43 protein-coding genes and 2 riboswitches (1 of these 45 running past the window's edge) are annotated in these 57,671 nt (G+C 38.7%); of the genes, 11 read left to right on the forward strand and 32 right to left on the reverse strand.

Annotation, left to right across the window (positions count from 1 at the left end):
• Nucleotides 1-194 precede the first annotated feature (194 nt).
• From BM179_RS08440 to BM179_RS08450, 3 genes are all read right to left on the reverse strand, one after another.
• Nucleotides 195-1,757 carry an FG-GAP repeat domain-containing protein gene (locus BM179_RS08440; protein WP_092015236.1) on the reverse strand — a complete coding sequence of 521 codons (1,563 nt, stop codon included), beginning with the start codon at nucleotides 1,755-1,757 and terminating at the stop codon, nucleotides 195-197.
• A 208-nt stretch (nucleotides 1,758-1,965) separates the two neighbouring features.
• Nucleotides 1,966-3,120 (reverse strand): TIGR03364 family FAD-dependent oxidoreductase, encoded by a 1,155-nt coding sequence (locus BM179_RS08445; RefSeq protein ID WP_092015239.1) that lies wholly within the window; start codon nucleotides 3,118-3,120, stop codon nucleotides 1,966-1,968.
• A 120-nt stretch (nucleotides 3,121-3,240) separates the two neighbouring features.
• A complete protein-coding gene (locus BM179_RS08450; protein ID WP_092015242.1) occupies nucleotides 3,241-4,026 on the reverse strand; it encodes an HAD family hydrolase in 786 nt (261 codons plus the stop codon).
• Between the two features lie 163 nt (nucleotides 4,027-4,189).
• Here BM179_RS08450 and BM179_RS08455 point away from each other — a divergent pair, with 163 nt between their 5' ends.
• The 5 genes from BM179_RS08455 (at nucleotide 4,190) to BM179_RS08475 (ending at nucleotide 12,751) form a co-directional block, all read left to right on the forward strand.
• Nucleotides 4,190-5,530, forward strand: coding sequence for a DUF5690 family protein (locus BM179_RS08455; RefSeq protein WP_092015244.1), 1,341 nt, complete (start codon nucleotides 4,190-4,192; stop codon nucleotides 5,528-5,530).
• 536 nt (nucleotides 5,531-6,066) lie between these two features.
• Nucleotides 6,067-9,357 carry a SusC/RagA family TonB-linked outer membrane protein gene (locus tag BM179_RS08460; RefSeq protein WP_229632925.1) on the forward strand — a complete coding sequence of 1,097 codons (3,291 nt, stop codon included), beginning with the start codon at nucleotides 6,067-6,069 and terminating at the stop codon, nucleotides 9,355-9,357.
• A gap of 89 nt (nucleotides 9,358-9,446) precedes the next feature.
• A complete protein-coding gene (locus BM179_RS08465; protein ID WP_229632926.1) occupies nucleotides 9,447-10,955 on the forward strand; it encodes a SusD/RagB family nutrient-binding outer membrane lipoprotein in 1,509 nt (502 codons plus the stop codon).
• Between the two features lie 79 nt (nucleotides 10,956-11,034).
• On the forward strand, nucleotides 11,035-11,640 hold the full coding sequence (locus BM179_RS08470) for an HD domain-containing protein (RefSeq protein WP_092015250.1): 606 nt from the start codon (nucleotides 11,035-11,037) through the stop codon (nucleotides 11,638-11,640).
• A gap of 22 nt (nucleotides 11,641-11,662) precedes the next feature.
• The gene (locus BM179_RS08475; protein ID WP_092015253.1) at nucleotides 11,663-12,751 is read left to right on the forward strand and encodes an alkaline phosphatase family protein; all 1,089 of its coding nucleotides are present in this window, start codon (nucleotides 11,663-11,665) and stop codon (nucleotides 12,749-12,751) included.
• Nucleotides 12,752-13,088: 337 nt separating this feature from the next.
• Here the strand turns inward: BM179_RS08475 and BM179_RS08480 are convergent, their stop codons facing one another.
• A complete protein-coding gene (locus tag BM179_RS08480; RefSeq protein WP_177219339.1) occupies nucleotides 13,089-13,958 on the reverse strand; it encodes a helix-turn-helix domain-containing protein in 870 nt (289 codons plus the stop codon).
• 261 nt (nucleotides 13,959-14,219) lie between these two features.
• Here BM179_RS08480 and BM179_RS08485 point away from each other — a divergent pair, with 261 nt between their 5' ends.
• Nucleotides 14,220-15,086: a sugar phosphate isomerase/epimerase family protein gene (locus BM179_RS08485; protein WP_092015258.1), complete on the forward strand. Its 867-nt coding sequence runs from the start codon at nucleotides 14,220-14,222 to the stop codon at nucleotides 15,084-15,086.
• Nucleotides 15,087-15,117: 31 nt separating this feature from the next.
• Nucleotides 15,118-15,837 (forward strand): 3-keto-disaccharide hydrolase, encoded by a 720-nt coding sequence (locus tag BM179_RS08490; protein ID WP_092016160.1) that lies wholly within the window; start codon nucleotides 15,118-15,120, stop codon nucleotides 15,835-15,837.
• 169 nt (nucleotides 15,838-16,006) lie between these two features.
• Here the strand turns inward: BM179_RS08490 and BM179_RS08495 are convergent, their stop codons facing one another.
• The 19 genes from BM179_RS08495 to BM179_RS08585 all read right to left on the reverse strand — a co-directional run bounded on the left by BM179_RS08495 (nucleotide 16,007) and on the right by BM179_RS08585 (nucleotide 45,171).
• On the reverse strand, nucleotides 16,007-16,591 hold the full coding sequence (locus tag BM179_RS08495) for a DUF1003 domain-containing protein (RefSeq protein ID WP_092015261.1): 585 nt from the start codon (nucleotides 16,589-16,591) through the stop codon (nucleotides 16,007-16,009).
• A 185-nt stretch (nucleotides 16,592-16,776) separates the two neighbouring features.
• Nucleotides 16,777-17,724 (reverse strand): ATP-grasp domain-containing protein, encoded by a 948-nt coding sequence (locus BM179_RS08500; protein WP_092015264.1) that lies wholly within the window; start codon nucleotides 17,722-17,724, stop codon nucleotides 16,777-16,779.
• A gap of 734 nt (nucleotides 17,725-18,458) precedes the next feature.
• Complete coding sequence (locus BM179_RS08505; protein ID WP_092015267.1) at nucleotides 18,459-20,336, reverse strand: alpha-L-fucosidase; 1,878 nt, start codon at nucleotides 20,334-20,336, stop codon at nucleotides 18,459-18,461.
• 34 nt (nucleotides 20,337-20,370) lie between these two features.
• Nucleotides 20,371-21,471 carry a glycoside hydrolase family protein gene (locus tag BM179_RS08510; RefSeq protein WP_218159187.1) on the reverse strand — a complete coding sequence of 367 codons (1,101 nt, stop codon included), beginning with the start codon at nucleotides 21,469-21,471 and terminating at the stop codon, nucleotides 20,371-20,373.
• Between the two features lie 179 nt (nucleotides 21,472-21,650).
• Entirely contained in the window at nucleotides 21,651-23,828 is a 2,178-nt protein-coding gene (locus tag BM179_RS08515; RefSeq protein ID WP_092015270.1) for an FUSC family protein, read from the reverse strand.
• A 237-nt stretch (nucleotides 23,829-24,065) separates the two neighbouring features.
• Nucleotides 24,066-25,628, reverse strand: a complete 1,563-nt coding sequence (locus BM179_RS08520; protein ID WP_143095182.1) for a PepSY-associated TM helix domain-containing protein — start codon at nucleotides 25,626-25,628, stop codon at nucleotides 24,066-24,068.
• A 39-nt stretch (nucleotides 25,629-25,667) separates the two neighbouring features.
• A complete protein-coding gene (locus BM179_RS08525) occupies nucleotides 25,668-28,049 on the reverse strand; it encodes a TonB-dependent receptor (RefSeq protein WP_229632927.1) in 2,382 nt (793 codons plus the stop codon).
• Between the two features lie 256 nt (nucleotides 28,050-28,305).
• On the reverse strand, nucleotides 28,306-28,686 hold the full coding sequence (locus BM179_RS08530) for a hypothetical protein (RefSeq protein WP_092015274.1): 381 nt from the start codon (nucleotides 28,684-28,686) through the stop codon (nucleotides 28,306-28,308).
• Nucleotides 28,687-28,847: 161 nt separating this feature from the next.
• Nucleotides 28,848-30,293, reverse strand: coding sequence for a SusD/RagB family nutrient-binding outer membrane lipoprotein (locus tag BM179_RS08535; RefSeq protein ID WP_092015276.1), 1,446 nt, complete (start codon nucleotides 30,291-30,293; stop codon nucleotides 28,848-28,850).
• A 45-nt stretch (nucleotides 30,294-30,338) separates the two neighbouring features.
• Nucleotides 30,339-33,536: a SusC/RagA family TonB-linked outer membrane protein gene (locus tag BM179_RS08540; RefSeq protein WP_092015279.1), complete on the reverse strand. Its 3,198-nt coding sequence runs from the start codon at nucleotides 33,534-33,536 to the stop codon at nucleotides 30,339-30,341.
• Between the two features lie 533 nt (nucleotides 33,537-34,069).
• A complete protein-coding gene (locus BM179_RS08545; RefSeq protein WP_092015282.1) occupies nucleotides 34,070-35,260 on the reverse strand; it encodes a cysteine desulfurase family protein in 1,191 nt (396 codons plus the stop codon).
• 66 nt (nucleotides 35,261-35,326) lie between these two features.
• Nucleotides 35,327-36,268 carry a DUF4397 domain-containing protein gene (locus BM179_RS08550; RefSeq protein WP_092015285.1) on the reverse strand — a complete coding sequence of 314 codons (942 nt, stop codon included), beginning with the start codon at nucleotides 36,266-36,268 and terminating at the stop codon, nucleotides 35,327-35,329.
• Nucleotides 36,269-36,287: 19 nt separating this feature from the next.
• Nucleotides 36,288-39,059, reverse strand: a complete 2,772-nt coding sequence (locus BM179_RS08555; protein ID WP_092015288.1) for a TonB-dependent receptor — start codon at nucleotides 39,057-39,059, stop codon at nucleotides 36,288-36,290.
• A gap of 193 nt (nucleotides 39,060-39,252) precedes the next feature.
• Nucleotides 39,253-40,560 carry a peroxiredoxin family protein gene (locus BM179_RS08560; RefSeq protein WP_092015290.1) on the reverse strand — a complete coding sequence of 436 codons (1,308 nt, stop codon included), beginning with the start codon at nucleotides 40,558-40,560 and terminating at the stop codon, nucleotides 39,253-39,255.
• 181 nt (nucleotides 40,561-40,741) lie between these two features.
• On the reverse strand, nucleotides 40,742-41,698 hold the full coding sequence (locus tag BM179_RS08565; RefSeq protein WP_092015293.1) for a cytochrome-c peroxidase: 957 nt from the start codon (nucleotides 41,696-41,698) through the stop codon (nucleotides 40,742-40,744).
• Between the two features lie 83 nt (nucleotides 41,699-41,781).
• The gene (locus tag BM179_RS08570; protein ID WP_177219340.1) at nucleotides 41,782-42,237 is read right to left on the reverse strand and encodes a protein-disulfide reductase DsbD domain-containing protein; all 456 of its coding nucleotides are present in this window, start codon (nucleotides 42,235-42,237) and stop codon (nucleotides 41,782-41,784) included.
• Between the two features lie 97 nt (nucleotides 42,238-42,334).
• Nucleotides 42,335-42,973: a YceI family protein gene (locus BM179_RS08575; protein ID WP_092015299.1), complete on the reverse strand. Its 639-nt coding sequence runs from the start codon at nucleotides 42,971-42,973 to the stop codon at nucleotides 42,335-42,337.
• 105 nt (nucleotides 42,974-43,078) lie between these two features.
• The gene (locus BM179_RS08580; RefSeq protein ID WP_092016171.1) at nucleotides 43,079-44,362 is read right to left on the reverse strand and encodes a peroxiredoxin family protein; all 1,284 of its coding nucleotides are present in this window, start codon (nucleotides 44,360-44,362) and stop codon (nucleotides 43,079-43,081) included.
• Between the two features lie 254 nt (nucleotides 44,363-44,616).
• Nucleotides 44,617-44,712, reverse strand: a riboswitch (SAM riboswitch).
• 117 nt (nucleotides 44,713-44,829) lie between these two features.
• Entirely contained in the window at nucleotides 44,830-45,171 is a 342-nt protein-coding gene (locus BM179_RS08585) for a winged helix-turn-helix transcriptional regulator (protein ID WP_092015302.1), read from the reverse strand.
• Between the two features lie 102 nt (nucleotides 45,172-45,273).
• Here BM179_RS08585 and BM179_RS08590 point away from each other — a divergent pair, with 102 nt between their 5' ends.
• On the forward strand, nucleotides 45,274-45,900 hold the full coding sequence (locus BM179_RS08590) for an NAD(P)H-dependent oxidoreductase (RefSeq protein WP_092015306.1): 627 nt from the start codon (nucleotides 45,274-45,276) through the stop codon (nucleotides 45,898-45,900).
• Between the two features lie 66 nt (nucleotides 45,901-45,966).
• Here the strand turns inward: BM179_RS08590 and BM179_RS08595 are convergent, their stop codons facing one another.
• Nucleotides 45,967-48,273, reverse strand: coding sequence for a GH92 family glycosyl hydrolase (locus BM179_RS08595; protein ID WP_092015311.1), 2,307 nt, complete (start codon nucleotides 48,271-48,273; stop codon nucleotides 45,967-45,969).
• Between the two features lie 259 nt (nucleotides 48,274-48,532).
• Between BM179_RS08595 and BM179_RS08600 the strand changes: the two genes are divergently transcribed.
• Nucleotides 48,533-48,976, forward strand: a complete 444-nt coding sequence (locus BM179_RS08600) for an RDD family protein (protein WP_092015315.1) — start codon at nucleotides 48,533-48,535, stop codon at nucleotides 48,974-48,976.
• A 141-nt stretch (nucleotides 48,977-49,117) separates the two neighbouring features.
• Here the strand turns inward: BM179_RS08600 and BM179_RS08605 are convergent, their stop codons facing one another.
• From BM179_RS08605 to BM179_RS08615, 3 genes are all read right to left on the reverse strand, one after another.
• Nucleotides 49,118-49,837, reverse strand: coding sequence for a hypothetical protein (locus tag BM179_RS08605; protein WP_143095183.1), 720 nt, complete (start codon nucleotides 49,835-49,837; stop codon nucleotides 49,118-49,120).
• Between the two features lie 531 nt (nucleotides 49,838-50,368).
• Nucleotides 50,369-50,968: an NAD(P)H-dependent oxidoreductase gene (locus BM179_RS08610; RefSeq protein ID WP_092015321.1), complete on the reverse strand. Its 600-nt coding sequence runs from the start codon at nucleotides 50,966-50,968 to the stop codon at nucleotides 50,369-50,371.
• A 13-nt stretch (nucleotides 50,969-50,981) separates the two neighbouring features.
• The gene (locus tag BM179_RS08615; protein WP_092015324.1) at nucleotides 50,982-51,965 is read right to left on the reverse strand and encodes an aldo/keto reductase; all 984 of its coding nucleotides are present in this window, start codon (nucleotides 51,963-51,965) and stop codon (nucleotides 50,982-50,984) included.
• Between the two features lie 95 nt (nucleotides 51,966-52,060).
• Between BM179_RS08615 and BM179_RS08620 the strand changes: the two genes are divergently transcribed.
• Entirely contained in the window at nucleotides 52,061-52,969 is a 909-nt protein-coding gene (locus BM179_RS08620; RefSeq protein ID WP_092015327.1) for a LysR family transcriptional regulator, read from the forward strand.
• Between the two features lie 50 nt (nucleotides 52,970-53,019).
• Here BM179_RS08620 and BM179_RS08625 read toward each other — a convergent pair whose 3' ends face one another.
• From BM179_RS08625 to BM179_RS08640, 4 genes are all read right to left on the reverse strand, one after another.
• Nucleotides 53,020-53,586 carry a TetR/AcrR family transcriptional regulator gene (locus BM179_RS08625; protein ID WP_092015330.1) on the reverse strand — a complete coding sequence of 189 codons (567 nt, stop codon included), beginning with the start codon at nucleotides 53,584-53,586 and terminating at the stop codon, nucleotides 53,020-53,022.
• Between the two features lie 164 nt (nucleotides 53,587-53,750).
• Nucleotides 53,751-54,536 carry a type 1 glutamine amidotransferase domain-containing protein gene (locus BM179_RS08630; protein ID WP_092015333.1) on the reverse strand — a complete coding sequence of 262 codons (786 nt, stop codon included), beginning with the start codon at nucleotides 54,534-54,536 and terminating at the stop codon, nucleotides 53,751-53,753.
• Nucleotides 54,533-54,838, reverse strand: a complete 306-nt coding sequence (locus BM179_RS08635; protein WP_092015335.1) for a putative quinol monooxygenase — start codon at nucleotides 54,836-54,838, stop codon at nucleotides 54,533-54,535. Before BM179_RS08635 ends, BM179_RS08630 begins: the two co-directional genes overlap by 4 nt.
• An 89-nt stretch (nucleotides 54,839-54,927) precedes the next feature.
• On the reverse strand, nucleotides 54,928-55,494 hold the full coding sequence (locus BM179_RS08640; RefSeq protein ID WP_092015338.1) for a Crp/Fnr family transcriptional regulator: 567 nt from the start codon (nucleotides 55,492-55,494) through the stop codon (nucleotides 54,928-54,930).
• A 657-nt stretch (nucleotides 55,495-56,151) separates the two neighbouring features.
• A riboswitch (Fluoride riboswitch) is annotated at nucleotides 56,152-56,218 on the forward strand.
• 33 nt (nucleotides 56,219-56,251) lie between these two features.
• Here BM179_RS08640 and BM179_RS08645 point away from each other — a divergent pair.
• On the forward strand, nucleotides 56,252-57,592 hold the full coding sequence (locus BM179_RS08645; RefSeq protein WP_092015341.1) for a voltage-gated chloride channel family protein: 1,341 nt from the start codon (nucleotides 56,252-56,254) through the stop codon (nucleotides 57,590-57,592).
• Nucleotides 57,593-57,602: 10 nt separating this feature from the next.
• On the opposite strand, the gene BM179_RS08650 is transcribed toward BM179_RS08645, so the two are convergent.
• A protein-coding gene (locus BM179_RS08650) for a DUF1444 family protein (RefSeq protein WP_092015344.1) crosses the window boundary here: on the reverse strand, nucleotides 57,603-57,671 show its 3' end. 858 nt of this gene lie beyond the right edge of the window; only the last 69 of its 927 coding nucleotides appear in the window; its start codon lies beyond the right edge, outside the window; it ends in the stop codon at nucleotides 57,603-57,605.

The raw sequence follows: 57,671 nt of genomic DNA on the forward strand, positions 1-57,671 counted from the left end.
CCTATGTGCCCTATCTTCCTATGTGGTTACAATATTGATACCCTTACCACAAAATCATCTCACAAATTATAACATACCCCCCTATGTGTCCTATGTTCCTATGTGGTTACAAAAAAAGGCGATATTCTTATTCAGAAACCGCCTTTTCAACTATTTGGAATATTCAGAAAATAATTTTCAATGCTAAAAATTCATCACTTTTTTAGTTTATTTCTCAGTATCAACATATTAACCCGTTCTTTGGCCCACAATGCCTTCAATTTTTCAGGAACCGGAGTAGGTGAATAGGTAAAAGAGCCCAGCAAAATATCCGAATCTCCATCTTTATCAATATCTCCGATATCCATAGTAAGCCATCTGCCTAAATTGGCTTCCTTGCAGGTTGATGCTTCAAATTTCAAATCGCCTTTATTTTCAAGAAGCACAAAACTTCTGTGCGGGTTAACCTCAAAATCCGGGAAAAATGAAGTTGCAGCAATATCATAATCACCATCCTGATCTAAATCTGCTGCCATAGCCTTGAATGCCCCGGGCATCGGATAAAACCATGCTTCTTTAAAATCATTTTTACCATTATTCAGGAACAACCTGACTCCATGATATTTCTTAATGGTATAGCTGTAGTCTGCATTATCACCATTGGCATATAAAATATCCGGAAAGCCATCCTTATTAAAATCAACCAGTTCAAAATAACTCGAACCGTAGACCGGAGGGAATCTCAACAATATTTTCTGCTCAAATTTTCCTCTTCCTTTATTCTCAAAATAGAAAATACCTTCATTTCCCTGGGCCATCAGCACTAAAATATCCGGTCTGTTGTCATGGTTTAAGTCCGTTACTTTCACATTTCTCGCTCCCGGTAATTCTATCAGAACATGTTCACGCATCGGTTTTCCGTTTTTCATGTCAAACCATGAAAATTTTCCGGTAAAATAGCCATACTGACAAACAATCAAATCATCTTCACCGTCTCCGGAAAGGTCGCTGTAGGTAATTTCAACAGGCCTCCCCAGGTTTTTGACTATCGTTGCGGTATCACTTTTACCGGCTCTGTGTACTTTTCCTACTCTCAGGTCAGATGGTTTCATGATCCCCATTGTTAATACCTGGGCCTGGTTCTTACTATTCCATACGTAATCTGAGGGGGTACTTTCAAAAAACAGGGAATCTTTAACATTTCCGGTCTGATCAAGCTGAAATAATCCGCCACCTACTTCTCCGATAAAAAAGGAACCGGTATGCGGGTCATATTTTGTCATGCTGACAAACGATTGTTTGTTTCTATGAAAAGGCAGAATTTCTGCCGAAAACCCGGATAATTTTGTACCTACTTTGGGCTCTGTATTATGTAAAATTTTCGGCCCAGCATTATTTACATAATATTTCACAATTTCTTTCCATTGCCTGGCCGTCATCAGTGCCCGGTCTGGAAATACCCGCCCTCTGATCAGCGCATCAATTTCTGAAGGAGAAAAACTGGCAAAAGGATTATTTTGTTCTCCCTGCGTTCCCAGAAACTCAGCCATTTTGGGCAATACTCCATATTTCCATGAAACGCTATCCAGTGAAGAAGGTTCAGGAAAAAGGTGGCAACTGCTGCAATATCCGCGAGCCAGTACTTCTCCGTCAACCAGCGTTGAATCGGCAGAGAATGTAACGGTTTCAGAAAGGTTTTGAGCAGAATTTTGAGAGGTTTTACTACAGGAAACGATACCAATTAAAGTAAATAAAATTAAAATTCGGGTTAAATACATTTTAGGAGTTTTCAATGTTTACCTCGCAAGATACAAAAAAACGATTCTTGGCTATATAAACTACAGCAAGAATAAATCGGAATTTTCCTGATTTTACTAAGAATATTTACAAAATGAGGCTTTTCAGAACCCCTCCGGTACAATCATCAGATATTATTCAGGAAAATGTAAAAGACAAAAGACCTGTTCTCTCTCTTTTTCCCGGAAACTATTGTTCAAAAATATCGGCAATTCTCTTTTTGGAATACCCCGGGGCTGTAGTCATTCCTTTACCCCCGATTCCTGTGGCGATATAGATTTTATTCTCAATCTGATGCTCGAAGATTCCACCATCAGAAGTCTGGGCATAATAACCTGCCCAATAATTTTGAATCCTCCAGTCAGGTAATTTCATCATTCTGCGGGCCTCTTTCAAAATCAGGTCATTGATATGCATCTCGATTCCGAAATCAAAATTTGCACTCTCATTTACCGGAGCATATTCATGCGAGTCTCCTACAATGATTGAACCGTCCAGAGCCTGTTTAAAAAGTATATGTATGCCCCATTCCTGATATAGTTTCTGCCATTCAGGTGTGGTTAACAAAGCATAAGAAGGACAGGATTTAAAACTGTCATAACGACGGATGCTTAATCCCGAAAGAATATTGCCTTCAAGTTTCAGTCCTTTTTGCGGAAAGGTTGACATCATATTCAGCTTACTGATTTTCATGCCGCTTTCATTGAACAATTCCGGAAACAGGATTTTCATATCACGGCCATTGCAAATCGCTATTTTCTCTGCATGGAACTGTTTTCCATCAGCACAGTGTATGATACAAATGCCATTTCTGACCTCACAATTAATAGCTGTGGTATTATTCAGATAAGTCAGGTCAAAATCATGAATCAGCATTTCCCTTACCCTATGCACCATTGTTCTTGGTTCTACCGAAACTTCCTCAGAAAAATACAGTCCTCCTTTATAGTAATCATTGTTCAGTAAAGAATGTCTTTCATAACATGCTTTTCTATTGAGTAACTGGGCAGGATAATTCCTGATTTTGAACAGCTCTCTTGCCTCCTCCAGCAATTGCATTTCATTATCATCAGAAGCATAATAATAAGACCCTTTTTGTCTGGCTGTAATATCGGTTTTGGCCTGAATTTCCTTATAAATTGCCAGAGACGTTCTGCCATATTCGAACCAGGTATCCAAAGCCTGACCAGATGGCACAACCTGTCCGAAGTTTCTGACGGTTGCCTCCATTGGTTGAGAGTCTTTTTCAATTAATAGTACTTTTTTCCCTTGATTTAGTGCATGAAAGGCATGGAAAGTGCCCAAATTTCCAGCTCCAACTACAATTAGGTCAAATTTTATCATGGGTTATCTTTGCATTTCAACGCTTCTTTACGCTGAAACAGAATGTATTATGAATGGTATTAAATAATTTCAGGTAAACAATCCGCTCCTGCTCACTCCCACATCTCACCTCTATGGATTTTAGAATAAGAACCTCATTTTAGATAATTTCAATGGTTCTTCTATTCTTGGCTTGGTATTACTTTCAAGATTGGCGATAATGTCTTTCAGCTCAAGTACATTATTGAGCAGGCCATCATTTCTGTGGATGCTTAATTGCTGACGGGAATGTGTTCCGTTAGTTACGCCTAAAGACATCAGCACTCCTGCTCTGATACCCGATTTCAGGTCTGAAGGTGTATCTCCGATATTGATGACATGCTGAGGATCGCTCACTTTCAGAATATTCATGGCTTTTTCAATCATTTGAGGCTCCGGGCGGCCTTTTGCTACTTCATCTGAAGCAATAGACAAGTCGATGACAGAATCGCCGGAAATACTCAGATAATTTTCATTCAGCCCCTGAAGCCAGCCCAATTTACCCAGAATAATATTAACCACTTTCCGGTAAAAACCTGTAGTAAGAGCTATTCTGATTTTTTGTTCTTTCAGGAAATCAAACATTTCCAGACAGCCTTCGGTAGGGAGAATATCCGTTTCCTGGTAATAGGTTTCAAGAACATGGCAAAAATAGTCGTAGGAAACCTCGATCATTTCCTTGAGCTCAGGGTGATTTTCACCCAGCATTTCAGTCCAGAGTAACTGAAAAACATACTTTTTTGAATACCCCTGAAGTGCCAGAATCCTTTCATCAGATACTTTTAATCCGGTAAATTCAGAGGCAACCTTAAAGCACTTTTCTACTTCATGCTGATCCTTGATGGTAGTACCAGCCATGTCAAAGATAACTAATTGAATAGGAGACATTTTCAACAATATTTTTTGAGTGGAAATAATCTAAAAAACCTCTTCAAAGTTAGAGGGTAATGTTTTAAGAGTGTGTTAACTGTATATGAACTTTCAGTAAAGGTTTAATTACCAGCCCTTTTATCAGGCTTTTGGATTGTATTATTGTTCCAAATTTCCAATAATGACAAGGTTAAAAACATATCTCCACGGGCTGTCGGGCTTTGCTTTGACAATTTTTCTGGCTCTGACTTCTTTTTCAACTTACTTCTGCATGTACGCTTTTCGTAAACCTTTTACGGCAGGTACATTTGAGGGAGTAAGCCTTTGGGGTATTGATTACAAAATCATTCTGGTAATTGCGCAAATCATGGGTTATGCCACAGCCAAAGGGCTGGGTATCAAGGTTGTTTCAGAGGTTACACCTGACAAAAGAGCCAAATACATTTTGTGTATGATTGGTTACTCTGAACTGGCGCTACTTTTATTTGCCCTTGTTCCTGCTCCGGATAACTGGATGTTTATGTACCTGAATGGTCTGGGACTGGGAATGATTTATGGCCTGGTTTTCAGTTATCTTGAAGGCAGACAAATTACTGAAGTCCTGGGAGCCGGTCTTGCTGTGAGTTTCATTGTTTCTTCCGGCCTTGTAAAAACTGTGGGGCGCTGGGTAGTGGTTGACTTAAAAATCAATGAATACTGGATGCCTTTTATGACGGGGCTGATGTTTCTGCCTTTGTTAGTTATCTCGGTCTGGTTAATGAATAATGCACCCAAACCTACCCCCGAAGACATCGCTCTGAGAACGCCAAGAATTCCGATGTCAGGAAAGAGAAGGGTTAGATTCGTCCGGAAATACGGTTTTGGTCTGGTTTCTCTTATTCTGATCTATGTATTGATGACGGTTTTCCGTGACATCAGAGATAACTTCAGTGTTGAAATCTGGAAAGAATTAGGCGTAAATGATGCCACTATATTTTCTTCTACTGAAGCAATTATTGGTCTTGCTATTAGTTTACTGGCAGGCCTGGTGTTTTTTGTCAAAAATCACCAGACTGCTTTCTGGTTAAATCATGCTTTCCTGATTGTCGGTAGTATCCTGATTGTAGGGTCAACCGTCTGTTTTGAAAGACAGATTCTCAGTGCTTTCTGGTGGACTGTATTGATGGGTCTGGGCATTTATCTGGCTTATGTTCCTTTTAACGGAATGTTATTTGAAAGACTTATCGCCGTACTTCATGAAAAAGCCAACGTCGGATTTCTGTTTTACATCGCAGATTTCAGTGGTTATATGGGGAGTGTGGTTATCTTGCTGATTAAGAATTTCAGTTCTGATCATTCATTTTCATGGTTGGGCTTACTGATTGATCTGGCTCATATCCTGCCATTTATTTCAGTAATTCTTGCCGGGATTTCGCTGTTTTATTTCAGCAATAAATTAGGTCAGAAACCAACTTTACCCAACTCCTCTTTATTTGCTCAGGTTCGTTCCAGAAGAAATTCCTGGCCGCTATCAAGGGTTTAAGCCTGACAGCCACGTAGTAGGACTTGCAACCACATAGGAACATAGAGCACATAGGCATTTCATCTCTGCAACCACATAGGAGCATAGGTCACATAGGGTTATGTAATCAAATAGAAGTGTTGGGTACACAGGAATAGAGGATAAGGGTTCGTTATTTTGTTTTTATTTTTTATTTCCGGTTCTTGTTTTCTTCGTATATGCTTCTTCTTATGTTATTCTTCTGAGGTCTTTCTTCGCACCTCTCATCTCATGTGTTCAAAATCTTATCTTTTGCGCATTTATTTCACAAATCCTTAATTTATCATTAAAGTACTGTTTATATTATAAGTGTACTTTTGCGATCGAATTAAGGGTTTTGTTTAGGAATACTAAAATTTCAACCATCTTAAGCTTGATACTATTCCTCAAACCTTCATTGCTTACAAGCTAAATAAATGACTCTGAAAATCAAACAGTCAAACGATCAACCGTCAGTTTTAAAGTCGGATGTAAAAGCATCCGCAGGATTTAAATTTCATTTTCACTAATCAAAAATCATGAAAAAACTACTACTAAACTTTCAGAAAAACTTCACGTGGTTTATGACTTCGATGTTCATATCCATGTTGACAATCTGTCCGGGTACGTACATTTTTGCACAAAACACTTCCATTTCAGGTAAAGTAATTGCGGTAGAGGATAACTCTCCTATGCCGGGTGTTTCTGTTCGTATTAAAGGTTCTGATCGCGGAACCACTACTAATGCAGACGGAACCTATAAAATTTCTGCCAGCGAAAAGGCTGTTCTTCAGTTTTCATTCATTGGTTATTCTGTACACGAAGTAACTGTTGGTTCTAAATCAGTTATCAATGTGGTACTTAGTCCGGAATCTAAACAAATCGAAGAAGTTGTTGTAACTGCTCTTGGTATTTCCAAAGAAAAAAGAAGCCTTACCAACGCTATTCAGGCTGTAAAAGGTGAAGATCTGATTAAGGCCCGTGAACCTAACCCGATCAACTCATTGGCGGGAAGAGTAGCTGGTTTGACTATCGGTGCTTCTGCCGAATTATTAGGTCGCCCGAACGTAGTGCTGAGAGGTAACACTGAAGTTCTTTATGTAGTAGACGGGGTACCTATCAACTCAGATACCTGGAATATTTCTGCGGATGATATTGAAACATATTCTGTACTTAAAGGAGCTAATGCTGCTGCGCTTTATGGTTTCAGAGGAAAAAACGGAGCAATTCTTATTACTACCAAAAGAGGTTCCAAAGACAAAAGAGGTTTCTCTGTAGAGTTTAACTCTTCAACGATGGTTGAACATGGTTTCAATGCAATTCCTAAAGTACAGGATTTATATGGCCCTGGTGACCACGGTATCTACGAATTCGTTGATGGTCGCGGAGGAGGAAAAAATGATGGTGACTATGATATCTGGGGACCAAAATTTGATCCGAGCGGAAACACTAAAATCGCACAATATGACAGCCCTATTGATCCTGCAACCGGAAAACGCATTCCAACACCATGGACTGCAAGAGGAGCAAACAATTTAACCCGTTTCCTTCGTGACGGTGTTTTAGCGAACAATAACATTGCCATTTCAAGCAGTAATGATAAAGCTGATATCCGTTTCTCTTTATCTCATAACTATCAGAAAGGGATTGTTCCTAATACACAGTTAAATATTACGAATTTTAACATTTCAACGAAATACCGCTTCTCTCCGAAATTGACATTTGATGCCAATCTTAATTATAACCGTCAGTCAACCCCGAATATCCCTGACGTAAACTATGGCCCTAACTCATTAATCTATAACATGGTAATCTGGGGTGGCGCAGACTGGAACGTAGATGATATGCGCAACTACTGGCAAGCCGGAAAAGAAGGTGTTCAACAAATTTATGCTGAATATCAGCGTTACAACAACCCATATTTCGTAGCATACGAATGGTTGAGAAGTCATTACAAAAATGATATTTACGGTTACGCTTCGCTTGATTACAAAATCAACAACAACTTTAGCGTAATGGGTCGTACTTCAGTAACCACTTATGACATCTTCCGTTCTGAAAAATTCCCTTATTCTGCTACAGTATATGGCCGTGAAGAAGCAAAAGGTGACTACAGAGAAGATAAACGTACTTTATTTGAAAACAATACTGATATCTTACTTAAATACGATCAGAAGTTTGACAATAAATTTGATGTGAAAGTTTGGGCCGGTGCTAACATTCGTAGCTTCAAATACAATTCAAGTTATGTATTGACAGATTACCTGAACACCCCTGGTGTATATACTTTCTCTAACTCACTGAGACCAATTAAAGCATTCAGTTACGTTTCGGATATGGAAGTACAAAGTGGATACTATTCTGCCGATTTATCGTATAAAGGTTTACTGACGGTATCTACTACAGGTCGTATTGACCACTTGTCAACCCTTCCTAAAGGAAACAATACATTCTTCTATCCATCTTTTGGTTTAAGTACAATTGTTAATGACTATGTGAAATTACCGGAGGCTATTTCTATGTTAAAAGCACGTGTATCTTATGCTAACGTAAAAGATGGCTTAACCCGTTCTACAATCGGTACCAACCCAAGCGGTACTTATCCTCTGGGTTATGGTTCAGAATATAACTCTTCTTACGACGGCCCTAACTATGCAAACTCTGTAGGTTATTCGATTTCACCATCATACGACAACCTTCCGGGTGCAACATATTCAGACAAAATCAATAACCCTGCGCTTAAGCCAAATACTTCAGAGCAGATTGAAGCCGGTGTGGAGCTGAGCTTATTGAAAAACCGTTTTACTGCTGATGTTACTTATTTTACTTCTAATGACGGCCCGAGAATCTTTAACCGTGATCTTTCTCAGACAACAGGTTATACTTCTGCTATCGTAAACGGTATTAAAACTCAGAAATCCGGTTGGGAGGTTACTTTGAAAGGAAACATTTTAAAACAAAAAGGTTTCAACTGGGATATGCAGGTTAACTGGTCAACTTTCCAGGAAACACTTAAGGAGGTTTATAACGAAAACGGTGATAAAATCGACAAATTACCTTCAAACTACTTCGTATCAGGTAATTTAAATACTCAGTTTATCAATATTGGTGACAGAATTGACAAGGTTTATCTGGCTACTTTCCAAAGAACTGCTGACGGACAAATCATCAATGATGCAGGTGGACGTCCGATCGTAAATACTAAAGGTTCGTTTGTAGGAAATTCTAATCCGGACTGGGTTTGGGGTATTAATAACAAATTCTCATACAAAAACTGGTCTTTAAGTGTTTCATTTGACGGACGTGTTGGCGGTGTGATTGAAGATTATATTCTAAAACAAACTTTCCGTGGCGGACGTAACATTGAAACAGTTCAGGGAGCTTTAGGTGCTGCACGTGAGTTAGATGTTCAAGGTATCAAATCTTATATCGGAGAAGGTGTAATGATCACTGACGGATCACCTACCTATGATGCACAGACCGGATTAATCACCAACTATTCTTCTTTGAAATTTGCGCCGAATACTATCAAAACTTATGCGCAGGATTATATCAGTCGTTACAACGGTACTTCAGAAGGTAACCTGATGAGCAAAACTTTCTCAAAATTGCGTGAAATCACTATCGGATATTCAATTCCACAAAAAGTTCTTGCGAAATCTTTCATCAGAAACGCTTCAATTTCTTTGGTAGGACGTAATTTATTCTACTTCATTGACAGCAAACACAGTGGTGTGGATATGGATCAGTTTACCGGAATGAGCGCAAGTACTTCATTGCAGACACCTACCATGAAACGCTATGGTGTAAACATCAATATTGTTTTTTAATCCGGAAAAATTATCCTGATGAGCAAATGCTAATGTATTGTGAGGATGGCTCATCAATCTTAAAACCGAAAAAAATTAATCGAAGCATCATGAAAAATATCATATCTTATTTTAAAAAATCATCTTTAGGACTGAGAGCGGTGGCATCTCTCATGACTATTTCTCTTATGACTGGTTGTAATGATTACCAGACATTGGAGCAAAACCCAAACTTGCCTACTTCAGTTCCTTCTTCTATCATTTTAAGAGATGCTCTTAAGAAAATGAATGATGAGGCATGGAACGATATAATGCGTTACAATCAGTTTTACTGCTCAAATTATAACTATTATTCGACCAACGAATATTCATGGGGTAATGCAACTTTGCCGTTTACTACCTTGAAAAACGTTATCAAAATGGAAGAAGAGGCGAAGAAAAGTGGTGCAAAAGACCTTAACCCCTACTCCGCTTTAGGTAAATTTCTTCGTGCATATTATTACACAAACATGACTTTGAGAGTAGGAGATCTTCCTGTGAAAGATGCCTTGCAAGGTCTGACAGTAGATAAGCCTAAATACGATACACAAAAAGATGTTTTCGTTCAGGTACTTAAATGGCTTGAAGATTCAAACAGTGACCTTACACAATTGATTGCTTCAGGAAATAAAACCCTTGACGGTGATATCTATTATGCAAATGACCTTCGTAAATGGCAGAAAGCTGTTAATACTTTCAGATTGCGTGTTCTGATCCATTTAAGTAAAAAAGCAGACGATACTGATTTGAAAGTGAAACAGGATTTTGCCAATGTACTTAACAACCCTTCGAAATATCCGTTGATGGGCGATTTGTCTGAAAGTCTTCAGTTTGTCTGGGGTACTAATAACAAATATCCGCGTAACCCTGATAACCTCGGGAATAATGCAACCCGTGAAAATATGTCCAAAACTTATCTGGATTTATTGAAAAACTTCAAAGACCCACGTCTTTTTGTGGTAGCTGAACCTGCAGAAGCTCAATTGGCAAAAGGCTTAAAAGCAACTGATTTCGATGCTTATGTAGGAGCCAGCTCCGGTGAAGATTTAGCAGATATGTCTTCAAAAGCAGGTAAAGGTGAATATTCTTTCCAAAGCCGTAAACGTTACTACAGCTCATATACCGGAGAAAATACTTTCATTGTAAGTTATCCTGAATTATGTTTCAACATTGCAGAAGCTATTAATCAGGGCTGGGTTTCGGGAAATGCGCAAACATGGTATGAACAAGGTATCAAAGCTTCTATGTCATTCTATGGCATTACAGATGCTACGGCATATCTTGCTCAGAGTAATGTAAAATATGCAGGAAATACTGCGGCAGGTCTTAACCAGATCCTTAGCCAGAAATACATCGCTTTCTTCCAGAATTCAGGATATGAAGCCTATTTCAACTGGCGCAGAACAGGTGTTCCTACATTCCTGGTTGGCCCTGGTACTGCAAACGGAACAAAAATTCCTTTGAGATACCAATATCCAAGTTCGGAATTATCAACGAACCAGGTTAATGTCACGGATGCTATTACACGTCAGTTTAGCGGAAGCGATAACATCAATGCCATTATGTGGATTATTAAATAACAATATGATTACCTTACCGCCGGGGTTCCGGCGGTTTTTTTCTTTATATTCAACTATTTAAACCTTAAGAATTAAGAAAATGTCTATCATCGAATCTATGCTTGAAAAAAGAGTTGAAGCTATCTTTGGGCTTTACGAATCTTACGGAGACACTGAGTATATCGGTGAACCAGTCTCAGTATTAGAACACAGTATTCAAAGTGCTCAGCTTGCCCAGCAAGGAGGGTACGATGATGACGTTATTTTAGCAGCATTTTTCCATGACATCGGCCATCTGCTTCCGATCGGAATGGACGAGGATATGAGGGGATTCGGGCACCGCTCACATGAGAGAGTCGGAGCAAACTATATCATCCAGAATGGCTTTTCTCAAAAAATTGCAGACCTGATTCTCAATCACGTTCAGGCCAAAAGATACCTTACTTTTACTAATCCTGAATATTTTGCAAAGCTTTCTGAAGCCAGCAAGGAAACACTGAAATTTCAGGGAGGACCTATGACGCTGCAGGAGGCCCGTTCTTTTGAAAGAAATTCCTTATTTCAATTGAGTTTACAAATGAGAGAGTGGGATGAAATGGCTAAGCTTACCGATCAGACGATTCCTTCACTGGAAGAGCTTAAAGAAATGTCGGTAAAACATTTATTGAGTTATCACGGACATCAAAACTACCTGATTTTTGAATAAAGCCAGGTATATACCTCCAAACATGAAAAAAGCCTTATTTACTTTAATTCTTGCCTTTATCCTTTTTACAGGATTCGGACAGGAACAACGCAAAACTGAAAACGTATTTCTTATTACTACCGATGGTTTCCGCTGGAAGGAAGTTTTCGGAGGAATTGACTCAACCCTTCTTAATGACGGGCAATACACCAAAGATGCCAAGTCTTTGAAACAAAAATACTGGTCTGACACCCTTGAACTGAGAAGAAGCAAATTACTTCCGTTTTTCTGGAAAACCATCGCTTCCAAAGGACAGCTGCATGGAAACAGAGATTTGGGAAGTTTAGTCAATGTAACGAATCAGCAATGGTTTTCATACCCGGGTTACAATGAAATTCTTGCCGGCTTCTCAGATGATGAAAAGATCAATTCCAATGATAAAATTGATAACCCCAATACAACAGTACTGGAATTTCTTAACCAGCAAAAAGAGCTGAAGGGTAGAATTGCAGCCTTTTCCACCTGGGATTGTTTCCCGTTTATTATTAATGAAAAACGTACAGGTATTCCTGTAAACTCAGGCAAAGAACTGGTAGAAGGAAAACTTAGTCCGAAAGAAGAATTACTGAATGAAATTCAGACGCAGGTACCTAATCAGATTGCTGACCGACATGATTTTGTTACCTATCATCTGGCCAAAGAATATGTAAAAAACAAACACCCTAAAGTACTTTTCCTGGCATTTGATGAAACAGATGATTATGCTCATGCCGGTAATTATGAGGGCTATTTACAGGCAGCACAGAACTTCGACACTTTTCTGAAAGATCTCTGGGATTTGGTACAGTCTGATCCTCAATATAAAGACAAAACTACCTTTATCATCACCAGTGACCACGGCAGAGGAATCAAACCTAAGTCGAAATGGACGGATCATGGCTATAAAACAGCTTATTCAGATCAGATATGGTTTGCCACGATGGGTCCTGACACCAAAGCTTTAGGAGAAATCAAAACCAGCGAGCAATTATATCAGAATCAGATTGCAAAAACTTTAGCAGCATTTTTAGGCTTCGATTATAAAAGCAATAAAACAGTCGGAGATAAAATCGAACTTGTTTTAAAGAAATAACAGTAGAAATCAATCATTTAAAAGTCGTTTTGTTCATCCCTGAGAGAGACAAAACGACTTTTGTTTTTATGCTTGTATAAAAGTATTCAAATGAAGGCAGGGGAAAATAGAGCTACAGGCAAAGGCTAAAATTCTCCTGCTCCATGGTCCGTGACTCACGGATCACTTGCCTCCTTTATACTCTGTGTGCCACAGAGCATGGACTAAGAATTACAGACAAAAGCTAAAATCCTCCTGCTCCGTGGTCCGTGACTCACGGACTACTTGCCTCTCCTTTATACTCTGTGTGCCACAGAGCATGGACTAAGAATTACAGACAAAAGCTAAAATCCTCTTCTTATTTTTTTAATTGCCACTTACATCTGTAAGATAATGGCGTTGTTCCGTTGAAACGCTTAAACATTCGATTAAAAAAAGACTGACTTCCATAACCCGACTCATAAGCAATAGTTTCTATACTTTTATCGGTATGAGCCAATAATTTACAGGCATGAGCAAGGCGATACTCATTTAATGCCTCTTTAAAGGTTTTTTGTGTATGCTTTTGAAAAAAGCGGCAAAATGAAGAATTCGTAAAATGGAGGAATTGCGCTATATCCTGGCTACGAATATCTTCCGTGAAATGTTCAGCTATGAAATTAAAAACTTTATCAATCCGCTCAATACTCGTTGATGGGATATGCGTGTTCAACGTCGCTTCTACGCTCTTATAGTTTTCTTTTGACAAAAGGTGTAAAATTTCAAAAAAAAACAATAGCTGCTCTACTGATTGAGCGTTAAAAAGTCTTTCAAAATGCTTATGAAAAAAATGATGTTCTTCCTGCAGTACTAAAATTATCCCCTGCTTAGATGCCTTTAACATTTGCTCGATTTTATCAAATTCAGGAAAGAGGACTGAAATATTATCCAGTTTCTCAGGCAAAACCTGAACAAGATATTCCTCATATATTTCATTTTCAAATCCAAAATCAAAACACCGATGTGGAATATTGGAGTGCAATAAGATAATAACGCCATTATCATATGGCTTAACTACGTTGGAAATATAGAGTTTCCCTTTTCCTCTTGGTATATAAACTAATTCAATCTCCGGATGAAAATGCCAGGATAATTTTAAACATGGTGATTTTGCACGTAAATGTTTTAACAGTAATGAGCTTCCATAATTAGTAGATATAATCTCCAATGTCATTTTTTTATCCTTCATTTCCATATTGTTTTTTACAATATACAATATTAAGACAATTTAGTACTAAATATGGAAAATCTGATTAAAGGTATTTCTTATCACACAAGCTTATTTTGCATTCACATCAGCACCGTGCCTCACGGATCACTTGCTTTACCTTTATGCTCTGTGTGCCACAGAACATGGATTAAAGAGCGTGGATTAAGGGTATCATTTCATCATATTTTATTTGATTGTAACAAGTTTAATGATTGAATTAAAATTTAAAAATACCAATAAATGGAAAGAAGACAGTTTTTAAAATCATTAGGTGTTGGAGCAGCAACTATAGGAACTATCAATTTGTATGCCGCACCCCAAAAAGTTAAATCGTTAGGATTACAATTATTTTCTGTTCGGGAATTTGTTGCAAAAGATCTGGAAGGTACCTTAGAAAAGGTGGCTTCACTTGGCTACAGAGAATTAGAAATATATGGATATAATGGGACTTTTTTCGGAAAAACACCTGCTGAGTTTAAAACGATTCTTAAAAATACAGGGGTAAAAGTAGTAAGCTCGCATCATGCAGCAGGCATTGGTAATAAATCAAAAGGTTCGTTAACGGATGGTTGGGAGAAAGCTGTGGAAGACTTAGATAATATTGGTGCCAGATACATGGTTTGTCCTTATTTATTTCCCAAAGAACAAACCCATGAAACTTATGCTTTACTGCCGGATTTGCTGAGTAAATCCGGTGAAGTAACAAAATCAGCCGGTATTCAGTTTGCCTATCATAACCACGATTTTGAATTTAAAAATTACAATGATTCTACACTTGTTTTTGACCATATCATTACGAATACATCTCCTGATCTGGTTAAAATTGAGTTGGATTTATATTGGATTATAAAAGCAGGATACGACCCAATTAAGTATTTTGAAAAATATCCGGGAAGATTTCCGCTCTGGCATGTAAAAGATATGGAAGCAGGTAGCAAAAACATAACTGAGGTAGGAAATGGTACAATCGATTTTGATAAAATTTTTGCAGCCCGCAAAATAGCAGGTCTGGAGAAATGGTTTGTAGAACAAGATGTAACCAAAGGCAATATGTTTGAAAGTATCAAATCGAGCCACGATTACTTATCAAAAAAGAAATTCAAATAAAAATATTCAGAATCTTCATATTAATCCCGAAATGAAAAAAGTAATATTATCCCTTTTCTTTACAGCAAGCACTTTCTGTGTATTATCGCAAAGCAGCACTTTGGTAAATCAACTATCAGCCAAAGAAAAGAAAGAGGGCTGGAAGTTATTGTTTGATGGAAGAACAAGCAAAGGCTGGCATTTATACAATAAAGGAAAAACTGCCTCTGCCTGGGTGGTTAAAAACGGAGAATTAAAATGTGATGCGACTATTCCGGATGTAGAAAGAGAAGATTTAGTCACTGATAAGGAGTTTGAAAATTTTGATTTAAAGTTTGAATGGAAGATTTCAAAAGAAGGCAATAGCGGTGTTTTTATTAATGTTGTTGAGAGAGAAGATATTCCAAAGGCCTGGGCTTCCGGTCCTGAATATCAATTGCTGGAAAAATCCCATCATGATTACGCATTCAGTGCAAAAAAGCGTCCGGGCTGTTTGTACGGATTTTATGAGCAAAAAAATCCCGCTCCCGATAAACCAGTCGGGCAATGGAATCAATCGGAAATTAAACAGGTAAATGGAAAGATTGAATTTTATTTGAATGGCATTCTTACCGCCTCGGAGGACCTAAACAGCGAAAATTGGAAAACCATGGTAGCAAATTCTGGTTTCAAGACTTTCCCTGAATTCGGAAAACACACCAAAGGTCTCATTTCTTTACAAGATTGGTCAAAAGGTATTTCATTCCGAAATATTAAAATCAAGGAACTGTAAATGTTAATACCTTCTCCAAGGCAAGGAAAAATATTAAATGTAGAGGGCTTATTGCAGCGTTACGATTTTCCTTCACCGTGATCCGTGGCTCACGGGCCACTGCCTTTATGCTCTGTGTGCCACAGAACATGGATTAAGATTAAAAAAACAATGTTTTTGCAGAAGGTATTTACTCAGGTTTTTGCATCGGATCATTGATGTCCGTCTCTCCTTTCGTCAGGATCCGTTCGCTTAATTTCTGAATCAATTCCATCTGGGCTTTTTGCAGATCGAACATTCCGGGAAGCTGTTCTGTCATAAGTAAATCTATTTTCTCTTGCAGATGTCTTACTTCAATTTCTGATTTCAGGTTAATAAGATAATCACTTTCAGCTCTTTTGCGGTCTTTTTCCTCTTTTCGGTTCTGACTCATCATAATTACCGGAGCTTGCAAAGCAGCCACACAGGAAAGCATTAAATTCAGCAAAATATAAGGATAAGGATCAAAATGGTGCTTTATAATCCCGATTGTATTGATGAATATCCAGACGATTAGTACTGCTGTAAAGGAAATGATAAATTTCCAGCTCCCGCCAAAATCTGCGACTTTATCTGCTACCTTGTCTCCGATTGAGTCTGATACCTCGTACAATTGATACAATTCATCAGCAAGTACATCTTTCTCATTAATTGCTTTGGTTACAATTGTATTCAATTTTTTAATCTGATCATCCTGCGCTTTTGAAAGCTCTGCAATAATTTCCGTTGCCTGCATAGATTTATATATTAACTGAAGATTTTAAATTATTAATTTTATTTACTCAGGAATTTCAATTTACATGAAATTTCAATCGGAAAGAATCATGCCAGTCTTAAAAGCAGCTTTATTTCAAACAAAATCCCCGCAAGCTAATTCGGATTGAATTATCCCGCGGGGATCTTTAACATTCGGAAACGATATTAATTTTCCACTCCTGCCAGTACCAGATTATCCGTTTTAAAATATACGTTCTCAAATCTGAGTAACAATCTTCTAAAAAGTTCCTGCAATGAAATGCCTTCATTTTTGGCAATATAAGGAAGAAAACTATTGGCATCCAGGTTTGGCATCGTATTGATATCAAGTATATAAATCTTCCCGTCCGACAAACGGATATCAGTCCGCGACATTCCTCTGAGATTTAAAACCTTATGCAATTTTAACACCGTTTGCTTCATTTCCTCGCAAAGCTGCTTATCCAATTCCGGATTCAGCACCTTTTCTGTTGTACCGTATTTTTGTCCGGCGATGTACACTTCACGGTCATCGTCCGGCTTGATTTCAAGCGGTGTCAGACAAATGTATTCCTGCGCTTCTTCATCCGGAATAATACCTACGGTAAATTCACGGCCGGTCAGATAAGGCTGAATTACCAGATCTTCCTGTTCCATCAGCAATTCATAAGGAATATTTTCCTTTTCAAATACATGCATATTCTGATGCAAACTACCAAAACGTGGTTTGGCAATGAAGCGTTGCGCCTCATGATTTGCCAGTTCGCCGAGTGGAATGATAGCAGGGGTATATGCTCCGATGCGCTTACATAATGCAGGCAGTTCTACTTTGTCTTTCGCCATTTTCTGTGATTCATACAAACTTGCCGTATGCTGAATCTCCTTACTTTCAAGCCATTGGCTGATTTCATGTTGTCCATATTCTCCAAACCCGTAACAAACATTAAAAACAATATCGAACTGACGGAGGAAGTTGGCAAATTCCTCTGTAAATCCTACAAAATGTGTAACGTATGGATAGTAGTTTTCAGGCGTTGATTGTAAAAATGAGGCTATTGTGCGTCCAAAAATATTCTCCTTCCAGGGAGTAAAAGTAGAATCTGAATAAAGATAAATTAACCTTTTGGCAGTCATTGATTGTTGATTTAACGGATTAGTGTTTTTGTCTTAAATCCATCACATTTCCCGGGCTGATTCCTTGTTTGAAGTGCTGGATTTTAATGTGCATTATCCCTCTAAACTACTGCAAAAGATTAATTGCGCAATCATGATTCAGATTAAGAATTCATTAACAAAAACAAAAGCCAAAGAGGACTCTCTCTGGCTTTGGAAAACACTATAAGCTCCACTGTTTTGTGAATTTGTAACCACATAGGAACATAGGTCTTTGCTCCTGGAAATATCTTTGTAACCACATAGGAACATAGCGCGCATTGGTGTCTTTGCTCCTGGAAATATCTTTGCAACCACATTGAAACATAGCGCACATTGGTGTCTTTGCTCCTGGAAATATCTTTGCAACCACATAGGAACATAGGACACATAGGTGTCTTTGCTCCTGGAAATATCTTTGTAACCATATAGGAACATAGGACACATAGGGTTTGTTCTTGCCTATCCTGCTTCTTTAATCCTGTTCTGTAAATTTTCAAAAACTGACTCACTATGAGCGAGTCAGTTTAGTATTTACGACAAAAGCTAATCTTTGATATTCTGTTGGCAATATTGTATTTGATCAGTCAAAATCTTGTAAAAATCATGATTCACCCCGCTATATTCCTTTTTTTTTACGATTCAAAATTAGTCCTTAATTACCATCGGAGCAGTTAAGGAATTGTTATGGTATCTTTAAAGAATCGGGATATTTTTCAGATTTGAGGAATCAGTTGAATCTCCATCAATTTCATTAATTCCCCCTTTTTTATTTCAAGCGGAATCATTTTCAATTCATGATCTCCTGCCGATAATTTTACAATGCCTGATTCTTTGTTTACCACTTCAAAATTCTTCTGACTAGGGGAAGTACTTCCTTCCAGTTTAAAATCCTTATCTTCCAGGATAAACCGGCCCTCACTTTCCGGTGAAATACTGTATTTTAGAATAAGCTTGAAAGTTCCTGCTTCATTCAACCTGAATGGCCAGCTTAGCGACTGACTGGTATTTTTCCAGTTTTCTACATCATAACGGGTGGCTTTGCCATCGCCAAACTTCAAATCTTTACCGTGCTGAACTGCATCAAATGCCAGTAAACGATTCGGAATTCTGGCAGAAAGAAGTCTGGAACCTGCTGTTTCTACCGGCTTTTTCACCTCCAGCACAATGACTGTATTGATCGTATCAGGGCAATTCACTGGCAGCAAAATACTCAAATCCGTTTCATTAATTTTCTTGATTTTCAGGGCCTTTTTTGTTTTATCCATTAACAGATAGGCTTTAACAGGTTTGGTTTTCAAACCTCCCAGGACTAGCTGTCTGTCTGCCGGATAGTCAAAAACATGTAAAAACTCTCTGGAATCCTTTGAAGTAATCACTCCCCAGCTTTGCAAAGGCAAATCTGAGGACTTTGACCCATAGATACTTTCTCCGTTAACAGACATCCATTTTCCGATTCCGTTCAGAATATTCAGGTCTTTGACATCAAATTTACCATTTCCCATCGGACCGATGTTCATCAATAAGTTTCCTCCTTTTGAAGCGGCTTTTGCCATCAGTTTTATGAAAAAGCTGACAGGTTTATGGCTGTCATCAAATTTATGATAACCGTATGATTCATTGGTAGTCGGAATTGCCTCCCAGGCTTCTTTTACCGGATAAAATTCAGCAGGACGGTCAGATGTATTTCTGTAATCTCCAAACATCAGATCAGCCGTTCCGGCAAGTCTGCCATTCACCACTACATTCTGATCGGTTTCCCTGATTGCTTTCAGAATTCTGATGTTTTCAGATAGTGGCAATTTAGAAGGGGTATCAAACCACAAAATATCCGGATGATATTTCTGAATCAGTTCCTTAATCTGGGGAATGGCTTTATCATTCACGTATTTTACAGCTTTAGGCAACAATTCAGGATGCAGGTCATACCAGTTAACTCCACCATACAAACCCAGATCTCCACCTGGGTTCCGATATTCCCAATCGTTTCCGGGTGCATCAGGATACTCCCAATCAAAAGCATGAGAGTAATAAAAGCCGAATTTCATCCCATTCTTATGACAGGCATCTGCCAGTTCTTTCATCGGATCCCGTTTGAAAGGGGTTTGCTGAATGATATTGAAATCAGAAATTTTTGAGTCATACATCGCAAAACCATCATGATGTTTTGAAGTAATGATAAAATATTTCATTCCGGCATTTTTGGCAGTTTTTATCCATTCTTCCGCATTAAAATCAACAGGATTAAACTGTGAAGCCAGACTCAGGTAATCTTTTCTGCTTATTTTCTCTTTCCGCATCAAATGCTCTGCATAGCCTGAAACCTTATTCCCTTTCCACTCTCCTGCCGGAAGAGAATAAATACCCCAATGAACAAACATTCCAAATTTAGCCTCCTCCCACCATTCTATTCTTTTTTGATGTGTTTTCATGGAGGCAGTCCACCAACCATTTACAGCCTCATCGATGGCTTTCTGATTCCGGTCTTTTCCTTTGTTAAACATTTCCTTTTCCTCATCTCCATTTTGTGCAGAAAGGTTAAAACTTACCACCAGAAGCAAGAAGAAACAGATTGATTTTGAGAAGATTTTCATAGAAATTGAGAAGATTAAACATTTAGAGAAATTACTATTTCAATGGCACAACCATATTCCAGGATTTTGTCGCATTGTTAAATCCACCGGGACCATCCATGGTAGCAAAAAACAAATGCGTTGGTTTTCCGTTCTGAATCAAAACAAAAGGCCGTTCTAATTGCCCCATTGTCTGCGTTTTACCATCGGACCATTTCAGTGTTTTTGAGTAAGATTTAGGGTTTTTATCCAGCTTCCAGGAAAGCCCGTCGGTTGAATGCGCCAACAAACCAGCATGTTTTTCACCCGTTATTCCACCTCTCTGATCTTTGGCTATCAGATGGAAACCTTTTTTATCCTTCCAGATAAAAGGGTCTTCCACTTCCCCAATCTGGTCTTTTCCAAAAACAGGAGCCTGGTTTACAACCGTGTAAGGTCCTGAAAAATGAGGTGCTTTAGCCACGCCAATTGACATATCTCCATGAAAAGGATATGTTTTCTTATAAGCTCTTGACTTAAAAACCAGTAATACACTACCATCTTCATTGATCCAGGGAGCAGGATTTGAAGTCAGAAAGCTGTAATAGGTATCTGATCTGGTATCAAGAACAGGTGCATCTCTTCTTTCCCAGGGGCCATAAGGGCTTTTAGAAGTAGCGATACCAATCCGCTTGTTTGACCGGGCCACAGTGGTATAGGGAGAGTCAAGTGTAAGGGTATCAGGATTGGAAATATCTGCAAAAGGGTGTGTAGAACCCATATAAAACAAAATATAAGTATCCTTGTATTTCGTAATCCGGGGATTATGTGTGGAACGGCCGTCCCAGTATTCTGCACCCCGGGCGGGCAAAGTCACTTCGCTAAACTGATAAGGACCTTCCGCCGTTTTGGAAGTAGCATGAACTATTTCCGAAGCGACAAGCCAACCCGGATGGAAAGGCAATTTTTTAGGCCATCTGGAAACGAACATATGAAACAGTCCATCTTCACCTTTTACGACAGAACTACCCCAAACCCAGTAATCTTCCATCTGAAAACCTCCGCCGACAGGCGCTTCTTTCATTTGGTCTGTAAACATATGAACGTCCTGTCCGAAAGAAACATTAATTCCGATTTCAAGACATAAAAAGAGACAGATACACAGAGACTTAATCATAATCATTAAACGTTTTGAGGATTGGGTTTGGTTACCCTTCTAAACCTCAAAAGCAAATCATGATCTATTAATACTCTAAGCAAAAAGGAAGAATTATAGAGAAAAGAGCCTGCTTTCTGTACAGAAAGAAGCATTTTATTCTCACGAAAACGTTTACATCGTAATATTTGGTGTATTTATTATACCTTGATTTTTTCAGAAATTTTATAAATATCCAAAGCGACTTTCTGGATATTTATGAATTGTTCGGGAATAAGAATGGCTCCTTCTTCTTCAAAATCATATTGATGTCTGATTTTTATTAACCTGATATTTTCCGGCTCAACCTGCTCATCGTGTTCTAATACTTTAATGGCTTCTTCCAGTAAATGTTCTGTATTTTCAGCAATCAATTTCAGTTCTTCCAGATCAGGAATACTATCAAAATGCTCCTTGGCATATAATACCAGCGTGGCAATATAAGAAGACAGTAAATGATTTAATACCGAGAATTTATGCACTTCCTTGATACTGTTCTGTTTACTTTTAGGCTCTGAAAACATCCTCTGAAAAGCGGAAGCGAGGTTGGCACTTTTTACGAAAACATCTTTTCTCGCCATTTTATAAGGCGTTCTCTCATAAGCATTTCCAAAGTAAAGCCCTGAAACCTGTCTGTAATAATTGAGATTGGCACTCAGCATTTCGGTAAGGACACTCCTCAGCTTTTCATGCTCCCAATTAGGCAGAAGGAAATAATTGGCAATAAACGCAATCCCTCCTCCGATTAAGGTATCATATACTCTTTCTATCAGAATTGCCCTGCTTCCCATTCCCAGAAAATCATAGAGAATCAGGATAAAAGGAGTCATAAACAATACACTTACAATATAATATTTACGCTGAAAGCTATAGGCTCCCAACATACAAAACAGCAAAATAGCGAAAAGAGCCTGCTTATCTTCCACCCATTTCAAAATCAGCATTCCTACTACTGCTCCGGCTACCGTTCCGATCAGACGGTGATAATTCCGTTCCTTAGTCAGGCTGAAACCAGGCTTCATAATCACCATAATTGTCAGCAAAATCCAGTTACTGTGCAAAAAAGGATATGATTGTGCAATGATAAAACCCAGCAGCATAACAATTCCGACTCTCATGGAATGTCTGAAAATCTGAGAGCTTAAACTTAAATTCTCCTTGAACAGCTTTACATCATAGTCCTGGTGAGTAATAAACGGAGAGGTTTCCAGCTCATTTTTGCCAAGTAACCGCTGTTTTCTAACTTTAAAACTGCCTTTGATTTTCTTAATTCTGACGAAAATATTCTCAATATTAACCTCAATATTTTTCAGGGCTCCGATACTGATCGGGGAATATTTTTCAGCATCAGGACCATTTTCAAGATCACTGATGGCTTGTTTTAATTCCTGGATTTTTCGGGGAAGATTGGGAGAAATATGCGGGATTGTTCCTACCTTCAGCGCATATCCCGTATCTTCCAGCTGATGCGCCAGCTGGAGAAGTATGGCTTCATATTTTTTCAGAATCCCTGCTTCATCAAATTGTTCGTGCAGGTTTTTATAATTGTAAAATGTTGACATGATTTGTTCAAACAAGTCTACCATATCCACAAAAACCAGGAGCAGAAATCTTCCCTCCTGAGTAGATTCTCTGACAATTTCACGACTTTTGAAAAGCATTTCTCTCACCGCATCCTGCTTTTCATTTACAACAATCTGGGCTTCAATCAGTTTATTAAAATTATCTTCATATGAAATCTGGTCGCCATAAAATCCGGCTTTAATTCTCATAAACCTGGCAACCTCCACAATACTGTCACCCAAGGACTGCTGAGCCAGTCTGTATGGCATAATTTCATACAGTGAAAGACTTAATGCCGTGTACCAAAGTCCACCGGCCAGAATGCTGAGTGAATAGAGAAATATGTCAAGAATAGGTCTTACATCACCAATTCCCAGTGTCATTACCAGTAAGGCCGCCGTACCAACAGAAGCTGCTCTTGCGCCATAGACATAAAACATGGAAAACAAAAAGCTGAAACCTACAATCAGAATACCAAGAATATAAGGTGACCAGTTTCCTAGACCGATTAAGAGGGAAACTACAGAAACCAGGGAGGTAGAGATAAGCATAGCATTTCTTCTATGCAAAATAGGCCCGGGCGTATCAGGAACACTGGCACAAACCGCTCCCAGGGATATCGTTATACCAACATTGAGTAAGTTGAACTTGAAAAGAATCAAACTGGGCAGCAATACCCCAAAGGTTATACGAAGCCCATCACCAAAATAAGGGCTAAGAACAAAGTTCTTAATCTCACTGGTGGTTCTTTGCGGACTTACCTGCATTACTTTCATTGGGCGTTTTTGGATACTATTTAATCTGATTCAAACTGAAATCAACCGGATTTTTACCTGAATCAGGCATTAAAACCTGGAAAACCGTTCTATTGTTTTCATCGATCCAATTTAATAATTTATTAAAGATTGAAAGCAAAAAAACAGGCTTTTGTTTGAAATCTACCGTAATATCTAAAAATGAGTACATAAAAAAACCTTCCTCACCGAAGAAGGTTTTTATCAAACCGGCAGGTTTTATTTTATTTTAAGAAACAAGGCCAGGCCAAATAAACTGACTACCAGTACTCCTAAAACCGATATCATTGTTACGATGTCACGGACATCCTTTCCTGCCCAGTCCATAAACAGGTATTTATGAAAAATAGCAAAAGAATATCCCTCTCTTCTGTCCGCATCTTCTACTTTTGCCGCTAACCGACCGGTTCCCGTTTCGATGTAAAAAGTGGCATGATTCCCAGTATTATAGGCAAGTTTCATCACAGGAAGGCGTTTATTGACAAAACCATACTCTCTGTCAAATTTAGTCATCCATTCTGTTTTAAGAAGATTGGCCTCATTGATATCTTCACTCTCGAGGTCAGAAGAAGGTTCACAGCATTCCGCAGAAGAAACATTTGTATTTTCCTTCAATTTAGCCTCCATATTGGCGAATTTATTAGCGAGATATTTGGCATAAATCAGATTCCCTTCTTTCAATGTCATTCCGGATCTGGCATCCAGGTATTCGATTGAGGCAGGTTTGTCTTCATCCTTTTTGTAAAAAACCTGGAAATAATCCTGTTTTTTAAGCTTAACCAGAGAAATATTGGTAAGCCTCGACCAGTCCAGAGGCAAGGTAAATGAAGCCATTTGCAGGTCTTCAGTTTTAAAAGTAGGCTCGTAAACATATTTCAGTCGCTCATCCGGTGTATATTTAGTGCTTACATGATAAGCCCCGGAAAGTGAAAAAGTAAAAGTTACAAAACTCACCCAGAGCCCGATTTGTCTGTGATATTTACGTAAAATACCAACCTGATCCTTATTGTTCCGGGGCTTTTTAAATTTCTTCCACATCAATCCATAAATCACCAGCCCCGAAAACGTTGAAACAGAGATAATTATCAGCAAAATCAGCATCACAGTTACCCTGAGCCAGTTATTTGAAATAGCTTCCAGGAAAGACCAGTTATGAAATACATCAAAAATCCAGATAAATCCTTTGCGGGCGTTCGTATTAAAAGTAGCCATTCTCCCCGATTCCGTTTCTACAAAAATATCCAGTCCATCCGGTCTCTCAAACTGAACTTTATACACCGGAAGAAGCCGGTTTACAAATTTGTACTGCTTGTCAAAATCGCTCTGAACTGAAATGGTTTTGATTTTGGAAATACTGTCCTGACTCAATTCTCTGGCCATCCATTCGGCATAAACCAAATCACCTTTGGATAATTCCAGTCCTGTTCTGGTGTTAAAATAGGAGAGTTTCCCCGCCATTCTTTTTACCTGATAATAGGTCTGCCCACCAAACGAAAGCACTCTGAAGTTCTTAAACTGGGTAATTTCATTTTGTTTTAAAACCTGTTGTAAAGACAAAGTAATATCCTCCTTTTTCAAGGTCTGAGGCATCAGAAATTCTTTGGCTATTTTAGGCTTAAACCAATGAGACATAAAAGGATGCATCAATCCGGAGATTGTCCAGAAGATCACCGGGATGATTGTAATCAGACCAATAATCCTATGCCATTTGTAAATATTTTTCTTTACAATTTTCTTAAAACCACGTTTCTCAGTGTTTTTTTCTATGCTTATTGCTTCCATAAATATGGTATTTCAGGCAGCTTCTGAGTGCTGCACTTTTTATTTATTTCCTACAAAATTGTATTGAATCCCGAAAACAAATGTTCTTGGAGCCGCAGGTGTATAAGTGGAACGATCTGTTGCATTATTCCCTCTGGTTACCTGGTTGGCGTACAATTCATCTGTCAGGTTCATGATGTTGGTAAAAAATTCAATTCCATTGAACGTATATCCGGCTCTTAAATTCAATACGCTCACTCCGGAAAGTCCGAAAGCAGTTTTGTCATCATATTTCACTGTATTAACCTGATTTTGATAATACGAAGAGATCCTCTGCCATTCAATACTGGTTCTCAGGCCTTTTGCCCATTTAGGCTTATAGGTGACTTCTGTATTCGCTACAAAAGAAGGCGCAGAAGGCATATCTTTCCCATTGACGTCTTTCAGAACATCAGACTGTTTTGTGGACAACAGAAACTCTTCATACCGGTGGATGGCATTTGTCCCTCCGAAACGGATAAACCATTCGGCAGAAGGTTTGTAAGTAATACCGTATTCAATACCTCTGTGCAAGGTCTTTCCGGCCGACTGATAATCTGTAGAGTTATCAGGCTGACGAACGCTCAGCAATTCATTTCTGCCATCCATCTGATAAAAAGCCCAGTCGAAATAGAGCTTATTATGAAGAAAAGAAGCCCAGCCACCAATCTCTTTGTTATCGAAATAAGCAGGAGTCAGGTTATAATAAAATGGCGCTTCCCCGGGTGCCGGATTCGGATTTTTTCTGAAAACTGAAGTCAGCCCCGGAGGAGAAAAACCTTGCGAATAGTTGGCATAAAAACCTCTCCCCTGTCCTAAATCATATGTCATTCCAATTTTCGGGGTTACCTGACTGTATGCTTTGGTTCCGGTAGAATTATTATCAAGATAATTGAGGTAGTCAAAGGACATTCTGTCATAACGCAATCCAAGTGAGAATCTTAGCTTTTGTACAGGTTCGAAATCGAATTGCCCGAAAACAGCTGTATTGTAGATTTTCGAATCATATTTTACCAGAAAAATATCCGGATTCACTTTAGTGATTGTGTACTTTTCTACTGATTTGCCATCAGGTCTGAGTTGTGCATTAAGGTCAATTCTGTATGAATAATAAGGATTCGTAGAATAGTCATACATTCCTCCCACCAAAAGTTTGGCATTCAGAAAACTGAATTTCTGTGAATGCTGTGCCAGCATACCATAAGATTTGAATGAGTTGTCATTAACTTCTCCGGTCGCCGTTTTACTTCCTGAAGTCCATCGGATAGAATAACTCGGATTTTGTCCTATGCTATTGTTCCTGTAATATGGGGTAATAGTCGTTTCAGCATGGTTATTCCAGGAATGCTCCAAAGAAACTCTTGTACGGGTGGCCAATACTTTCCGGTAGGTAAAATCAGCAGACGAGGAATATTCTCTTTTGTAAAAAGCAATACTATCCACACTGCCTCCGGTTTGAGAATAGTAATCATTATACGACAAGGTTCCGGTCAGACGTGTTTTATCGGTAATTTTATATTCAGCTCTTGCATTAAAAGAAGTCTTGTCAAAATCACTGCTCGATTGCCAGGAATTAGTCTGTTTTGCCACATATCCGCCAAGATAAAGACCAAATTTGCCCAAAGTAGCCCCGGCACCGTACTGAACTCTCCGGTAACCATAATTGTCAAACTGAATCCCGACTCTGGCGGTTGGCAAGGCAGTTGGTCTCTGTGTGATAAAATTAATCGCTCCGCCTACTGCTTCCGGACCGTATAGAGATGAGGCCGGTCCTTTGACAATTTCCACTGAACTGATGGCAAAAATATTCATTTCAATGATTGCATTGTGGTTAAATACACCCATCGGACGAATTGGTACACCATCTTCCAGGTAAAGGAAATATGCGGAAGTCCCCATCGGCTGCCTGATTCCCATACCGTGCTGCTCATTATTATAATTCATCATCACCACTCCCGGTGTTTTATTGATGATTTCATACATATTGGTAGCCTTAGAGTCATTAATCAGACTTGGTGAAAGTTTTGAAATCGCTACCGGAGCCTGAGTACGCAAACTGGCCTCACGATTTGCCGTAACAACCACTTGCTGAAGGTTTTCAACAGAAGGTTCCAGGGAAATCAACAAAGGTTTATCTCCTGAAAATGATACTTCTTTCTTTTGAAATCCAACAGATGAAATCAGCAATTCAGTGATTGCCTTTTCAGAATTCAGCACAAATTCCCCGTTGGTATTAGTGCTTGTTCCTATGGGTAACCCTGCCGCTCTGACTGATGCTCCCACAACTGGCTCTTTGGTTGAATTATCGTAAATTTTCCCTTTAATTCTGGTTTGTGCCACTACGCTTACCGCCGTAATGACTATGAATACAGATACATAGAAGTATCTCATTAATGATAACATTTCCTTAATGGTTTATATAGTTTTGGTAAAATCCAAAGCAATTAAAATCATGAGTCTGACTGAAATAATAGCCAGGTTCATAAAGCATAATGCCTGAAAATAAATAAACGGAGCGTCAAAAGAGAAAGGATTGAATGAGGCTCTGAGCCTGCATCAAAAAGTTCACAACCATCAGTATTAAAATCTGATGCATGACGCCATTATCTTAAAGCAAAAGCCCAAGACAAAAACCGTTAACCGGGAAGAAAGAAGGAAATTAAAACCGGGGAGGATGAAAAATATTGGTCAAGAACGAACGATAAGGGCGTTCGAAATAAGAAAACTCATGGAGAGTTTGCAGTTGTTCAATAAAAGAATAATCCAGCTTAAAAAAACTTTGCGGACAGAAAAGTGTGATTTCCGGCATTTTTTCGAGTTTTTCAGAAGTAGCCTTCTTTTCTTTCTCTTCAGCAGCCTTTAATTTTTTGGCAAGAAAACACTTACCATTACAGTTCATTTTGGGTTTATCCCGGTTTTCGCAAAGGTTACTGGCAATATAACTTTTATTGACCTGATAATACACTACAAAGCTCCATCTGCTGAATAATGGGATATTCAGTAAAAAAAGAAGGAATAATGCAGTTACTTGTTTGACCATGCTGCAAAGTTAGGTCTGAAAAAAAACCTGACCTAAAAATACACTAAAAAAAATTAAAATCCCTGAAAATAAGATTTTAATTATCTGAATACCAGACTTCTACAAAAAAGAAAAGCTCCCGAAACAGGAGCCATTCTTAATATTAAAGTTCAAAACAAATTTTAATTTACGTCAAACCACAACTTGGTGGTCAGTTTATCTGCTCCCTGATTGGCAACCGCTGCTTTGTAATTATTAAGGTTTAAAGCCTGTTCTCCGGTAGGGTATGTCAGACGTACAGGAAACTGTCCGCTAAGTACTCCTGCATAAGCTGGTTTCAACGCCGGATAATCCAGTCTTCTGAATTCAGCAAATGCTTCCTGCCCCTGACTGAACAAAGCAAGCCATTTTTGGTCACCAATTGATTTTTTATAATTTGAAGCATTATATGCAATGGAAGGCTGAGCAAGATAAGTAGTAATGTCGCCCTCGCTTACTTTAAATTGTCTCAATGATGCAGTAATGGCCTGTTTATACAAAGTAGCTGCATCATCCGCTATAAATCCTCTCTGAGCCGCTTCAGCCAGGTTAAACAATACTTCCGAATAGCTCAGAAATACTGCAGGAGAAGAAGGAGCAGTAAAGTAATCACCTAATTTAGACGTTCTTGACAGACCCAATTTAGAGGCTGAGTCAGCAGGCAAACCATTGGTTACGCCCACATAACTATTTGGTGTAGGATCAACTGTTTTGTTTGCAAAAACCGGCAAACGGGGATCTTTCAACTCTATTAATTTGTCAATGACAGACTTACTTACTCTGTAATCATCACGGGTTTCACGATCTTTGGCCACCGGGTTCTGATTAGGTGATGACAAATAGATCAATTGTGCGATCTCATCATTGCCTGCAATCAAAGCCGAACGATTTGCGGCAAGTTCTGCAATAACCGTTTTCGCAGTCTGCGGATCTCTGTCAGCAATTCTTAAAGCGATTCTTAATCTCAAAGAATTGGCAAATTTCTTCCATTTTGCCAGACTTCCGTTATAAACCAAATCTCCTTTGATAGGATTTCCATTCAGATCAATCAAATCCGACGCTTTTTTCAGGTCATTTAATAACCCGAGATAAACATCCTTCTGGGCATCGTATTTAGGGGTAATGCTTTCTCCGATTTTCAAAGCCTGACTGTAAGGTATATCTCCATACAAATCTGTCAGCAACTGAAACGACCAGGATTGTAAAATCAAACCTACCGCCTGATAATTCGGATTATTGGTATTTTTCCCGATTTTGATGATTTCAGCATAATCATTCAAACCCTGTGCATAAAGGTTTGTCCAGATGTTCTGAATATTCGTTAAACTGACCGTATATTTATCCACATCTGTATACTGAATTTTAGCCCAATGCTGGATAAACAAGGTTGTGGTTTCCATGTAAGCATCAGAACCAAGAATTACATCAGCATTTGATTTAATGGAATTTGCCAGCAGGTAATCAGGTTGTGCCTGTGTTGCTTCGTTCGGATTCTGGTTTATTTTCTCCAATTCACTCTGACAGCCACTCAGAAAACCGGCAATTGTCAAAGTAAAAAGGCTTTTAATCAATATATTTTTATTTTTCATTGTCTCTAAAATTAAAGTTCACATTTACCAATCAGAATTTATTCCTTAAAAACCTACTGACAGGTTAACTCCGTAAGTACTCGTAGTAGGAAGCTGTAATGATTCTAAGCCCTGACCTGTATTTCCTGTATTAAAGGCCGTTTCAGGATCAATGTTTGTTGCTTTTCTTTGTAAAAACGCAAGGTTTCTGCCATAAACTGAAAGAGTCAGATTTTGCAAACCAAATCTGTTTACGAGTTTCTGAGGAATAACATAGCTCAGTTTCACTTCACGGAGTTTAATAAATGAGGCATCAAAAACACTGGCTTCATTGATTCCGGAACTATTGCTGTAAACACCTTTGTAATAACGTTCCGCTGAAACAATAGTCGTATTTGGTTTACCATCAGCTGTAACACCATTTACAATAATTCCGTCGTTGTAAACAGTCACACCCTGTGGAGCAGAGGTATTATTGATAACCTGAACAGGAACCGCAGAAGTGTTATTGTTTGGATAATAATAAGCTAATCCCCCATGCTCAGCATCTCTTCCCTGTAAGGTCTCTATCAGTACACCTGTGTATTTACCGGTAGCATTGGTAGCTGAATAAATCGAACCACCTTGTTTTGTATCAATTAAAACACTCAGGTTAAATCCTTTATAGGAGAAGGAGTTCGTAATACCTCCCATCCATTTCGGGGTATAATATCCCAAAACCTGAAGGTTTGGATCGCGGGCCGGAATACCGTTTGAGTTTACGACAATGTCTCCGTTTGCATTTCTCAGATAAGCTGTTCCAAAAAGAGCGCCATAAGGTTTGTCTTTACTGGCTAATACTGAAAGTGAACCATTTGTTCCTAATTTGTAATCATTCAGGAAGCCCTGGTCGTCCAAAGAAATGACTTTACTTACATTTCTTGAATAATTGATACCGACATTCCATTTGAAACCGGACTCAGTCTGTAATGGTGTGAAATTTACCATTGCTTCAAAACCGTGGTTATTGATATGCCCTGCATTCAATAGTTTTTGTTTGAAACCCGTAGTAGGGCTGACATCTGCTTTCAGAATCTGATTATAACTATCAGTATTGTAATAACTTAAATCTACCCTTACTCTGTTTTTCAATAACGCTACATCCAAACCAACTTCAGTAGATCTGGTGATTTCAGGCTTAAGATTTGAATTTAACAACACATCTGAAACAGTCAGAAGAGGACTACTTCCGAACGGCAGGTTAAACGGATAGGTATTAATCAATTGATAAGGATCAGTATCTTTTCCTACTTCAGCCCATCCTCCTCTTATTTTTGCAAAAGAAAGCACATCACTCTTAATGTCAAAGGCATCTGTCAGTACAATACTTGCATTCACAGAAGGGTAGAAATAAGAGTTATTTCCTGCCGGAAGTGTTGAAGACCAGTCATTTCTGGCAGTAAGGTTCAAAAACGCATAATTTCTGAAGCCTAATTGCGCTGAAGAGAAAGCACTGTAAACCCTTTGTTTACGTAAAATATTGTAAGAAACCAACGGATCACGGGAATTGTTCAGGGTGTATAATCCACTTACTGCCAGTTTCGGGGCCTGCTGATAATTCTGCTCATTGAAATTACTTCTCAGGTTACCACCCACTAACCAGTCAAGGTCAAAATCCTTGTTTAAACCTTTGTGCAAACTAAGGTTAAAGTCCGTATTATTCTCATTAACCACATAACCATCCTCAGTATACGAACCAAATGGCGTTCCGTTGGTTCCGTATGCTACTTTAAATTTACGTTTATCTGTATAATAGTCATTTCCGGTTCTGACATTTGCCGTTAACCAATCTGTAATTTTATAAGCAAGATTTACATTTCCGAAAATTCTGTCACGTCTTTGTTCTACTGTATTTTCATATTGCTGCAAATACGGGTTGCTGTAATAGCTGTGGTTCCAGTTATAATCAAAACCGCCTTTGTTATAATCTTTCAGCAATTCTGTATCAACCTGACGGCCGAACCAAAGGAATTGAAGCATTACACTGTTTCCACGACCAGAAGTACCCGGTAAGTTATCAGATCCTGTTCTTACAAAATTTGCACTGGTGGTTAAGGTCAGTTTATCATTCAATCTGAAAGTACTGTTTACGCCAAAGGTATTTTTAGTAATATCTGTGTTAGGAATTACTCCGGTCTGGTTACTGTTGTTATATGAAAAACGGTAATCTATTTTATCATTTGAACCAGCTACCGACAAACCTACATTAGTAGTATGTCCGGTAATAAAGAAGTTTTTAACATTATCGGGATGCGCCACAAACGGGGCAGGTTTACCATCTGAGAAAAACTGAGGAATCAGGCGTCCATCCATTTTAGGACCCCAGCTTTCATCCGTTGCATCATTCACGCCTCCTCCTTTACCATCAACATAAGAGAACTGACCTCCTGTTCCCTGACCAAATACGTTCTGATACTCAGGCAATACCAATAATTTATCGGCAGTATATCCCAGATTAAGGGTTACGCCCAAACCTTTCTGACTGGCTGATTTCCCGGATTTGGTTTTGATTAAAATTACACCATTTGAAGCTCTTGAGCCATAAAGTGCTGCCGCATTTGGTCCTTTCAATACACTGATCGACTCAATATCTGCCGGATTAATATCTGAAATAGCATTGGCAAAATCTCTTGATCCGGTGGTTCCCACACCTAGCTGAGAGTTGTCAACCGGAATTCCATCTACCACAAACAGCGGTTGGTTATTTCCTGCAATGGATGTCTCTCCACGGATTACAATTCTGGAAGAACCCATGCCTCCCTGGCTATTTGTAATTTGTACCCCGGCAATTTTTCCGGAAAGTGCATTGACCAGGTTTCCTTCTCTTGCTTCTGCCAGATCCTTTGTTTTCAATTCCTGAACGGCATAACCCAGGGATTTTTTCTCTTTGGCAATCCCCAGTGCTGTTACTACTACCTCGTTGAGTACAGTTTCTTCATTTTCAAAAACTACATCTAATTTCCCGCTAGCCGGGACTTTTAATTCAAATGATTTAAATCCTACAAATGAAAACCTTAATACATCATTTGTCTGCGCACTAATTGTATATTCACCCTGGGCATTTGTTACGGTACCCCTTGACGTTCCTTTCACCAAAACCGCTGCTCCTACCACAGGCTGCCCATCGGACTTGGCTGTAATGCGTCCAATCACCTTCTGTGACTGGGCATTTACCTGTAGAGCCAGAAACAAAACAGGTAACATAAATTTTAAAATTTTTCTCATGAAATTGTGTTTGGGTTATCGAACGAGGCCCTGTTTTATAATTCAACGCCTGCCGGATCGCTCGTTCTAATCATCCGTAGTCAGGCTGTTGGCTGAAGAATTCCCTGAAATTCATTTCTCAAAAGACCATAAAAATCACCCCGGCTTAGTGTGCACTAAACCGCTCAGATCCGTCAAAATTCGAAATGGACTTCAGGATTATATCTTCTTTAGCATGTTTGGCTTTTCCTGATACAAGCAATTCTGCTTATGAGAATTATCTGATACTTTCAGGATTTAATCGTTTATCGGTTTTTAGTTTGATGATTAATTTGTGTGTTAAAATTTATAAATATTTTTAATCTATAGATTCTATAGACAAAATTACAAACAAAATCGTAAAATGGTTCACCGGATGACAGGAAAAATATGTTTATTGCTTAAAGTTAACCTGAAATACTACCTTTTTCTGAAAACCAAAACTCTCAGAATAGTACAATTTCAAAAAATAAACATTTGATTAACAAGTATTTACAAACTGAGTACATTTCCTATCAGAACGCTCCTACAAGAGTGCTTTTTCCTGAAGTTTTTTTTGAAAAAATTTCTTCTTTCCGGTAAACTTCCTGAATTACGGACACAATATGATCCACTTCGCTGAAGGTATTATACCTGCTGAAAGAAAATCTGACGTTATCTTTATCAAGATTTCTTTGCAAAGCTCTCAACACATGTGAACCGGCATTCAAAAGATTGGAACAGGCACTTCCGCCTGACACGGCTATATCATAAGCATCCAGCCTGCTTACCAGTGAACCTCCGGTATGTAAACCCGGAAATGCAACGCTCAGAATGTTTCCCAGACTTTTATCCGGCGAATCACTTTCTCCGTTAAAAGAAATATCAGCTATGCCACTGTTTTTCAGACTATTAAGAAAATATCTCTTCAAAGAAAGTACATAATCCTGATTCTTTTCGAAGTTTTCATAAGCCAGAGACAATGCTTTTGCCAGTCCTACAATACCTGCGATATTCTCTGTTCCTCCCCGGGTACCTCTTTCCTGTGCTCCACCTAAAATATGAGGTTTTATCCTTCTGTATTTATTAATGTAAATGAATCCAGCTCCTTTAGGGCCATGAAATTTATGGGCAGAACCTACCATGAAATCAAGCGGGAGGTTTTTCAGATTATACCGGTATTTCCCGATAGACTGCGTGGTATCTGAATGAAAAACAGCTTCATATTCCTGGCAAAGATTACTTATATAAGCAAGATTATTCAGGTTTCCGATTTCATTATTCCCATGCATCAGACTGACCAGAGAAAGCGGGTTTTCATTGAGTAATTCCTCTAAATGGCTCAAATCAGGATTCCCTTTATTATCCAATTTTACAAAACTCACTTTCAGGTTTTCCTCCTGAGAATATTGTCCAAGTATCTGCAATACAGCCTTATGCTCAATTCTGCTGGTTATAACGTGCTGTATATCATATGTTCTGATAGAACCGGAAATCGCCAGGTTGTCAGCCTCCGTTGCTCCTGAGGTAAAAAAGATATCCTCCGAAGAAACATTCAGCAAATCGGCCACAGTCTGTCTGGATTCCTCCAAAGCATCCTTGGCTTTTTTTCCGAATTTATGGCTTGAAGAGGCATTACCATAATGCCGGGTAAGATAGGGCAGCATGGCGTCTAAAACTTCAGGGTCTAATGCTGTCGTTGCAGCACTGTCACAATAAATCTCCATGGGCATATTTGTTTAAATTGTTGATAAAATTTCCGGAATCCTGACTTGTCTTAGCTGATGTTTAAACTATTGACTACTCTGATCCTCTTTCGTGTGTTTAATTACTGTAGCACTAAAAAGGGCATTTCCTGATTGTGCTCCGCTGATGAAAATGGTGTAAATTTTCCCGGCTTCAAGGTTAATATTCGACAAAGAATTATTGGGCAAAGTGATCAATGCATTAGTCTGAGCATTTCTCAATTCAAAGTTTAAGCCCGTTCCGGCAGGAATTTCCTTAAAAGGTCCAAGCGTTTTCCAGCTCAATCCCGGAATATTGGCCGGTGCTTTTCCGTTGGCATCATATGTAATAATCGTCTGGTCTCCGAAACTTCCATAACCTACTCCTGTAAAAACAGGCGTACCTCCTTCGTAAGTGAAATTTAATTTAGGGGCATCCGGTGAAAAATTAGCAAAACGAATTTTTGCTTTCCCCGTTGCAGGTACACTCAGGTCGTCATATACAAATACAAGGCTGTCTGTATTACCGGGATTAAGCTTACTGGACTTCAGTTTCGGAACGACAAACAGGGTATGATAATATGAGGCAATCGGGCCATTTGGCCCTGCAAACGAAGCTTTATCTGTTTCCTGAACGAAAATCGAGCTTCCTCCGAATAAATAAGAAGCCTTGTAAGTTGTACCCGTTCCTTCTGTTACATTATACTGCACTTTTCCATATTGCGTATCAAGATAGCCCGGAGTTGAACCATTTCTGATAATAGCCGTGCTCGTAACCTGACGGGTAAAATCCCAGAATTGTACTGCGCCTGGAGAAACACGTGCATTTACAAATTTGACCTTTGCACTCAGTGCAGGTCTGGCTCCGGCATCAATATCCAGGTAATCTGCTTTGTTACAAGCACTTAAAGAAACTGATGTTAAACCTGTTAAAATAAGGAATTTTAATCCCCGTTTTCCTAAAAGCTCTTTCCTTAGGAAACTTTGACTGAGTATCTTAAATATTTTCATCTGATTGTTCTTGTTTGGATTAGAATTTGGCAGAAAGTCTTACAAAAGGTTGCACTCCGGTATTTGTTCCGGCTTGTGAAGCGCCCGGGCCCGGATTTCTGATAATATTGCTGCCCGGAGCCGGAATAGAATAATCTCCCAGCACATTGAATAGATTATTTGCTCCGATTGTTGCCTGAATTTTAGGCGTAATTTTATAGGATGCCGAAATATCGGTGATCCATACCGGACTGAAAGTCTGATAGAAGTAATCAGGTTTCGGGAAGTTGGCATTTAACTGAGTGACATTCGTTACCGAACCGAAATACACTGTTCTCAGCAAAAAGTTCAGGCGATCTTTCCCGTAAGTTCCTTGTAAAGTCACTTTCTGAGAAGGGATATTGGTTGTTACCCTGGCCTGCTCAGATTCATCAAAAATGATATAGCGGTACGCTTCCAGGCCTTTTGGTGTATTTACTTTGGTTAATTCTGTCTGAAGAAAATTACCCCCGACTAAGACCGCCGCATTGGCTCCGTTTGGAAGAGAGAATTTATAACTTCCTGTAAATTCCAGTCCTTTTGTGCTTGTGCTGAATGAGTTATAGAAAAACTTGGCCTGTACTGTACCTGTCTGAATGAATAAATTTCGCACATCTTCCGGTAAATTAGTATCAGTGGCAGAGAATCTTCCGGTATTTCCTACACGGTCTTCAATGTCAATTTTATAGGCATCTATAGTAAATTCAATATTTTTTATCGGTTGAGAGGTAAAACCAAAAGTATAACCTTTAGACTTTTCCGGCGTTAAACTGGGAATACCTAAAGCTTTGGTAGCAGGGTTAACATTATTGGCAGTTACCTGGTCAATTGCTACCCCATTCTGAAAAGTTGTTGAGGTTTCGGTATAATAAAACTGCGCCAGATCGGGAGCTCTGAAACCTGTATTGTAAGATCCTCTGATTCCAAGCCAGTCTTCAAAACTATAACGGCTGGCCGCTTTATAGGTAGTAACATTTCCGAAATCTGAATAATTTTCAATTCTCACTGCTCCTGAAACCAGCCATTTATCAGTTACATTCAACTCTACATCGGCATAACCAGCTGCAATTGATCTTCTGACGTTCACCTCGTTTGAAGGACGAAAACCTGCATGAATCTGTGAGCCGGGTGATAAACCATTCAGAGGAGTACTTCCCAGGTTGGTAAGATAAGGAATACCTCCGGTAGTAAGGTCAACTCCGTAAATCGGGCGTAAATCTGCTTTAGAGTAAGAAGCCTCCTCTCCGGCAATAATCTGATAGGTTTCAACCCGGTATTGCGCCCCGAAAGCAACGTTGATACCTTTGAGAGATTTACTGAAATATTTGCTAAAATCAAGGCTCGCTGTATTCTGGCTGGCATTATAACTTCCTGCATCGAATTTCCTCGGAGTTTTCAAACCAAGACTGGCATTCAGAGAGTTACTGATCACATTGGCAAAGTCGTTTCTACCGAAAACATTGGAAAAATCAACATTCCAGTCCTGCACTTTTCCTTTTAAACCTACTGCAAATGATTTATCAGAAATAATATTATCCATCGCCGGCAAAAAGCCGTCCGGATAGATAAAAGTATTGTTTCTTTCGGTCCAGCCCGGAAGTCTGTAAACAGCGGTAAACTGAGAGTTACGGTGACTGATTCCGCCGAAAGAATATAATTCAACTCCTTCTTTCAATGGAATAGAAGCATTGTAAAATAATAAACCGTCGATGGACTTATTGGTACCTCCCCGCTGATCAAAGAAATGACGGTCTATTCCGCGGCTCGCAATAATTGCATCATCGATTTCTTTGGTATAAATCTGATCAAATCCTCGGGTATTAGCTCCACCTCCGTAGGCAGGGCCAATGTACACGCCTGCATCATCATTACCCACCGGAAGAGAAACAGCCTGGGTTGCAAACTCACCGGTAAGATTTAAATATCCTCCTTTATCTCCCAGTTTTATGCCATAATTGGTACTTGTACGGGTAGTTGTACCGTCTCCTCTCCTTCTGGTGCTGGCCGTAGAAGTAAGTGACAATTCTTCCGTACTTTTCTTTAAAACAATATTGATAACCCCTGCAATGGCATCAGAGCCATATTGTGCCGCAGCCCCGTCACGAAGAATTTCTATTCTCTCGATTGATCCGGTCGGAATGGAGTTTAAATCATATCCGGTTGCTCCGTTTCCCAGGCCTCCCCAGTTAATATTTGAGCTTTTATGTCTTCTTTTACCATTTATCAGCACCAATACCTGATCAACGCCCAGTCCTTTTAGCTGAGCCGTAGAAGTAGCAGAAGCAGCATCTCCACCACCAGAAACGGAAGAGTGGAAAGAGGGAGAAACATATTGCAGCAATTGGGTTACACTTACCTGCGGGGCAGATTCCTGCAATGTTTTCAGGTCTATGACATCAACCGGAACGGCCGAATTTAACTTCGTTCTGCTGGCATTTCTGGAACCTACAATCTGCACCTCGCCTAAGGCATTTACAGCGGTGTTCAGCGATATATTAAAATCTGTATTTTTACCAATTTCTACTTCCCGGGTTTCATATCCGATGAATGAAAATACCAGGATTGTTCCCTTATTTACATTCAGTTTGAAGGTTCCGTGGACGCTGGTGCTTGTTCCGATATTTGTTCCTTTTACTATAACAGAAACCCCGATAAGAGGTGAATTATCTTCGCTTGCTATTACCTTTCCGGATAATGTGCGCTGCTGGGCATTTGCCTGAGACAAAGTTATTGTCGCCAAAATTATCAGGAAGTATTGTATAATTTTATTCATTATGATTTCAGGGTTTTGTTACATTTCATTAAAATATAAACTCTATAGTTTTTATAGGAAAATATATTAAAAAAATACTTTCTGATAAATCCGGGTTTAAATTGAATTACGATTTGTTGCTATATAGAACTGACCGGTTCCGGCATTTTGAGGAGAATTTCTCACCGAAACTCGGTCAGGTTAGTGATATTCTTTATTTTAAACTGGCAGTAGCCTCATCCTTTTTATCTGTCGGAATTGGTTCTGCAATTAAATCGTCAAGTACTTTGTTGAATTTTTTCACATAATTCTTAAAATACTTTCCGGTGATTTCTCCGGTATATCCTGTGTAAATTTCACGTACTTCTCCTTTTCTATCGATGATGATAGTAGTCGGGAAGGCAGCCATTCTGTTCAGTCCAACCAATTTTTCTGTGGCCACTTTCTTATCAGCAATTCCTCCAAAAACAATATCATATTCAATACCGAAAAAGTCGCGAAGCTCTCCTAAAGTATATTTGGCATATTCCAGATCATCTTTCTGCTCAAAACCAATCGCAATCGCTTCTACGCCACGCTGCTTATTTTGTTTGAACCATGGAGAAAGAAATCTGGTCTGGTCTGTACAGTTCGGGCACCATGTTCCGATAATTTCCACAATCACCACTTTTCCTTTATACTTATCATCTTTTAGAGAGACCTGTTTTCCGTTAAGATCCGGGAAAGAGAAATCGAGGGTTTTATAACCTTCTTTCAGATAAGTCAGTTTATAAGGGTCCGGCAGTTCTGTATTTTTTTCTCTGTGTGCCTCAAATTTCTGGGTAACATAAAACCCGAAACCAATTTCTCCGTCAGTGATATTCTTTTTATCTGCACTGATTTTACCTTTTATTGAGACAGGGCTTGGGCCTGTAAAACCCGAAAGCTGAAATTCATCTCCCTGAACCGTTCCTTCAAGCTCACGGGTATCTCCTACTACGGTCATCAGAACGCCTGTCAGCTTACTGCCTTTTTGTTCGAGCAATGCTACAGAATTGGCTGCATTAGGATCTTTACTGATAATTTTCACATTCCATTTTCCGGAAATATTGGCATTAGGTTTCACTTCTTTCTCCGGTTCAACATAACGGTATTCTTTGCCATATTCAGCTGTAAATGGCAGAAAACTTCCTTTAAAGTTTGGAACAAGGCTTTTATAAACCCCGTTGAAATTACCTTTTTCGTCAATTTTCCCTACCAAAGCCGCATCATAGGTATTCATTTTTACGAAAATACTATCGCCCGGTAATTGTTTTACTTTAAAATCATCCCGGCGGTTTCCGTTCAGCAAGGTGAATGTGGCCGTTTCAGCAGAACGTCCTTTTACTTCAAAATTAAATGGTAAGGTTCTTTCATTTACCTTAAATTCTCCGCGCCATTTTCCTTCTTTCAGAAAAGGCTTTTCTGTGGCAAAAGCAGAGGCATAGAAAGACAGGCAGAAAAGTGCAGCTTTTCCACCAATCAATAGCTTATTGGTTTTCATGATTTTCGTTGGTTTTGGGATGGACTAAGGCAGAATTTTCTACAATTCTGATGGTTTTCGATAATTGAAAAGAGCCTGGAATGTTTATTTATCTGTTGTTTCCAAAGCCCAGGCATTTGTGGTAGAATACATTTTTGTACTTTTTTACTTGATTCATCATCTGAAGGTAATTTATTGGTTTTTAGTTAGTTGCTTTCGAAACAAAACGGTCATCAGTCAATGCTTTAAGGAAAGCTTCCAGATCGCTGATTTCTTCTTTGGATAAGCCTAAAGGCGTACTTAAAGACAAATCTCTGTTGACACCGTTTTTAATAAAGAAGTCAGGGCGGTTATAATAGTCAATTACCTCTTTCAGTGTTTTAAACATACCGTTATGCATATACGGCGGCGTAACAGCAACATTCCTGAGTCCGGGTACTTTGAAATGCCCGATTTGAGAGCTGTCTTTGGTAATCTTAAATCTGCCCGGATCTTTCAGCTTTTGGCCATCAAAAAGTCCGATATTTTTAAAACGGTCTGCGGTAAAGTCTTCTCCAGAATGGCAATTGGCACAATTAGCTTTTCCGATGAACAATAATCTTCCACGGATTGCTTCCGGCGACATCGCACTGTCATCTCCGTTAACATAACGGTCGTAAGGAGTATTTGCAGTTTCCAGCGTCTTTTCATAAGCTGCCAAAGCTTCTCCCAGGTTTTTTTCAGAAGGCTCTGCCTTAAAAAGCTTTTTGAAATATTTACTGTAAAATTTACTTTCTCTAAGTCTTGAAACCGCTTCGGCAATCGGCAGATTCATCTCATTAGGTGCTATAATCGGTTGTATGGCCTGTTCTTCGAGAGAAGCAGAACGGCCATCCCAAAAGAGCTGAACTCTTCCCGCAAGATTCATCGCCGAAGGCGTATTTCTGTCAGTCGGAATGCCATCTACGCCCAGACTAAACTGAGTAGTATCGGCAAAAGCGAGTTCCGGTTTATGGCAAGAGGCACAACTTAAGGTCTTTTTTGAGGACAAAATCGGGTCAAAAAACAATTTTTCTCCTAATTGTGCTTTTGTTTCGGGTTCTTCATCCTTTTGCTGACGGAATTGAAAACTCATCAGCAATACGCACATTCCAACAACAAATCCTATACTTTTCTTCATGTGCTTACTAAATTTTAATCGGTTTTATATTTTTGTACTCAGCAGAAACTATGGGCATTTTTATGAATAAGAACTTTAAAACGCTAAAACTGAAACGTTTTCTCAAAAGGAATGCAGATTCCTTTTTTATCATGGCAAACCTGTCCTTTAATTGAGCCGAAAATGTCAAAAGAATGTTCTACAATCCTCACTTTGGCTCTGAATTCGGCTTTTTGTGTAAAATAAGAAACTTCTGTACCCCAGTTCTTATCAGTTTTTTTTAGCGGGGAAATAGGTGTAATTTTTCCACCAAATTCAAAAGAACCATTTTCTGCAAATAAAAAAGTAGTAGGCTGCGGACCAATGTCTGCATTGAAGTCAGAAGAATACAAAGACCAGCCTTTTTCAATAGAAGTTGTAAAAACCAGTTCAACCTCATCGCCGACATTGAAATTCTGATTGGCAAAATTAAATTTCCAGGAAGTCAGCTGGTCGATCTGCTGCGCATTGGCAAAGCAGGAAATCAGTAAGAATGCCGAAAGGATTATTGCTCTTTTCATCTTGATAAACATTTTAGCGAAGTGAGACGGGAAAATGGATACAGCATCAGCATTTTCCCGTAAACACAATATTCAACTACGGGATTTTTTATGCGGATTACTTTCCGGCTTTGGCACTCACGCCAGACTGGTTTGCTACCAGGTTTACGTCCAGTTCAAAGTCGTTGTCAATCGCTTTATCACCAAGGTTTTCAAAGAAATTTTTAGAACGGAACTTGATGTCATATTTAGTGCGGTCTACCAAAATTTTAGCCTGGGCAGTTGCTTTATTTTTCTCCGCTTTTACTACTGCCGGGAATTTCACTTCATTAGTGATTCCTTTAATAGTCAGCTTTCCGGCAATTTCATAGTTTTCTCCTCCTTTCGGACTCACTGAGGTGATTATAAAACTGGCTTTCGGAAATTTGGCAACAGAAAAGAAGTCCTCTCCTTTTAAATGACCAATCAGCTTTTCGTTGTAAGACTGATCTGTTAAATCGGTGTTAGTCAGAGTAGTAAGATCTATATCAAAACTACCGCTTTTCAGTTTGTTATTGGCAAAAACCAGATTCCCTCCACTGATAGAAACATTTCCCGTATGCGCTCCGGTTACTTTCTTGCCTGTCCAAACCAGTTTACTGCTTTGTGTATCTACAGCGTAAGAAGCATCTGCGACCTTTTTCCCTTTGTCATTTCCTGCCTGTACCAGAGATACGAAAGCAAAGAATGCGATAATAATTAAGCTTACTTTTTTCATGATTTACGGTTGTTTATCTGCCTGTTCCTGCAAATCTGTTGTCGGACAAAGCATTGGAGTTTAAGAATTATTTTGAACTGATTAATTTGAAAAGAGGGTCAGGTATTAGTTAAGGGCGACGTCGGTAGCTGCAACAGATTTTTCTGAGATGTATTTGTCAAGGTCTTTATTCCATTTTTTCACATATTGTCTGAAATATTTACCTGTCACTTCTCCTGTATAACCAGTGTGGATTTGTCTCACTTTACCGTCACGACCAATAATGATTGTTGTCGGGAAAGCCATCATTTTGTTCAAAGCAGCAAATTTTTCTGAAGCAACTTTCTTGTCAGCAATTCCGCCAAACAAAATATCATATTGGATATCGTATTTGTCTCTGAGTTTTCCTAAAGTATATTTCGCATATTCCAGGTCATCTTTCTGCTCAAATCCTACCGCAATTACTTCAACACCTCTGTCTTTATTGGCTTTGTACCAGGGAGATAAAAACTGAGTCTGATCTGTACAGTTAGGGCACCATGTTCCTACAATTTCCACAATAACTACTTTATCTTTGTATTTGGCATCACTGAGAGAGACTTGTTTGCCATTCAGATCAGGTAATGAAAAATCAAGTTTCTCATAACCTGGCTTCAGATACGTAAGCGCATACGGATCTGGTAATTCAGCTTTTTTATCTTTAGTACCTTCAAACTTCAGGTTGTTATAAATGCCCAGACCAACTTCTCCTGAGATGGTTTTATCATCATTTATTTTCCCTCTGATCAACCAGGGGCTAGGGCCTGTAAAACCAGTCAGCGTAAACTCGTCTCCCTGAACAATTCCCTCCAGTTCGCGGCTGTCGCCTGTTACTTTCAGAAATACGCCTTTTAGTTTATTACCTTTTTGCTCTAAAACTGCCACCTGATCAGCTACAGGGTCTTTGCTGATGATTTTGATAGCCCACTTTCCTGACAAATTATGATTGGCTTTTACTTCTTTTTCCGGTTCTATGAAACGATAAGTTTTGCCATATTCAGCCGTAAAAGGTAGAGCAGCTCCTCTGAAAGAAGGCACAAGGCTTTTATAAACACCGGTTAAACTGCCATCCTCATGAATTTTAGCAATCAGGGCTGCATCATAAGTATTCATTTTAATAAATACAGAATCCTGTGCAATCTGTTTTACGTGAAAATGATCCCGGCGGGTGCCATTGACGAGTGAGAATGTTGCATGTTCTGCATCTTTTCCTTTTACTTCAAAATTGAAAGGAACTTCTACTTCATTTACTTTAAAAGCGCCTCTCCACGAGCCTTCCTTAATAAATTTATTCTGAGCGTTTGAAACGTTAGCCAGCAAGCCTCCAACGAGCAGGCAGGTAAGTGTTCTAAGATGGTTCTTGTTTTTCATCATTAATCTGTGTTTAGTGTTTCAAATTGTTATCTGTTGGTATTATAGGCTGAAAATCCTTTTCCTGATACATAGTAAAAGTTCAGTAAAATGCTTTAAACATGTTTTTCTAAAATATTACATCCAATTACTCTATAAAATATATAGATATAATATATTAAAAAGATAAATGATAATACTATGCTTTATTCTTTGTCCGGACAAAGGCAAAATACTCCAATTTTTAATAAGATTCAGCAAAAGGGATTTTCAAAGATTTATCGTCAGATTTAGGTTGGGACACCTTGTTGGTGGTTAACAGGTTGTCAGAAGTTCACAGAGCCTAATCTCTCCCTTCTTCTTTATAAATCTACTTATTCGATAGGCAAAGTTAATAAATTAAAAACCAGAATAGCAAACCTGAGGTTATTTTTTTTGATTTTTTTTTCAGGATTGCAAAATCAGGATGTTGAAAAAGTAATTTCAAATCAGGCAAATATTCTTTCACGATGCGCTTTGCCCCATTTTCCTAATTCTAAAATAACGGTTTCAAGGCTTCTGCCATATTCTGTAAGTTCATAAGTAACTGAAATCGGTGTGGTATCCAGCACTGTCCTTTTTACCAATTGATTCATTTCAAGTTCTTTCAGCTCTTTTGAGAGCATCTTGGCCGTAATCCCGGGTATTTCTCTTTCAAGCTCCTTGAATCTTATGACTCCGAAACGCAAAGTAGTGATAATCGGGAGTTTCCATTTTCCGCTGAGAATGTCCAGTGCATCCCGCACAGGAACAAGAAGTTTATTACATTCAGAATGTGCTATTTTGTCCATAATCTTGGTTGGTTTCCCGGAGGAAACTAGTATACTTCAGGAAATCAGTATCTTTTATATAGCAAATATACTTAAGTTTGTGCCATAAAACAAACAAAGAAAATGGAATTATTAGAAAAGTTGAACTGGCGTTATGCTGCCAAAAGAATGAATGGCAATAAAGTTTCTGAAGAGAAACTTAACCGTATTTTAGAAGCGATACAATTAACCCCTTCTTCACTGGGGCTTCAACCATATACAGTTTTAGTTATTGAAGATCAGGCTCTAAGACAGCAGATCCAACCATTAGCATACAATCAACCTCAGATTACAGAAGCATCTCACTTACTTGTATTTGCAGCCTGGGAAGCAATTACTGATCAAAATGTAGCAGATTATCTGAACAACATCGCAGAAACAAGAGGCATTGCCCTCGAATCTCTGAATCCGTTCAAAGCAGCAATTGACGGGGCCCTGATTGCCAAGAAAGATGATATGCTCAACTGGAATGCCCGTCAGGCTTATATTGCGTTGGGTACAGCTACTGTGGCCGCAGCCGTTGAAAACGTTGATGCTACACCAATGGAGGGTTTTGATCCTAAAGGTTTAGATGAATTACTGGGATTAAGAGAAAAAGGACTGAGAAGTATTGCGATCCTTCCGCTTGGCTACCGTGATGCTGCCAATGATTATCTGGCTTCTGCTAAAAAGGTAAGAAGAAACAAAGAGCAATTGTTCGTCAATATTTAATACAATGCCTATTTAGTACAAAAGGTCAGCCCGGAAGAGCTGACCTTTTTCATGAATCTGTAATAATTATCTGGCTTTTTTAACAGGTTTTTCTCCCATCACAAACGTAATTTTTCCTCCGGCCATTATTTCAGAATGGTTAATAAAAAGTCTGTTAAGTGCTTGTCCGTTTAGCAGAATCTTTTGTACATAAACGTTTTTATCTGACTGATTCTGCGCTTCAATTGAAAACGTTTTGCCATTTTCCAATTGTAAAACAGCTGATTTTACAGAAGGGCTTCCTATGGCATACTGTTCAGAACCTGGTGCTACCGGGTAAAAACCCAATGAACTGAAGATAAACCAGGCACTCATCTGACCACAATCATCATTTCCTCCCAGACCGTCTGAAGCCGGATGGTATTGCTTCTTCAATATCATTCTGACTCTTTCCTGGGTTTTCCAGGGTTGATCGGCCCAATTGTATAAATAAGCTACATGATGAGCCGGTTCGTTTCCATGAACATAATTTCCAATGATTCCATCTCTGGTAATATCTTCTGTTTCAGCAAAAAAAGCATCAGGCAGTTCCATAGAAAACAAAGAGTCCAGATGTGTTACAAAACGTTTCTTTCCGCCCATCATTTCAATCATTTCGGCAGGATATTGCGGTACATACAAGCTATAATTCCAGGCATTTCCTTCAATAAAACCCTGACCATGCGTTTGCAAAACGTCAAATTGTTTTTTGAAAGAACCATCACTAAGTTTTGGTCTCATAAAACCAATTGAGGCATCATATACATTTTTATAATTCTGAGAACGTTTGATAAACTCCTCATAAATCTCCATTCTGTTTAGTTTCTTCGCCATCTGAGCAATACACCAGTCATCATAAGCATATTCCAGCGTTTTTGAAACGGAAGAACTATTTTTATCATCCGGTACATAGCCCATTTGCATATAGGCATCTATTCCGTCAAAACCTTTATGCCGTGCAGTCATTACACAGGCATCCAAGGCTTTATTCGCATCAAATCCAGCATTACCTTTAATCACTGCGTCAGCAATTACTGAAACACTATGGTAGCCAATCATGCACCAGTTTTCATTGGCATAATGCGACCAGACAGGAAGCATTTTATGGACACTCTGATCGTAATGCGCTAACATAGACTGCACCATATCGGCATTGCGCTTTGGCTGGATCAGGTTAAAAAAGGGGTGCAAAGCCCGGTAAGTATCCCAAAGTGAAAATGTGGTATAATTGGTAAATTTCTCAGCTTTATGAACGTTTTGATCTAAACCTCTGTATGAACCATCTACATCCATAAATGTAGTCGGATTGATAAATGCGTGATACATTGCGGTATAGAAATTCTGTTTATCCTCCACATTATCAGCCTGAATCGCAATTTTATTCAGCTCTCTTTCCCATAATTCCTGGCTTTCTTTTCTGGTTTTATCAAAATTCCAGTGTGGAATTTCGGTCTGAAGATTCTTTAATGCTCCTTCGGTGCTCACCGAAGAAATGGCAAATTTCATTTTAATCTTTTCCCCTTCTTCTGTCTTAAAGTCGAAATAAGCTTTCAGGTGTTTTCCTGCCATTTCCGGAAAGTTTTTACCCTGATCAAATCTACCCCAGAATCCTTTGTAAACTTCTTTTTTGCTATAATTCTTACTGCCATACTGATAAAAAGGTTTGGAAAACGTCATGGCAAAATAAACCGTTCTTGTTCTGGCCCAGCCATTGGTTTGTCTGTATCCTGTAATAAGTGTATCGTTTTCAACCCTTACAAATGTCCATACATCCTTATTTTCATAATTATACAATCCGGCCATCAAATCCAGAATAATGTGCGACTGCTCGGATTTTGGAAAAGTATATTGATGAAAACCAACACGATTGGTTGCTGTAAGTTCTGCCAGAATATTATGGTCATCCAGTTTGACTTTATAATATCCTGCTTCAGAAACCTCATTTTCATGCGAAAAAGCAGAACGATAACCACTTTCAGGTTTGTCAGCCGTTCCGGGATTTAACTGTAAAACCCCGGTAGTAGGCATTACCAGAAAATCCCCGAGATCAGAATGGCCTGTTCCACTGAAATGAGTATGACTGAAACCTACAATAGTTTTGTCAGTATATTGATACCCGGCACAATATTTATAGATATCAGGATTGTACTTTCCATTGATTTCATAGATCAGGGTATCAGTATCGGGACTAAGCTGAACCATTCCAAAAGGAACTGTAGCGCCGGGGTAGGTATGTCCCATTTTCTGGGTTCCGATAATTGGTTTTACATATTTTATTAATTTTTCAGCTGAAGGCGCCTGAGCTCCGGATAGAAAAGGCAGGGCAAACAAAAGAGGAAGAAGTACTTTTTTCATTCAGAATTGGTTTGTTTGATAGATTTCGGGAGTTGATGTTTCCGTAAAGCTAATCAAAATTCACCAAAGCTGTTAGGGTGATTGTGGGGATAAGAATACAGGAGAATCTTCGGATATTGATTAACGTTATTGGATCTTCGCCAGACTCACAGACTACTTCTTAAAATAATGCTCCGTGTGCCACGAAGCATGGGGAAGGCAATTTGTAAAATGCTCTACATTTATATATATTCGAAAAAATTAAACCCTACCCAAAACTATGCAATCTGAAAACTCCCAAAATGAGTTATTTGAAGAAGTAGAACTCACTCCTGCCAGCACAGTAAAGCGATTCATAAATTATTTAATCGATGTAATTCTTTTTTATATCCTTATGTTAGTAATAGGATTATCCATCGCACTCTTTATCCCCTCATTAATTGAAACAATGGCAAATATCAATGCCTTTGCGGATAGAATACTAACTTTAGTATTGTTTGCACTTTATATGTCTGTAACCGAAGCCATATTTAAAGGGAAATCATTAGGAAAACTTATTACCGGAACTCGTGCGGTTAATCTCGATGGCAGCGAAATTTCTCTATCTACAGCATTTGGGAGAGGATTTAGCAGAGCTGTTCCGCTTTGTGTATTTAGTGCCTTTGGTAACCCTTGTAATCCCTGGCAGGACAGATGGACTGACACCGTTGTTATCGACGGATAAAACAACGTTAGAAGATTTTTGTCAGACTAGCAAACTACTTCTTAAAATAATGCTCCGTGTGCCACGAAGCATTAGGGTTATTTGTGTGAATTAGAATTCCGTCTGCCCAACTTTCACAAAACCTATATATTGGTTGTTTATTTATGTCAATGGAAGGCTGAGAAACCAATTAGCAAGACTTTTTAGTCCTGGAATATGTACGTCAAATATTGCTATAAAATGAAAAACTAAATAAATACCCCAAATAAGAGGGAAAACCCATCTGGCACTTTTTTGCTTGCGTTCTAATATGATTAGTACAATTAATAATAAATGCATTACTCCACAAGTAATAAAATAATTTGTCAAGCCAAGTGTTGGGAAATTATGAGACATAAGTCTTGAAAGGGCTGGCTCTATAAATGGAATTCCAGTCGCTATCATTGCTCTTGCATGTATGTCGAATCTCTTGCGATATTTAATTGCAATAAAATAAGCAATACCCATTATTATCAAGTCCTTAAGTGGAATAAAGAAATCAAGGTCAACACCTTCGCCATTTGGCTTGTGTCTGCTATGGAAAAGAAGCAGAACAGAGACAAAGATTAATGGCATCAATATATACGATATTCTTCCGAGCTTCTTATGTATCGCTACTTTTTTTTGTCGTATTAAAATGGGTTGAATAATTAACAAGACAACCCAAAGACTAACCATTAAAAAGTGGAAATGCGTATAGAAAGTAATTTTTGAGAATTGCTCCCAATTAAAGAACCTGGAAAAATAACCTCGCCAAAAACCACCTAGTATAAAGATGATTAAAGGGACGTAGAAAATTGCAGATTTCTCAAATCTTATTTTTTTGACTGCTTGATTATTCATTGATGTAGTTTGGGTTAATATTACAGCCAACGTTTTGCGGCCAGGCAAGGTTGCGAGCTTGTGAACTGTTTATTTTCGGTTAAATTAAAAATTTCCTGCGAGATGGAATCGTGAGTTTACCATATAATTCGCAACCTCGCTAAACACCCGTTATGCCAGGTTTTTTATTTTTAAATACTTTTTAATAGTAACGTATTTGTATTCCAATTCAATTATTGTCGAATAACATCTGATTGCGAATTGGTGTTCTCATTCTGAAATTATTTCTAAGCTTTTTTTATTCAGGATTGGTTTGTTTAATAGATTTCGAGGATTGATGTTTGCGTAAAGCTAATCAAAATTCACCAAAGCTGTTACGGTGAGTGGGGGGATAAAAATACAGGAGAATCTTCGGATATTTATTGGATCTTCGCCAGACTGACACACTACTTCTTAAAATAATGCTCCGTGTGCCACGGAGCATGGGGTTGGGTTGGGTTGCCTTACAAAAATAGCTCTGAGAAATCTCAGAGCTATCATTATGCGAAAAAGTTATGCCAATTGTTTTTCCAGATGATTGGTATAAAGTTCCCTATACAGGCGGATTCCATCAGGTGTTACATTCTTTTCCATGTCATGAAAATGGAAACTCTCCAATGGTTTCATTCCTGTAAAGGCATTCATTCTGTGAAAACCGAACATTACTCCTTCATCCACTGACTTCTCAAGAAAAAACTCACCCGGTAAAGTAAAAGCAGTTGATGGTGCATTCCAGCTGGTCGTCAGCATATATTTTCTGCCATGTAAAAGCCCTCCCGTTCCATAATTGATTTCAGGATTATTCCGGGAACGACCATCACTTTTGTAAATACCTTTCTGATGTCCTTCCGTAAAAACTTCGTCAATATATTTTTTAAAACGATTAGGCAGCTGAAACCACCACACGGGTGTATGATAAATAATAAGGTCAGCCCACACGAATTTCTCTACTTCTTCTGCAAGGTTAAATTCATCGTTGATATTAGTTGTTTTCACCTCAAACTCCTCGTGCCTGCCAAGATAATCAAGCGTCCAGTTTGTAAGTGTTTCATTGAATTTTCCTCCGGAATGGGCAAATCTTTGTCCTCCGTTAATTACAAATATCTTTTTCATCTTTTGTTGTATGTTAGATTTCAGAAAGTGCTGAATTGATAAAAGCAAGTTCTTCATGAGAAAGGTCAAAACTCATTGCCTGCGCGTTAGCCAGCGCCTGCTCAGCGTTTCTCGCGCCCGCCAGTACAATCGTAATTCCTTTTTGAAGAGTGGTCCAGCGCAATACCAGCTGAGACAATGAAGCATTTTTACTTTCCGCAACCGGAGTTATTTTTTCCAGAAACGTTTTTACTTTTTCCAGATCAAACTGGCTAAAATAGCCATTCCGGTGATCACTGTTTTTTAGTTTACCCTCCTTGAAGTACTTCCCTGTCAGTAACCCTCTTTCCATCGGGCTATAGGCAATAATGCCGATATTATTTTCAATTGCATAAGGAATGAGGTCTTTTTCAATCTCACGATTCAACATACTGTATGAAACCTGATCAGAAGCTAATGCGATAGTTTTTTGCGCTTCATGCATTTGGTCAAGGGTATAATTGGAAACCCCTCCTGCTCTGATCTTTCCTTGCCGGATTAATAATTCCAATGCTTCCATTGTTTCGCTGATTGGTGTTGTGGCATCAGGCCAATGTAATTGCAGCAAATCGATGTAATCTGTTTTAAGGCGTTTCAGGCTTTCTTCCAGTTCTTTAATAATATTTTCTTTAGAGGTAAATTTGAAAACGGGTATCGTTTTCCCTTCGTTTTCTGCTTCAAAAAAGAACTCACCTTTGCCTTTATTGCTGCCATCCCAGACCAATCCGAATTTGGTAAGAAGCTGCACTTTTGAACGGTCTTTTCCTTTCAGCGCTTCACCGATCATTTCCTCGCTTAATCCAAATCCATAAAAGGGAGCAGTATCAATACTTGTCACACCGTTATCCAAAGAAGCATGGATAGCATCTATTGAATCTTTTTTCTCATTTCCGCCCCACATGTTACCTCCGATCGCAAATGCACCGTAAGTAATAGTTGATAATTTTAAGGCTGTATTTCCTAATATTCTGTATTCCATGTTTTTAATTTTATTTTGATGACACAAAATTAGGGCTCGATTATTTATCATCATAATAACTTAAATAGTACATTTGTATCATAAAAATAATAGATATGATACTCAATTTAGAATGGCTTCGTTCTTTTAAGGCGATTTATGAAACGGGGACACTGACGGGTGCCGCTCAGGCTTTATATATTTCACAACCGGGGGTGAGCCTTCATTTAAGCTCTCTGGAGGCTTATACAGGTTATAAACTTTTCGACAGATCTGCCCGCAGGATGGTCCCGACGGAAAGAGGGAAAGTGCTTTATAATTTTATTTTAGAACCAATCAATAAACTGGAAACTGCTGAACAGCTTTTTCATAAAAGTTCCAAAGCAGACCGGGCAACTATCAGTATCGGGATGTGTTTTGAAACCTTTCAGTTTACCCTTGAACAACACATTTCTTCTTTGCCGTTTAATGTAATTATCAAATTCGGTGAATATCCTCAAATGTTGAATGACCTTGATAAAGGCCTGCTGGATTTAATCATTACCCCTCAAAAGGGTCCACAGAAAAACCTGGAATTCAGGGCTTTTTCTAAAGAAAGAATCGTATTGGTAAGCGGATCAAAAACTAATACGGCAGTGCTTGAACAACTCCTTAAAAATAACAAAACCGAAGAGGCGCAGGATTGGCTAAAGCAACAGATCTGGTACAGTACTGCCGCTGATATGGAGCATCTGAAAAAGTTCTGGCAGTTGAATTTCACCCATCATCCGGATTTCAAACCTAATTATATTGTTCCCAATATAAGCTCAATTGTTCGCTGTCTGAGTGATGGCAGTGGATTTTCTATTATTCCGGACTTTTTATGCAGGGAGGAAATTATGTCGGGAAAAGTGAAACTGGTATGGGAAGGAAATAATATCATTGAAAATACCCTGTATTTCGGCACCCGGAAGAAGACTATTTATGCAGCAGAAATCAAACAGATTGAAAGGACTTTTGAAGAACAGGGAGTCCTGGCACAATGACAGATGCCGGATTTGAACTTAGTCAAATGACCCCGGCTGAAGTAAAACGACTAATTTTCTTTAATCATATCCCAAAGCAATTCAAACGTATCACTAATAAGCTGATGTTGTTTCACCGTTGAAAACTCATTGCTTGTCAGGTATTGATTCAGGCCGAAAGTATGGCTTGAAATCAAGGTATGAATATAATCAACCGGAAGAGGCTTAATTATTTTGTCCTCAATACCTTTGCGAAGCATGTCGAAATGAGGCTTGAGCTGTTTTTCTATTTCTTCCTGATTCAGCAGTAAATGAAAAGGAGAATTATGGAATTGCTGTTTAAAACTAAACTCTGTTTTATGATCTAAGGCCCAATAGAGAGATGCCAGATATTGTCCCTTCATGGTAGCTTTAAAAGTATCTTCCGGTTTGGCATTTTCATTTACAAAGGCCGTCATCCGGATTTTAATATCGGTATAAAGTCCCAGAATTAAATCATCTTTAGTCGGAAAATAATGAAATAGTGTACCATTGGCAACACCGGCCTCCTGTGCTATTTTACTGGTAGGTGTTCCGTGAAATCCTAACGCTACAAAAAGTTTAAGTGCAGCTTCTAATATTTTTTTCCTTTTATCCATTTCGGCGGGTTGACTAAATAGTCGGCAAATTTATCAATGTAATTTGTTTTGAGCAATTTCCTGATATGATAAGTTCACCTCAAAAGTCACACCCGTAAAAAATACTATCTTTACGCATGAGAGCAAGACTGCTTTGAATCTTGCTCCCGTGGTATAAAAAATACCTATTTCAACTTCTGAAGCTCCGTCAAGATCATCGCTCCCACCTTTTTGGCTGATTGGGGATTTTGTCCTGTCACCAGACGTTGGTCGGCCACAGCATGTTCCTGCCATAATCCGGACTTTTCAAATATAGCACCTCGTTCTATCAGTTTATTTTCCAGTAAAAAAGGCACTATTTTGTCCAGTTTTACAGCAACCTCCTCTTCATTGGTAAAACCATTTACCTTTTTACCGTCAACAAGATATTTACCATTGTTTAATCTGATATTTACCAATCCGGCTGGTCCATGACAAACGGCACTCACAATCCCTCCGTTTTCATAAATTTTAGCGGCAATTTTTGCCAGTTCAGTATTATCAGCCAAATCCCACACAGCCCCATGACCTCCCGCATAATGAATTGCTATGTAATCATTCGGATTGATTTGAGCAGGCGTAAAAGTGTGCTCAATTTTGTTATGGTATTTTTCATCTTCCCAGAAAGTTTTGTTTACCTCATCATTCAGATCAAATCCATCAACCGGGGCTTTTCCTCCTTTGGGGCTCACAAATTCTATTTCATAACCTGCATTTTTCAATATTTCCCAGGGATGTGACACTTCACTTAAATAAAACCCGGTTGGTTCTCCGGTACTCCCTTTTTTGTCGTGGCTTGTCACCACAAATAATATCTTCTTATTCATTTTTCCTGATTGTTTAATTTGTCCGACAGCCTGATTTCTCACTAAAATGGCTCCCAGCATTGCGATGATTATTCCTGTAATAATAGTTTTGATAATCTTATTCATATGATTGGTTTTAAAATACTTACGTTTCTTGATTGTAAAAGCGGCACGATTTGCTGTACGACAATTTCCTGAAAATGCTGACTCAAACGGTGCTGATTCAATGCCTTTTCATTTTCATAAATTTCATACAGGAAAATTTCGCCGGGATTCTCCATTGTCTGATGGGCCTGATAGTACATACAACCGCTCTCCAAAACGGAGAGAGACTGAACTTGCCTTAGCAATTCCAGTACGACAGGAAGGTTCTCTTCCCCAACCTGATAAGTGGCGGTTATGACAATATTCTCTTTACTCTGTATCATTTTTTCTGTGAGTTAATGATGCAAAGTTGAAACAAAAGCAGAAAGCCGGAAAGGTCAGAAATCACAAAATTAATGTGACTGGAATCACATCAGAACTGGCTTAATCGGCTCAGCGTTTCTCTGGATACTCCTAGATAAGAAGCTAAAAGGGTTTTAGGAAGTCTTTTCAGTAGCTGAGGACTAAGCTGAAGCAAGCGTTCGTATCGTTCCTGAGGGTTTTTATTGAGCAATAATAAAATTCTTTGCTGCAATGCAATAAAACCAAAGTTTGATTTTCTGCGGAAAAAATTTGCGATACCATGTATTTCATTACAGAGTTTTTCACGGTTCTCCAATGATAAAACCAGTAATTCAGCATCCTCTATACAATCTATATAAATGCTTGCATTTCCCTCATTAAAATAGGCCTGATAATCAGTAATCCACCAGTCTTCCATGGCAAACTGGAGAATGCGTTCTTTCCCGTCTTCATCGGTATGGTATGCTTTTAAAAGGCCTTTCTGCACCCAATGATCATTATGTACATGATCTCCTTCCTGGATAAGGAACTGGTGTTTCCTGAGTTTTTTTGTTTTAAAGTGCGACAAAATATACGCAAACTCTTCATCTGTCAGTGGGGTGATTTTTTCTATATGTTGCCGTAGCTCTACACTCATCGTTTAATAATAGTTGCCTTTAAAATCAGAACTAATTTACAGAAAAATACCGGAGTTGAAATTATGAATAAAATCATTGCGGAAGTAAACCGGGGCAGAAACCTGATAGAAATAGCAGAAATCTTCCGGATTTTCCGGAAAATCTAAACAGAACGCGAAGATTCATATGCTTTCATTTAATTATCCCATTCATAAATAAGGTTTAACCTTTCGTTCATTTTTTCAATCAGCAGTTGAATCAATTATTCATCAAGAAATTCATCCGGGTCATATTAATAAATTTTATCTTCAAAGTATTTAATTGTATCTGTATAATTATCCAATCCTATTGTGTCCTATGCTCCTATGTGGTTACAAGCCTTTGCTTACGCTCGAAGTGTCTGGTGTGACACCAGCCACGGGCACGGGGTGGCGAAGATTCTTATACTTTCATTTTCGTTTAATTATCCCATTCATAAATAATGCTTAACCTTTCGTTCATTTTTTCAATCAGCAGTTGAATCAGTTCTTCGTCAAGAAATTCATAGACATCCTCCCTACCCCGTGTTCCGTGACACACGGAACACTAACCAGAACCGTAATTTAATGCCCGACAATCACAAACTGAAAGAAAAAACACTATTATTTGTCTCGTAATGCAATTTATTATTACCTTGCCACTGTAAAGGAAATGGTGTCTTCCTCATCAACCGTCTATTCAGAGACTGATGGCGCCTGCAAATAATAATTTTTAATTATGTTAGAAACTATTTGTAGGATGAAAAACAAATTTAAGTACTCTTTCGAACAGCTTTTTATTACCAGGCTTCTTCTCCGCTGGACAATCCTGATTTTTCCTGTTTCATTGCTAACAGGTTTATTGGTTGCATTATTTATGCGGTTATTAGATTTAGCCACAAAAACCCGTTTACATTACGAATGGATCATTTTCCTGCTACCTTTTGCAGGAATTTTAATTACCTGGCTCTACCAATTTGCCGGGAAAAACAGCGAAGCGGGAAATAACCTGATTATGTCTGAAATTCACCGATCCGGTGAAGGTGTTCCTGCCAGAATGGCTCCTTTGATTTTATTTACCACTGTTATTACCCACTTATTCGGCGGTTCTGCCGGACGGGAAGGTACCGCGGTACAAATGGGTGGAAGCGTTTCAGGTTTATTTGCCAAATGGTTTAAGTTAAATGATGAAGACAAAAGAATCTTATTGATGTGTGGCATTTCAGCAGGTTTCGGAGCCGTTTTCGGAACACCTGTTGCCGGAACTGTTTTCGCCCTTGAAGTATTAACAATCGGGAGAATTAAATATGATGCCTTAATTCCATGTCTGATCGCCGGAATTATTGCAGACATTACCTGCTCTTCCTGCGGCATTCATCATACACATTATCAGATTAACTATATTGATGAAAGAATCAGACTGTTTCCACATCTTTCATTCGACATTATTTTATTAGCAAAAGTTATTATTGCCGGAGTGCTTTTTGGATGCACAGGTACGCTTTTTTCAGAGCTTTCTCATTGGATTAAGGCTAAAAGTAAGATTTATATCAAATCTGTCTGGTTAATTCCGGTCGTTGGTGCAGCTTTGGTGATTGGTATAAGTTATGTACTCGGAACAAGAAACTATATGGGACTCGGCGTTACGAATCCTGAAGGAGTAAGTATCGTAGCGGCTTTTCAACCAGGTGGGGCCGAAACTTTCAGTTGGTTCTGGAAACTCTTACTTACTGCTATCACTTTAGGAATGGGCTTTAAAGGAGGGGAAGTAACACCCTTGTTTTTTATTGGTGCAACTTTGGGCAATACTTTAGCCGTAATCAGTGGTGCCCCGATTGACTTATTTGCCGGACTGGGTTTTATCGCTGTTTTTGCAGGTGCAACAAACACTCCTTTGGCCTGTACGATCATGGGGGCTGAATTGTTTGGTGCAGATTATATTCTTTATTATGCTGTGGCCTGTTTTACCGCCTATTATTTCAGCGGGCATTCCGGAATTTATCAGGCTCAGCGTGTTGCTGTTTCAAAATTTCAGATTACTGATCCGGAAGAAAATACCTTAAAAGAACTCAAAGAAAAATCCAGACAGAGTAATGACTAAAATGAAGTATTCATTTCGCATGCCATTGCCACCATTTCTTAGATTCATTCTTAAATTCAGGCTTACCTCCCGGCGCTAT

The sequence above is a fragment of the Pseudarcicella hirudinis genome (genome assembly GCF_900115665.1).
GTDB lineage: Bacteria > Bacteroidota > Bacteroidia > Cytophagales > Spirosomataceae > Pseudarcicella > Pseudarcicella hirudinis.

Bases quoted from the DNA above. Each gene is read 5' to 3' on its own strand.
- BM179_RS08440 (WP_092015236.1), bottom strand. From the start codon at position 1,757: ATGTATTTAACCCGAATTTTAATTTTATTTACTTTAATTGGTATCGTT.
- BM179_RS08550 (WP_092015285.1), bottom strand. From the start codon at position 36,268: ATGAAAATATTTAAGATACTCAGTCAAAGTTTCCTAAGGAAAGAGCTT.
- BM179_RS08560 (WP_092015290.1), bottom strand. From the start codon at position 40,560: ATGAAAACCAATAAGCTATTGATTGGTGGAAAAGCTGCACTTTTCTGC.
- BM179_RS08585 (WP_092015302.1), bottom strand. From the start codon at position 45,171: ATGGACAAAATAGCACATTCTGAATGTAATAAACTTCTTGTTCCTGTG.
- BM179_RS08530 (WP_092015274.1), bottom strand. From the start codon at position 28,686: ATGGTCAAACAAGTAACTGCATTATTCCTTCTTTTTTTACTGAATATC.
- BM179_RS08445 (WP_092015239.1), bottom strand. From the start codon at position 3,120: ATGATAAAATTTGACCTAATTGTAGTTGGAGCTGGAAATTTGGGCACT.
- BM179_RS08510 (WP_218159187.1), bottom strand. From the start codon at position 21,471: ATGATTAAGTCTCTGTGTATCTGTCTCTTTTTATGTCTTGAAATCGGA.
- BM179_RS08580 (WP_092016171.1), bottom strand. From the start codon at position 44,362: ATGAAAAACAAGAACCATCTTAGAACACTTACCTGCCTGCTCGTTGGA.
- BM179_RS08535 (WP_092015276.1), bottom strand. From the start codon at position 30,293: ATGAAAAATAAAAATATATTGATTAAAAGCCTTTTTACTTTGACAATT.
- BM179_RS08540 (WP_092015279.1), bottom strand. From the start codon at position 33,536: ATGAGAAAAATTTTAAAATTTATGTTACCTGTTTTGTTTCTGGCTCTA.
- BM179_RS08595 (WP_092015311.1), bottom strand. From the start codon at position 48,273: ATGAAAAAAGTACTTCTTCCTCTTTTGTTTGCCCTGCCTTTTCTATCC.
- BM179_RS08545 (WP_092015282.1), bottom strand. From the start codon at position 35,260: ATGGAGATTTATTGTGACAGTGCTGCAACGACAGCATTAGACCCTGAA.
- BM179_RS08515 (WP_092015270.1), bottom strand. From the start codon at position 23,828: ATGAAAGTAATGCAGGTAAGTCCGCAAAGAACCACCAGTGAGATTAAG.
- BM179_RS08625 (WP_092015330.1), bottom strand. From the start codon at position 53,586: ATGGATAAAAGGAAAAAAATATTAGAAGCTGCACTTAAACTTTTTGTA.
- BM179_RS08460 (WP_229632925.1), top strand. From the start codon at position 6,067: ATGAAAAAACTACTACTAAACTTTCAGAAAAACTTCACGTGGTTTATG.
- BM179_RS08615 (WP_092015324.1), bottom strand. From the start codon at position 51,965: ATGGAATACAGAATATTAGGAAATACAGCCTTAAAATTATCAACTATT.
- BM179_RS08645 (WP_092015341.1), top strand. From the start codon at position 56,252: ATGAAAAACAAATTTAAGTACTCTTTCGAACAGCTTTTTATTACCAGG.
- BM179_RS08555 (WP_092015288.1), bottom strand. From the start codon at position 39,059: ATGAATAAAATTATACAATACTTCCTGATAATTTTGGCGACAATAACT.
- BM179_RS08485 (WP_092015258.1), top strand. From the start codon at position 14,220: ATGGAAAGAAGACAGTTTTTAAAATCATTAGGTGTTGGAGCAGCAACT.
- BM179_RS08590 (WP_092015306.1), top strand. From the start codon at position 45,274: ATGGAATTATTAGAAAAGTTGAACTGGCGTTATGCTGCCAAAAGAATG.
- BM179_RS08640 (WP_092015338.1), bottom strand. From the start codon at position 55,494: ATGAGTGTAGAGCTACGGCAACATATAGAAAAAATCACCCCACTGACA.
- BM179_RS08575 (WP_092015299.1), bottom strand. From the start codon at position 42,973: ATGAAAAAAGTAAGCTTAATTATTATCGCATTCTTTGCTTTCGTATCT.
- BM179_RS08525 (WP_229632927.1), bottom strand. From the start codon at position 28,049: ATGTTATCATTAATGAGATACTTCTATGTATCTGTATTCATAGTCATT.
- BM179_RS08470 (WP_092015250.1), top strand. From the start codon at position 11,035: ATGTCTATCATCGAATCTATGCTTGAAAAAAGAGTTGAAGCTATCTTT.
- BM179_RS08570 (WP_177219340.1), bottom strand. From the start codon at position 42,237: ATGAAAAGAGCAATAATCCTTTCGGCATTCTTACTGATTTCCTGCTTT.
- BM179_RS08450 (WP_092015242.1), bottom strand. From the start codon at position 4,026: ATGTCTCCTATTCAATTAGTTATCTTTGACATGGCTGGTACTACCATC.
- BM179_RS08505 (WP_092015267.1), bottom strand. From the start codon at position 20,336: ATGAAAATCTTCTCAAAATCAATCTGTTTCTTCTTGCTTCTGGTGGTA.
- BM179_RS08610 (WP_092015321.1), bottom strand. From the start codon at position 50,968: ATGAAAAAGATATTTGTAATTAACGGAGGACAAAGATTTGCCCATTCC.
- BM179_RS08565 (WP_092015293.1), bottom strand. From the start codon at position 41,698: ATGAAGAAAAGTATAGGATTTGTTGTTGGAATGTGCGTATTGCTGATG.
- BM179_RS08500 (WP_092015264.1), bottom strand. From the start codon at position 17,724: ATGACTGCCAAAAGGTTAATTTATCTTTATTCAGATTCTACTTTTACT.
- BM179_RS08605 (WP_143095183.1), bottom strand. From the start codon at position 49,837: ATGAATAATCAAGCAGTCAAAAAAATAAGATTTGAGAAATCTGCAATT.
- BM179_RS08630 (WP_092015333.1), bottom strand. From the start codon at position 54,536: ATGAATAAGATTATCAAAACTATTATTACAGGAATAATCATCGCAATG.
- BM179_RS08490 (WP_092016160.1), top strand. From the start codon at position 15,118: ATGAAAAAAGTAATATTATCCCTTTTCTTTACAGCAAGCACTTTCTGT.
- BM179_RS08465 (WP_229632926.1), top strand. From the start codon at position 9,447: ATGAAAAATATCATATCTTATTTTAAAAAATCATCTTTAGGACTGAGA.
- BM179_RS08475 (WP_092015253.1), top strand. From the start codon at position 11,663: ATGAAAAAAGCCTTATTTACTTTAATTCTTGCCTTTATCCTTTTTACA.
- BM179_RS08455 (WP_092015244.1), top strand. From the start codon at position 4,190: ATGACAAGGTTAAAAACATATCTCCACGGGCTGTCGGGCTTTGCTTTG.
- BM179_RS08520 (WP_143095182.1), bottom strand. From the start codon at position 25,628: ATGGAAGCAATAAGCATAGAAAAAAACACTGAGAAACGTGGTTTTAAG.
- BM179_RS08480 (WP_177219339.1), bottom strand. From the start codon at position 13,958: ATGAAGGATAAAAAAATGACATTGGAGATTATATCTACTAATTATGGA.
- BM179_RS08495 (WP_092015261.1), bottom strand. From the start codon at position 16,591: ATGCAGGCAACGGAAATTATTGCAGAGCTTTCAAAAGCGCAGGATGAT.
- BM179_RS08620 (WP_092015327.1), top strand. From the start codon at position 52,061: ATGATACTCAATTTAGAATGGCTTCGTTCTTTTAAGGCGATTTATGAA.
- BM179_RS08635 (WP_092015335.1), bottom strand. From the start codon at position 54,838: ATGATACAGAGTAAAGAGAATATTGTCATAACCGCCACTTATCAGGTT.
- BM179_RS08600 (WP_092015315.1), top strand. From the start codon at position 48,533: ATGCAATCTGAAAACTCCCAAAATGAGTTATTTGAAGAAGTAGAACTC.